The following is a 54,910-nucleotide window of genomic DNA, read 5'->3' as shown; positions in this document are numbered from 1 at the left end:
CTGACTGTCATCATTATCGCGATGCTCTATTTCGGCCGGGATATCTTCGTGCCCGTTGCGCTGGCTATTCTTCTCAGCTTCGTGCTGGCGCCGCTGGTCGGACTATTGCAACGGATCCATGTCCCACGGGGATTGGCAGTCGTGAGCGTGGTTGTCGTTGCGTTTATGCTGATCTTCGCGATGGGAAGCCTTCTCGCCACTCAGCTGACGCAGCTGGCCGGAGATCTGCCCCGATATCAATCGACGATCAGCGAAAAGATCCAGGCTTTTCGGGATACCAAGGCCGGGAGGAGCACGCTGGAGCGTGCTTCCGATATGCTGAAGGGTCTCAGCAAGGAGCTCGATAAACCGAAGGATACCCCATCCGTGCCCAGGACTGGCATAGTCCCTGGCTCAAATGCCTCCGCGCCACCGGTCCCGGTCGAGGTACGCCAGCCCGATCCGGGCGCGTTGGAAAGTCTGCGAACCTTGATTTCTCCGCTCATTCATCCGCTCGCGACCACCGGCATCATCATCATTTTCGTCATATTCATTCTTATTCAACGTGAAGATCTTCGTAACCGCTTCATTCGGCTGGCGGGCTCGTCGGATCTGCAGCGTACGACCGCTGCGCTGGACGATGCAGCGAGCCGCCTCAGCAAGCTGTTTCTGACCCAGCTCATCCTGAACGGCGCATTCGGCGTCGTGATCGGCACTGGCCTCTGGTTCATCGGAATCCCGAGCGCGATTCTTTGGGGCATCCTCGCGGCTGCGCTTCGCTTCGTTCCCTATGTCGGCGCCGTTATCGCCGCCGCATTCCCGCTGGCGCTCGCGGTGGCCATCGATCCCGGCTGGTCGATGCTGCTTTGGACTCTCGCTCTGTTTCTCGTCGTTGAACCGCTCGTGGGCCATGTCGTCGAGCCGATGGTTTACGGGCGCAGCACGGGGCTTTCGCCCGTTGCCGTGGTCGCGTCGGCAACGTTCTGGACAGCGCTTTGGGGACCAATTGGGCTCGTTCTTGCGACCCCCCTCACGATATGCCTCGTGGTGCTCGGGCGGCATGTGGAGCGATTGGAATTTCTCGACGTCATGTTCGGAGACCGGCCGGCGCTTTCTCCTCCGGAAATATTCTATCAGCGGATGCTGGCGGGGGATCCGACCGAAGCGGCCGAAAAAGCCGAAGAGTTCCTGAAAGAGCGTTCGCTGGCTTCGTATTATGATGAGGTGGCCCTGAAGGGTTTGCAGCTGGCGCAAGCCGACGCCGAGCGCAATACGCTCGACCAGGAACGTCTCACGAAGATTCGAGGCGCCGTCAGCGAATTTGCCGCCGATCTTGCCGATCAGGACGAACGGCCGCCAACGAAGAGCAGTTCAACCACCGATGCGGAAGCATCGTCGGCAGTGGAAGGCGTTGCAGAGAATGCCGCCAATGAACACTTGCCTTACCTCCGCAGAGAGAGTCTCCCGCCGGATTGGCAGGGTGAACACCCCGTCCTGTGCGTGGCCGGACGCACCCTGATCGATGAGGCGGCCGCGATCATGCTGGCTCAGCTCTCGACTGAGCACGGCCTCGCTGCGCGAGTCGAAGGGGCAACATCGCTTTCCACAACGAATGTCTTTCGCCTGGATACAACGGGCGTTGCGATCGTCTGCGTGGTCTATCTCGATGCCCACTCTGCGGCACACATGCGGTACTCCGTCCGGCGTCTGAGGCGGAAATTGCCGAAGGCAACCATCATCCTGGGTTGCTGGGTCAAAGACATTGACCCGGCTGCCCTGGAACTGCTTCGGGAAGGCACTAGAGCTGACCTCGTTGCGACGAGCATCGGCGAAGCTGTCAGGCTGTGCATCGAAGCGACGGGGATAACGGAACAGGGACACGAAGCCCCCGGGCAGGATAAATCCACGACGGCTGCGGCGTGAGATTTTCCCTCGCGGCCATCGGTTGCACGAGGGAGCCATTATCCCAAGAGCTGTTCATCCAGCTGCAGATGTCATCCTGATGCGCCCGCACAATTAGCAGCGCTTCAACGACAGACCCTGACTGCAGAGCGCAGCTCGACGGGCTTGCGCTGCCCTCTTCCTGCTACGCCGTCCGCAACACCGGCGCCGGCGGCTGCGAGGGCCTGACAAGCGCGAACGCCACCTGCACGATGCCGCCGGCAAGGCCGAGCGCCACGCCGATGCGCCAGGCCATGGTGTAGGAGCCGAGCGCGTCGTAGAGCACCCCGCCTCCGTAGGCGCCGAGGAAGCTGCCGATCTGGTGGCTCATGAAGGCGAGGCCCTGGATCATCGCCTGCCAGCGCAGGCCGAACATCTCGGCGACGGCGCCCGCGACCAAGGGGCCAACGCCCATCCAGAGGAAGCCCATGATGGCGCCGAACAGCAGCGTCGAGAACGGCGTCGCCGGCAGCACGAAATACCAGGCGAGCGCGAGCGAGCGCAGGATGTAGATGCCGCCCAGCAGCGCCAGCTTGTTCCAGCGCTGGCCGGCCCAGCCGAAAAACAGCGAGCCCAGCACGTTGAAGCCGCCGATCATGCCGAGCGTCTGCGCGCTGAGCATCGGGTCGAGGCCGCAGATCGCCAGATACGAGGGCAGATGCGTGGTGAGGAAGACGAGCTGCATGCCGCAGACGAGATAGGCGCAGGTCATCACCACGAAGGAAGCATTGCCGAACGCGGTTCTCGCCGCCGTTGCGGCCGAGGCGTCGCCGATGTCATCGGCGGCCGGCTTCGGCAGCGGGATCTTGTCGACGCGGCCCGCGTACCACGCCGCGGGAATCATCAGCACCGACATCACGACGAAGCCGGCAAGCCCGATGCGCCAGCCGAAGCCCTCGTTGAGCAGCTGTCCGATCGGCGCCGACAGCAGCGCGCCGAGCGAGCCGGCGCCGGAGACGATGCCGAGCACGGTGGAGCGCACCGTTGCGGGCACCGCGCGCGCCGCCACCGACATCGCGATCGCGGCAGCAGTGCAGGCCATCGACGTCCCGATCAGCACGCCGCCGCCGATCATGATGCTGACGAGGCCGCCGGCGGTCGCCATCAGCGCGAGCCCTGCGATGTACATCAGCGAGCCCACGATCATGATGGGACGAAAGCCGTAGCGCACCGTCATGGCGCCGGCGAGCGGCTGCAGGAAGCCCCAGGCGAGGTTCTGCACCGCCAGCGCCAGCGTGAAATCCGAGATCGAGATGTGAATGTCGTGCGTCAGCGGCTGCATGAAGATGCCGAGGCTCTGCCGCAGCCCCATGCTCAACGTCAGCATGATGGAGGCGCCGATCAGGATGGGCAATGTCGGACGCAGGACCTGCAACAGGGGCATTTTCTTCTCCCTCGTGGGCACGGCGCCAACGCCGTCGTCTGCTTTTGCCGCTGATTTTGGTTACACAGACCTGTGTACTTAGGCTATGAATGGCTGTTGCTGTCAAGCGAACAGGATGCATTCCGCTGCATGGCTCCCCCGCCCGCCCCACAGACGATGAAAGAGCGGATCCTTCAGACCGCCGACAAGCTGTTCTATCTGCAGGGCATTCGCGCGGTCGGCGTCGATACCATCGCGGCCGAGATCGGCATCAGTAAGCGCACGCTGTACAACCACTTCCCTTCCAAGGACGCGCTGATCGCAGCGTACCTCGAGCGCCGCTTCGTCCACGCCCGCCCCTCCGACAAGCCGCCGGCCGAACAGATTCTCGCGACCTTCGATTCGCTGGAGCGGCGCTTCGCGGCGAAAGATTTTCGCGGTTGCCCGTTCGTGAACGCGGTGGCCGAGCTCGGGCCAACGGACCGCGCGGTGAAGAAGATCGCGGTGGCCTTCAAGGAGAGCCGCCGCCTCTGGTTTCGCGACCGGCTGAACGAGCTCGGCGTTGCCGATGCGGACGCGCTGGCGACGCAGCTCGTGCTGCTGGTCGACGGCTCCATCGCGCAGGATCTCGTGCGTGATGATCCCGCCATGGCGCGCGCCGCGAAGGAAGCGGCGAAGGTGCTGTTGCGCAATGCGGGGGTGGATGTGGGGGATGAGGCGGAGAGCGAGGCGTAGGCGCGCTCAACGCTGGCGGGCTCCCTGAGGGAGTGGACAACAATCTGCTCGCCAACCTAAGATTGGAGGCCGAGATGGGGGGCATGATATGAAGCGCCTGGTTGCAGCCGCCTTCGTGATGACTTTGCTGTCAGACTTGGCTCCTGCCAATGCGCAGAACCTCGCCCTATCACCATGTACTCGCTACACAGCCCCAGGCACCTCCTGCGCATGTAATCACGGAGTGATGCGCGGACGTAATGCGTGGGGCAAGCCGGGCTGGCACATGGACGAGCGGCAGCACATGATCAGGGATGGATGGAGCGCAACTTACTACAAGGGCACCCACAACGCTGTGTGTTCTCGGTCGTAAATGGTTTGCTGCCCTGAGAGGAGTGACGGCAATCCCTGAAGGGGGCGGACCAACGGCCCCGAGCTACAGAACATCGAGCAGGGACCGATATGTCTCTGCATGAAAACATCGACATCTCGCGCAGCATTTCTGCGCAACGGGAAACCTAAAGCGCGTAGGATGGGTTGAGCCCTTGCGAAACCCATCTCTTCCCGATTGCCGCTCTAAGCAATCGCGGCCATTATCGGACTGATCGCCCGCGCAATCGGCTGAATAGCGCGGATGGGTGGAGCGGAAGCGAAATCAATCGATTTGTGTTGTGATAGTGATGGGTTTCGCGAAGAGCTCAACCCATCCTACGAGCTGGACGTGAAGCTCGGTAGTAGGATAGCTGTCGCTCCCCCAAGGAGAAGGACCGAGATATCAGCTACGAGACTACTGATCCCACCATGAAGGAGAGCGGAAGCCCCAAGGCTTGCGCGAGCAGCTTATGGCTTCGTCAAGCCCAGCCGCAGCATAGTTTGCGCGCGATCCTGTTTTGCCCGACGCGTCAAAGCACGCGGTCCTCGGGCGCCATTTTCGCCAGGCCTAACCCATTGATTCCGCCAGCAGCTTCTACTGTGCATGGGGTTGTTTTCGCAAATTTTGCGCAGGCCGGCCCTCACGCCGCTTGCGACACCACCCGATTGCGCCCGTCGTGCTTGGCGCGGTAGAGCGCGGTATCGGCGCGCTTGAGGACGTCGGCGACCGCCTCGCCCTTCTGCTCCAGCGTGGTGAGGCCGATCGAGATCGTGACCTCGATGCGCTTGGTGCCCTTGTGGATCGCGAACGGCTCGCCCGCGATCGAGCGGCGCAGGCGCTCGGCGACCATGCCGGCGACATGGAGATCGGTCTCGGGCATCACGATGACGAATTCCTCGCCGCCGTAGCGGCAGGCGAGATCGATGCCGCGGATCGACTTGCGAACCCGCACCGCGAATTCGCGCAGCACGTCGTCGCCGGCATCGTGGCCGTAATTGTCGTTGATCGACTTGAAGAAGTCGATGTCCAGGATCATCAGCGCCAGCGGCTTGCCGCGGGCCGCGGCCTGCTCGGCGAGCGTTGCGAGGTGGCTCTCCATGTAGCGGCGATTGTGCAGGCCGGTGAGCGCGTCGGTGATCGCCATCTCGATCGAGTTCTGCACGTTGTCGCGCAGATGATCGGTGTAGCGGCGGCGGCGGATCTGGGTGCGCGCGCGCGCCAACAGCTCGGTCTTGTCGATCGGGCGCAGCAGATAGTCGTTGACGCCGATCTCCAGCCCACGCAGCAGCCGCGTCGAGTTCTCGGGGTCGGCGATGGCCAGGATCGGCACGTGCCGCGTGCGCTCCAGCGAGCGCGCCTGGCTGCACAGGCGCAGGCCGTCGAAATTGTTGAGGTCGAGCGAGACGATCAGGAGGTCGTAATTGCCCTCCGCGGCGTGGAACAGCGCCTCCGTCGGGTTGGGCTCGACGTCGACGGTGTGCTCGGCGGCGAGGATCGTCGCCAGCCGCTCATAGGAGGACTCGCGGTCGTCGACCAAGAGGATGCGGCCGCCCTTGCCGGTGTCGGCGACGGCGCTGCGCTCGGGCGCCTGCATGCCGATCTCGAGCGAGGTGATGGCGCGCATGCGCAGCTCATCGGTCATCATCTTCAGACGCGTCAGCGAGCGCACACGCGCGATCAGCACGACGTCGGAGACGGGCTTGGTGAGGAAGTCGTCGGCGCCCGCTTCCAGCCCGCGGTTGCGGTCGGAGGGGCTGTCGAGCGCGGTGACCATGACGACGGGAATGTGGTGCGTCGCCGGATCGGTCTTCAGGCGGCGGCAGACCTCGAAGCCGTCCATGTCGGGCATCATCACGTCGAGCAGGATGATGTCGCATTCGGCGCGGCTGGCCATCGCCAGCGCCTCGGTGCCGTTCGAGGCGGTCATCACGTCGAAATATTCGGCGGAGAGGCGAGCCTCCAACAGCTTGACGTTGGCAGGAACGTCGTCGACGACCAGGATACGCGCGGACACTGTGAACTCACTTCCTATCCGATAAAACGTCGGACCGTCTCAATGAATTTGCCGACCGAGATCGGCTTGGACAAATAGGCCTCGCAGCCGCCCTCGCGGATGCGCTCTTCGTCGCCCTTCATCGCGAACGCGGTGACCGCGACGACGGGAATGGAACGCAGCTCCGGATCGTCCTTGATCCAGCGCGTCACCTCGAGGCCGGAGACCTGCGGCAATTGGATGTCCATCAGCACGAGGTCGGGCCGCATCTTGCGCACGAGGTCGAGCGCCTCGTAGCCGTTGCTGGTGCCCGTGGTCTGATAGCCGTGCGCTTCCAACAGGTCGCGGAAGAGCTTCATGTTGAGCTCGTTGTCTTCCACGATCAGGACGGTCTTAGCCATCCCGCCCTCCTGTTTGGTCCGAAGGACCGGTACATGTGACGCCTCAGACGCCGCTTTCCGGCGTTTCGAAAACTGGATTCAAACTAGCCTCAGATTCGCTTGAGTTTCGTTAAACCCGAGGGTCGACTTTCTGCGATGTGGTTTCCAGTTGCTTGTCGGGGGTCGGAAGACTTGAGGCCGAGACTCGGGCATGATGACTTCAAAGTAGACACCGAAAGTTAACGGAAAGGCAAACCGTCCCCTTGAAAAAGCCTGTTCACAACCCCCGCGAAGTCGCTGAAATCGTTGCGATTCAGGCGCTGTCTTTCGTCGCGAGCGAACCCGAGCGGCTGGGCCTGTTCCTGGCCGAGACGGGGGTCGGTCCGGAGACCCTGCGCAATGCCGCCGGGGACCCCAATTTCCTGCTCAGCGTGCTCGATTTCGTGCTGGGCGATGACGCCACCGTGAAGGCCTTTGCCAGCTCCGCCGAACTGCACCCGACCAACGTCGCCGCAGCGCGGCAGGTCCTCGGCGACGCGCTCGGCGACCGAACCTGGGAGCGCGACGTGCCGTGACCCTCCCCGACCCGGCCGGGCCCCGCTGCTTCTGCCGGGATTGTCTGGCCGACCTGGATATGGGCGTGCGGCGCTGCGCAGCCTGCGGTTCCCCTCGCCTCGTCCGCCACCGGGCGCTCGCCTCGCTGACCATCGCCCATATCGACTGCGATGCCTTCTACGCGACGGTCGAGAAGCGGGACAATCCTGACATCGCCGACAAGCCCGTCATCATCGGCGGCGGCAGGCGCGGCGTGGTGTCGGCCGCCTGCTACATCGCGCGCACCTATGGCGTGCGCTCGGCGATGCCGATGTTCAAGGCGCTGGAAGCCTGCCCGCATGCGACCGTGATCCCGCCCGACATGGCGAAGTATGTCCGCGTCGGCCGCGAGGTGCGCCAGGCCATGCAGGCGCTGACGCCGCTGGTCGAGCCGCTCTCGATCGACGAGGCCTTCCTCGACCTCTCCGGCACCGAGCGGGTGCACGGCATGATCCCGGCCAAGGTGCTGGCGCGCTTTGCCCGCGAGGTCGAGCGCGACATCGGCATCTCCGTCTCGGTCGGCCTGTCCTGCAACAAGTTTTTGGCCAAGATCGCCTCCGACCTCGACAAGCCCCGCGGCTTCGCCGCGCTCGACCAGGAGGAAGCCCGTTTGATGCTGGCGGACAAGCCGGTCGGCTTCATCTTCGGCGTCGGCCCCGCCACGCAGGAGCGCCTCGTGCAGCGCGGCTTCCGCATCATCGCCGACCTGCAGAAGGCCGACGAGATCGAGATGATGCGGCAGTTTCCGAGCGACGGCCGCAGGCTGTGGCGGCTGGCGCGCGGCATCGACGACCGCCGCGTCGAGCCGGATCGCGGGGCCAAGACGATTTCGAGCGAAACCACCTTCGAGACCGACATCCGCGACTTCGCGACGCTGGAGAAGATCCTGTGGCGGCTGTGCGAGAAGACGTCGTCACGCCTCAAGAGCAGCGAGCTCGCCGGCTCGACCGTCACGCTGAAGCTGAAGACCGCCGATTTCCGCCAGCGCACGCGCTCGCAGTCGATCGCAGCACCGACGCAGCTCGCCGCCAAGATATTCTCGATCTGCCGCGAGATGCTGGCGAAAGAGATCGACGGCACCGCCTTCCGCCTAATGGGCGCCGGCGTCAGCGCGCTGCGCGAGGGCTCGGCATCCGACGACACCGACATGCTCGACCGCCGCGCCGCCCATGCCGAACGCGCGGTGGACAGCCTGCGCAAGAAGTTCGGCAGCGCCGCGGTGATCCGCGGCATCGCCTATGAGGGCCCGGAGAAGGCGCAGGAGTGATGACGGGTGAACGCGATCTAGGCGCGCTACTGAGGCACATGAAGCCGGAGTTGCGGCCGGGCATTTTCGTGTTCTGCACGATCGCTGCAGGCGAGACTATTCCAGCAGACCTCCATCCACTCATGACATTCCGCGAGCTGGAAGGAACGACGCTGGTCATCCGTCGCGAGGAGGCCGAAGCGGCAGGACTACGCCACGCGTTCGCCTCGCGTCTGATCACGTTGAGCGTTCACTCGGCGCTCGATGCCGTCGGCTTCCTGGCGGCGATCACGACGCGCCTGGCCGAAGCCGGCATCAGCGTGAATGCCGTGTCGGCCTTTCACCACGACCATCTCTTCGTGCCTATTGACCGGGTGGACGAGGCGATGGCGCTGCTGCGAGAGATGTAGGAGGCGAAGCACCCGTAGCCCGGAATGGAGCGCAGCGCAATCCGGGGCAGTGCATCCGCAGCGGCAGGCTTCCCGGATTACGCTGCGCTCCATCCGGGCTACAAGATCTTCAATCCGCGACCGCGATCGCCTCGATCTCGATCAGCCATTCCGGCGCGGCGAGCGCGGAGACGCCGACCAGCGTGGAGGCCGGCGGCTCCATGCCCTCGAAGAAGGCCGAGCGGGCCTTGCCGATGATCGGGCGCAGCTCCGGCTTGTAGTTCACCACGAAGGTCGTGATCTTGACGATGTTGGAATAGCTCGCGCCGGCCGCTTTCAGCGCGTGCCCGAGATTCTGCATCACCTGCGTGGTCTGCGCGGCGATGTCGCCCTCGCCGACGATCCGTCCCTCCTCGTCGGTCGAAACTTGGCCCGAGATGTAGATGGTGCGCGCGCCCGTGGCGGTGACGACGTGGGAATAGGCCGGATTGAGATGCAGGCCGCTGGGGCGGAGATGATCGATCTTGGGCATGGGCTGGCTCCCTGAGGTTTCTGGTTGGGAGGGAGCGTAGCCGGAGAGTGTGACGAGAGCTAGATGCGACGCGCAACACTCATGCCCGTCATCCTGAGGTGCGCGCCGTGCGGCGCGGAGCGGCGCATGGGAAGCCTCGAAGGATGCACGCCCCCGCTGCTACAGCCGGGCCGTCGCCCTTCGAGGGCCGCTGAAGAAGCGGCCGCCTCAGGGTGACGGTGTGGAGTGCGTGGTACGCGGCTCTAGCAGGAGCCCTCAATTACAGGGCTTGCTGTCCTTGACGTCGAACTTGCCCATCGCACCGGAAATGACGAAGTCGTTGTAGTCGAGCATGAGCTGGCGCGAGACGCCGTTCTCGTAGAGCTCGAACGACATCGCGTAAACCGGCGTCTGCTCGCCTTCCTTCTGCTGGGCCTCGCGGTCGAAATAGCTGACCGTGACGGGCCAGCGCTTGAGCGACTTCATGTGCTCGTCCGACGTCGACGGATCCGGCGAGGCGGTGCGGTCGGCGGGGATCGGCTGGCCGATCACAGTCAGCGTGTTGTAGACCTTCTGGCCGTCGTCGGAGCCGTCATAGACGGACAGCTCGAGCAGCGACTTGCCGTCCTTGGCGGCGGCGATGATGCGCTGGATCTGCTCGGTCGGGAATACGATCCTGCCGTCGAGCGTGAAGCTCTTCGGCGCCGGCAGCTTCAGCTTGACGTTGATGTGGTCGCCGTCGCGCTCGGCCGAACCATCGACCCGGCCGGCATCGGCCTCGTTCATCCGCGTCTCGATCTTGAAGCGGTAGCTTTTTCCCGCGGCGTCTTCCCAGGAGTTGGAGCGGAGGTCGCTGAGCGTGACCTTGCCCTCGCCGCTGTCGAGCTCGGAGACCTGGCGGAATTCGGAGGTGTAGCCCTCGCAGGAGCTGCCGGTGAAGTTGTAGAGGATGCGGCCCCGCGCGCTGTTGACCGAATTGGAGCGCGATTTCACCAGGCTGAGGTCATAGAGCGCCTGGTGCGACAGGAACGGACCGTTGGCGGCCTGCGCGCCCTCGCCAAGGCCTAAATCACCAAGGCCGAAACTGGCCGCCGCGAGCGTCAAGACACCGAGCGAAGTCCGGAAAAGGTGCACCATGTCTATTCCTTGGGGACGCGTCCTTGGGGGAAGCGCAGATTCGACATTTTAATGACCGTTCCATTGCGTCGCAACTGAGGCCGTTTCACGTAAAGTTGCGGCCCTGCCGTTGAACCTGCCGACTCGCCTCGACAAAAGGCGCCCCCTAGCGGGTTGCTTGCATGTGGCCGCCCGATGGGCGAAACAGGGCGCGCCCGGCCGTCTGTAGACGCGCCGGGGCGAATGATTTTTGGACAACGAGGTCGGACATGGCGGGCACGGTCGAGCAGAAGCTGGCGGAACAGGGCATCAAGCTGCACGAGGCCCCCACGCCCGTCGCCAATTACGTCCCGTTCGTGCGCACCGGTAATCTGCTGTTCGTCTCCGGCCAGGTCTGCTTCGATCCCGCCGGCAAGCTGATCGCCAAGGGCAAGCTTGGCGCCGGCGTCTCGATCGAGGACGGCGCGGCAGCCGCACGCGGCTGCGCGGTCAATCTGCTGGCCCAGGTCAAGGCGGCGCTCGGCGATCTCGACAAGGTGGTGCGCGTGGTGCGCCTCGGCGGCTTCATCAACTCGGCGCCGGACTTCCTGGATGGGCCGAAGGTGCTCAACGGCGCCTCCGACCTGATGGTCGCGGCCTTCGGTGACAAGGGCCGCCATGCCCGCACCACCGTCGGCGTCGCCTCGCTGCCCGCCGATGCGGCGGTCGAGGTCGAAGGCGTGTTCGAGGTCGCCTGACGCCAAATGCGCGCTCCGGATTGGCTGACAGCCCGGCCGGTCGCCCATCGCGGCCTGCACGACATCTCCCGCGGCATCGTCGAGAACATGCCGGGCGCGGTGCAGGCTGCGATCGCAGGCAATTTCTCGATCGAGGTCGACATCCAGCTCTCCGCCGACGGCGAGGCCATGGTGAACCACGACCATGCGCTGGGCCGCCTCACCGAGGCCACCGGCGAGGTGGTGTCGAAGACCGCCGCGGAGCTGAAGGCCGTCAAATTCAAGGACACGGACGAGCGGATGATGTCGCTCTCCGACCTCTGCGCCCTGGTCGCCGGCCGCGTGCCGCTGGTGATCGAGGTGAAGAGCCATTTCGATGGCGACCGCAAGCTGGTGAAGCGGATGGCCGAAGTGCTGGCGTCCTACCAGGGCCCGGCCGTCGGCATGTCCTTCGACCCCGACCAGGTGCTGGCGCTGCGCCAGCTCCTGCCCAACCGCCCGCGCGGCATCGTCGCGCAGCGCACCTATGAGGACGATTACTGGGCCAAGCTCACGCCGGCGCAGCGCGACAGCATGCTGTACCTGCGCCACGGTTTTCAGACCCAGCCCCACTTCGTCGCCTTCAAGGTCGACCACTTGCCCGCCCCCGCGCCCTGGATCGCCCGCAAATTGTTCGGCTGCGCCCTGCTCGGCTGGACCGTCCGCACCCCGGAGCAGCGGGCGCGGGTCGGCCAGTACGCCGATCAGATGATCTTCGAGGGCTTCGTGCCGTAGCCAGGACCATCTCTCCACGAACTCGCGGTGACGTGGGCCCCGCCTCTCCGGCGCAACGTTGAAGGAGCGCTGTGCTGTGTCCGGGGCACGAGACCTCCAATCCCACCCCCTTGAAGTCGCTGCTGCAATGCACGATCTTGGGCAACGATGGCATCATCCGAAATCACGCTCGAGGCCGTACCTTCGATTGGCGAAGTATCCCCTGAGGACTGGGACGCCTGCGCCAATCCCGGCGGCAAATGTGGGCTTGTCGCGGGAACCTCATCCACCCCTCCAGGCGATTCCCTCGGCCTCTCAACACCTGCCTATAACCCCTTCGTCTCCCACGCCTTTCTCTCGGCCGTCGAGACATCCGGTTCGGCTACCATCCGCACCGGCTGGGGACCGCGGCATCTCGTGGCCAAGATCGACGGCCGCGTCGCCGGCATCGTGCCCTGCTATCTGAAATCGCACAGCCAGGGCGAATACGTGTTCGACCGCGGCTGGGCGGACGCCTATGAGCGCGCCGGCGGACGCTATTATCCGAAGCTGCAGGTCTCGGTTCCCTTCACCCCGGCGACGGGCCCGCGCCTGCTGGTCCGCGACGGCGTCGACCGCGAGCGCGTCATGGACGCCCTGGCGAGCGGCCTCGTGGCGCTGTGCGGCGTCAGCAAGGCCTCGTCCGTCCACGTCACCTTCGCACGCGAGAGCGAGTGGAAGCTGCTCGCCGAGCACGGCTTCCTGCAGCGCACCGACCAGCAGTTCCACTGGCACAACGAGGGCTTTGCCAGCTTCGACGACTTCCTGGCGACACTGAACTCGCGCCACCGCAAATCGATCAAGCGCGAGCGGCGCGATGCACTGGCCGCCGGCATCACCATCCACTGGCTCACGGGCAAGGACATCACCGAGGACGCCTGGGACGCCTTCTTCGAATTCTACATGGAGACCGGCTCGCGCAAATGGGGCCGGCCTTACCTCACGCGGGAATTCTTCTCGCTGATCGGCGAGACTATGAGCGAGGACGTGCTGCTGGTGATGGCCCGCCGCAACGATCGCTGGATCGCGGGCGCGATCAACTTCATCGGTTCGGACACGCTGTTCGGCCGCAATTGGGGCGCGGTCGAGCATCACCCGTTCCTGCATTTCGAGGTCTGCTACTATCAGGCGATCGACTTCGCCATCAAACGCGGCCTCACCCATGTCGAGGCCGGTGCGCAAGGCGAGCACAAGATCGCGCGCGGCTACCTGCCGCGCACGACCCATTCCGCGCATTTCATCGCCGATCCCGGGCTGCGCCGCGCCGTCGGCGATTACCTCAAGCGCGAGCGCGCCTATGTCGCCGAGGCCGGACGTGAGCTCGCCGAGCTCGGCCCGTTCCGCAAAGGCATCGACGAGGCGCCTTGACGGTTTGCTGCGGCTGGTGACAGTAAGCGCAAAATTGCAAGTTTCTCGGGAGCCGCCGCCATGACCGCCTACGACACCAACAACATCTTCGCAAAGATCCTGCGCGGCGAGCTGCCCTGCAGCAAGGTCTACGAGGACGAGCACGTCTTCGCCTTCCTCGACATCATGCCGCGCGTGCCCGGCCACACGCTGGTGATCCCGAAGGCCCCTGCCCGCAACATTCTCGACATCAAGCCGGATGACTACGCCCACGTCGCCCGCGGCGCGCACAAGATCGCGGCCGCCGCCATGAAGGCCTTCAACGCCGACGGCATCACCATCCAGCAGTTCAACGAGCCCGCCGGCGGACAGGTGGTTTTTCACCTGCACATGCACGTGATGCCGCGCCACGACGGCGTGGCCATGCTGCCGCCGGCCAGCCGCAAGGAAGACGCCAAGGTGCTGGAAGAGAACGCGGCCAAGCTGATCGCGGCGTTGAAGGCCTGATCGTCATTCCTACTCCGTCTCGAAATCGCCCTTCTGCGGCGCCGCCAATGGCGTGAACTCGCAGCGGTCAGGCTTGATGTCGATCAGCGGCGTGTTGTCGAGACAGTCGAGCCCGCGCACCAAAATCGTGTTGCCCTCGATGCCGACCAGCTTCACGATCGACGTGCCGATCGGATTGGGCCGCACCGGCGAGCGCAGCGAGAACGTGCCGCGGGTCTTCTCGTTGTTCTTAGGGCTCTGCAGGATGATGTCGCGGCGCGACTGGTCGAGCCAGTAGAGCACTTCGAGATTGCTGTAGAAATCGACGCCCTTGATGGCCGGCACGAACGGCTCGAAGATCTCGAGCCGGCAGATCGGGCCGTCCTGACGTCCCTGCCGCGGCGTCTCCAGCCGCGACGTCCAGGGCGTGCGGATGCGGCCGATGAAGACGAGGCCAGCATCCTGCGTCGGCGGCAGCTCGATGGCGACCTCGCCCTCGCGGAGCTCCTGTTCGCGAACCATATGTCCTATTCCCTAGCTGTTCGCCGGCGGTTTTAGCCCAACCACCACTTGCCGGCCAGCATGAAGACTTCACCGGTCACGACGCCCGCGAAGATCGAGCGGCGGGTCAGCAGGAACACGACGAGGCCGGCGGCCACCGCGCCGTAGCGCAAGGCATCAGGCACGCTGGCGAGCGCACCCGGCGGTTGCACCACGATCTGGGCGATGACGCCGGCGAGGATGGCAGTGGCAACCGCCCTCACCCACACGAGCAGTTCGGAGCCTTCGTCGATGCCGCCGCCGAACCACAGGCCGAGCATGCGCCAGATCTGGTTGGGAACGACGCCGGCGACGAACAGAACGACGAGCGCCTGCCAGTCGCCGATGAGCTGTGCGTAGCTCATGCGCGCACCGCCCGCCACCAATGCACGCCATAGGCGATCGTGCCGGCCACGAGCCCGCTGACGAGGATGTCGAGGCCGGAGTTCATCTTCGCGGCCAGCGGATAGAGCAGAACGCCGAGCGCCAGCGCGACCACGTCGGCGGCCTCGCGGCTGTTGCGCGCGGTCGAGAACAGGAAGGACAGCGGTGTCAGCATCAGGATCGCGGCACCAAGCGTCTGCGTCAGGTTGGCGGCGAGGAAATAGCCGACCGTGTTGGCGGTGAGGCACACCGAGACGAGGCCGAAGCCGAGCCCGTTGACGAAGGCGATGCGCCGCTCGCGCGGCACCTGCGGCAGGAAGCGATGGCATTCGACCCACAGCGTCACGGCCGTGAGGTGCGCGGCGAAGAACAGCTCACGCCGCTTGGTCGTCGGCGTGCGCATCAAGGGCAGCACCGAGACCACCATCGGAAACAGCCGGATGGCGCTGACCGTGACCGCAATCGCCGACTGGATGATGGTGGCGCCCGAGCCGAGCGTCGTGATCAGGATGATCTGCGCTGGACCTGCCCAGACGAACAGCGTCGAGCAGAGCGCCCAGAGCAGGCTGAAATGGGTGTCATGGGCCAGCGCGCCGATGCCGAGATAGGTCGCGAACAGGACGAGTGTGAGGATCGTCTGCGTGACCGAGCGCAGGCCCCAGCCGAAGGCAAGCCAGCGGCTATTCCATTGCGGTGAATCGAGCGGAGGAAGTGCCACGGGTGCTTTGGCTGGTGAGGAATCGTGCGCGCATAACGGGTGAGACGGCGGCTCGCGTCAAGGAAGCCGGCGTCGGGGCTGGCATGCGTGACACCCCCACCGCCGTCATTCCGGGGCGGCTCGAAGAGCCGAACCCGGAATCCATCAGGCCACAGAGATCGCGGCACGATGGATTCCGGGCTCGCGCCCAAGCGGGCGCGCCCCGGAATGACGAACGGAGAGATACTTAGCCCGCCCGCTCACACACCCCGGTTCTTCAGCACGAAGCAGGCCCCGCCCGCTTTCCTGATCCGGCCGCAGAGATCATCCGCCTCGCTGCGCGTATCCGCGCCGATGCGTACCTGGTAGAACGCGCGCGTGCCGCGGCTGCGCATCACCGAGCTCAGCAGGCTCGGATCGCGCTCGCCGATCACGGTGCTGAGCCGCGTCACGGCGCGGGAATACATCGCCAGCGCCCTGTTGCGGTCGAAGCCGGCGGCGAGCTGCACGCCCCAGGCCTTTGCGGCCGCAAGCTCGACATGCTGCTCCAGCTCGGCGACGAAGGCATTCGGCGCGCGCTTGAGCAGCGCCATGAGATCGCGGCAGCTCGTCGGCGGCGAGCTCGGCGGGCCCTTGCCGGTCGCTCCTGCCTTGGCCCAGGCATCGACGCTGGTGCCTGTGATGGCGTAGACGTAGTTGCGGGTCTGCTCGGGCATGCCGCCGGTGCCGGTGAGCCATTCCTGCACGCGCCGCGGGCCGGCATTGTAGGCGGCCGCGGCAAGGCCGAGATTGCCGAACTGGCTGCGCAGCTCGCTCAAGAACTCCGCCGATTTCGGCAGCGCCTGCACCGGGTTGAACGGATCGAGCAGCCCGCGCTCGCTTGCCGTGCCCGGCATGAACTGCGCGATCCCCTGCGCATGCTCGCCGCTGCGTGTCGTGGGACCGACGGCGTCGGCCTGGAAACGGCTTTCCTGCCAGATCACCCGGGCGAAGAATTCCAGCGGCAGATTGGCATCGCGTGCGGCGGCCTCGACGATCAGGCAGATCGACTCCCGCGTGTCGCTCTCGCGTGCGTCGGGGGATTTCTCCTGGGATTTTTCTTGGGATTCTTCTTGGGATTTCTCTTGGGATCTCTCCTGGGGCTTCTCTGGCGGCTTTGCGGGCTCCTCGACGCTCGGCGCCGCGGCGTCGGGCTTTGTAGGCGGGTCATCCGCCGCCGGTGCCTGCGTCGCCGAAACGAGCAGCGCGGCGATCATGGGCATTGCAATCCGCCTCAACCATGGGCAGGCGCGGCTGTGGCGCGTGCCGATGCGGCGTGCAACAAGGTGAGCTGCCCAGTTGTGACATCCTGCCATGGTTCGACGAGTTGCCAATATGCTGCCTGACCTGTCTCTCCCAATGCGTCACCCCGCCAAACGGATCCGCGTCATCTTCGCCTTTGTCGCGCTCGTCGTGCTGGGCCTTGCCCCAGCCGCCGCGGAAGAGAATCCGCGCGTCACGTCCCAAGTTACTTCTCAAGTCACTTCCCAGGTCACTTCCCAGGTCACTTCCCAGGTTACTTGGCGGATGACCACGGAATACCCTGAGAATAACATCTCCGGGATCGGCCTCACCACCTTCGCCGGTCGCGTGGCGGCGCGCACAAACGGTTTCGTGACCGTGGCGAACGCGTACGACAACAGCCTCAAGATCAATTCGGGCGAGATGCCGCGCGCCGCGCTCGATGGCCGGATCGCCGGGGGCGATGCCTTCGCGGGCGCGCTCTCCGGCATCGACCCGGTGCTCGGATTGTCCACCCTGCCCTTCCTCGTGCAATCGGCCGAACTCGCCCGCGCCACCAACTTGCGGGCGCGCCCGCTCTACGAGAAGGCACTGGCGGCGCGCGGCCTCAAGCTGCTTTATCTGACGATCTGGCCCGCCACGGGGCTTTGGTCGGAGCGTGCGCTGGAAGGAGCCGACGACCTGGCGAAACTGAATTTGCTGGCCTATGATTCCAATTTCAGCGAGGTCATGCGCGCAGCCGGCGCCAACGCGCAATTCCTGCCGATGGACGCCGCGCTCGCCGGATTGAAGGAGCATCGGCTGAACGCATTCCTCACCTCCGGCGATGGCGGCGCGGGACGCAAGCTCTGGGATTTCCTGCCGCACTTCACCGCCATCAACTATGCGATGCCGGTCTCGATCGCCTTCGTCCGCAACGACGCCTTTGCCGAACTGCCCGAGCCGATGCAGCGCGAGGTGCTGGCCGCCGCCGCCGAGACCGAACAAAGCCAGTTCGCGCTATTGACCCACCGCACCACCGAGAATTACGCGCGCATGCGCGACAACGGCGTGCGCATCGTCGAGCCGGCGCCGGCCTCCCTGATCGCCGCGCTCCGACAGGCGGCAACGCCTGCGATCGCCGCCTGGGAAGCACGGGCCGGCGCGGATGCCGCCGCGATCGTCGCATGGGCGAGACAGCAGTAAAATGCAGCGCGGCGGTCCTGCAATGGAATGTCTGCGAGGCCCGCCTTTCGCTCGTATCGGCCTTAAGCCGAGACGGGATGTTCTGCCCTGATTGCGCGGTCCAGGGCGTCAATCAACGTTTGGAGCTCGACGAATTTGTTCCGTGCGCGCTCGGCATTGTCGCGATCGAAGGGAGCGGCCAGCACCTTCGCATGGGTGTCTCTGTCCTCGATCATGCGATCGCGGGCCTTCTTCAATGTTTCAAGTCGCTCGTTCATCTGTGCTCCTGACGTCAACGTTCGAGAAAGCCGCGCTCAGCGGCACATCGCCTCGATGAGCGCCGAAATCCTCATCGTTGCAAAACTGGAGAAGGTGTCCGACACGGCATATGGCAGGATGACCCGGTCATTGTGCCTCATCGCGCCGCAGGTGTAGACGACGTTCGGGACATACCCTTCGCGCTCGGACGGTTCAGGCCGCAACAGCGGCTCGACCGAACGTGCCAGCACCCTGGACGGGTCGCGCTTGTCGAGCAGCGCCGCTCCGATCGAGTATTTCCGGACCGGCCCGACACCGTGCGTCAGCAGCAGCCAACCTTCGTCCAGTTCGATGGGCGCCCCACAATTGCCGATCTGGACGAACTCCCATGGAAACTGCGGTTTCAGGAGGAGCCGGCCGCCCTCCCATGTGTAGAGGTCGTCCGAATAGACCAGATACAGGTTCTCATTGTCCTGTCGCGCGATCATGGCATAGCTGCCGCCGATCTTGCGGGGGAACAGCGCCATGCCCTTGTTGTTTGCGGCTGCGCCTCGCAAAGGCGTCATTCGAAACGACATGAAATCGCTGGTTTCGATCAACTCGGACCGGATCGCCCGTCCGCTATAGGCCGTATAGGTCGCATAGTAGGTTTCTCGACCGCCGTCGCTGAATCTGACAAAGCGCGCATCCTCGATGCCGTTAGATTGGGAATCGGTCACGGGAAAGATGACCCGCTCGCTGAGGTCCTCCTCCGGAGCGAACATCAATTCCACACGATCGCCGTCCGGCCCGGATGCGCGATGGCTGATGCGGGGAACCGAGGCAAGGCGCGCCGTCGGATCGACGGCCAGGCTTCCGTCAGCCGCAATCGTTCCGGTTCGAAACGTCAGTGACGACACATGGCCCTCGCCGATGGCCCGGAGACTGACGATGAAGCGCGCGCCACCCTTCGGTGCCGTCGATTGATCGGGGTGCGGGACGATGCTGGGGTTGAACAAGGCAGAGGCCTCGAACGAATACTCGCTGAGAAAATAGGCGCCGATCAGCTGACGCTGCGTCTTCGAGAAGAGGCCGTGCGTCGCGAAAGCATCCTCCATTTCATCCGCGCGGGCCTCGAACCGCTCCAGAAGGTTACGATGTCGCCCCTGGAAATTGTCCAGGACATCCGCGAGCTGATCCGCGACGGCTTCCGGACTGAGCCCAAGAACCCGGTCGACGATGTGATTTGCACGCATCTTGTCGGTCGGATTCAGGTCGCGGGGTTCGGTTGCCGGCTTGAATGGCCGCACGATCACCCGCGCTGGATCGGGGCGCAGATAAAGCCCCTGCCGGTTCAGGAAAGAAACTTGTGACACGGGATCCCGGCCTCGCTGAGTGAGAAGATCAGGTTCGGGCGCTCACGGCGCGCAACGCCGTAGGCCGCGTCAGGCTCGGATTGACGCGCGCAAGCTGGCGCATCTCCGCAAGTCCGAGGAGATAGCAAACAACCGACTCGCCCCCGCGGTTCTCGTTGGCGCGATCGGGGTGCAAGCCATCCCTGCAACTGCCGGTGAGCGGATCGACCAGCGCCACCGAGAGATCGTTGCTGCCCTGGAACCAGGCGAAGGCCCGCGTTGCCATGGCCTTCCATTCGGCATCGCCCTCGGCCCGCCACGCCGTGAGACAGGCAGCGATCGTTGCCGTTGCTTCCACGGGCTGCTGATCGAAGGCACGGGGATGTTGCCGCCGCTCGCCGAAGCCGGCGGTGCCGACCGGTCGGAAATGCCCTGCCGCGGTCGTCTGTTGCGCCATGAGCCAGCGCAGAGACCTCAACCCGGCATCGAGATATTGAGGCGCCCGCGTCGCCATGCCCGTGAGCATCAGCGCCTGCGGCAGTTGCGCGTTGTCGTAGGCCAGCCCGTCCTCGAACCACACCCAGTCCGGTGTCTCGACCGAGGCCAGACAAGCCATCAACTTGTCGGCAAGGGAATGCCGAACTTCCCTGGCATGGAGATCGTCCGGAGTCACCGCGCAATAGGCGTCCAAGCCCAGCAACGTGAACGCCCACGCGCGGGGCGAACGAAAGCCCGCCGCGATCGACAATGCCTGGGCGAACAAGGCCGCCGCCCACAGGCGCCGGGCCGGGCTGGCGTCTCTACGTGCGGCCTCGCCCAAAGCCCATAACGTCCGCCCCTGACTGTCTTCGGACCCTCGGTCTTCGAGCCAGGTTCGATTGAAGCCCATGAAATTGCGAAATTGCCCGGTGTCGGGGTTCCAGGCGTGCTGCACGAATGCTGCAAACCGGCTCGTCAAGACCTCCGACAGCGGCTGTTCGCCTGGACCATTGAGGACGCAGGCCAGCAGCAGTGCTCGGGCATTGTCGTCGACACAATAGCCGTGCGCGCGATCCGGCACCGAATGTACCGCGTGCTGGAACAGTCCGACATCATCGCACATCGACAGGAAATGACCGATCTGCATGTCGGGCGGCGCGGGGCTACGAGGCTCCGGCGAGCTCACCTCGGAGCGCGCGAGAACCTTCAACCGATGACCATGCCGCGCATTCTCGAAGACGGACACGTAGCGCTCGGCCACCCGCTCCCATGTCATCGTCCGGCTCGCCGCATAGGCGCGCCGGGACATCGCCTGCCGGCGAGCGTCGTCGGTCAGCAAGTCTGCGATCTCCTCGCCAATCGCCGTGGCGTCGCTGAAAGGCACCAGGACGCCATACCCGTCGGCAAGCAGCTCGCGGGCATGCCAGTAAGGCGTCGAGACGACCGGCTTTCCCAGTCCGAAGCTGTAGGCCAGGGTTCCCGACGTCATCTGGGCCTCGTTGAGATAGGGCGTGACATAGACGTCGCACATCGAGATGAATTCGAGCAGCGTCGCCAGATCGGCGAACCGGTCGAAGAAGACCACCTGATCGTCAATTCCGAGTTCGCGCACCCGAGCCACCAGGCTCTCACGATAGGCCTCGCCCTGGTTTCGGACCAGGTTGGGATGCGTTGCGCCGAGCACGACGTACACCGCATTCTCGCAGCGCTTCAGAATCGACGGCATGGCGTCGATCATGATCTCGATGCCCTTGTTCGGTGACAACAGGCCGAATGTCAGGATGACCGATTTCTGCTCGAATCCCAGCTTGGCTTTCGCTGCATCGGGCGCGACGAAGGCGACATCGGGAATGCCGTGGGCGATGACCTCGATCTTGTCGTCGGGCACAAGGTAGACCTCGCGCAGCAGTTCGCGGCCCTTGTTGGCCATCACCACGACCTTCGACGACGCCTCGACGATGCGCTCGAGGACCGTCCGTTGCGCAGATGTCGGATCGGCCAGCACGGTATGGAACGTCGTCACGACCGGCATGGCAAGGCGAGACAACAACACGAGGATATGGGCCCCGGCTTCACCGCCGAAAATCCCGAACTCGTGCTGCAGACACACGGTGTCGAACCGGCCGGCATTGAGGAAGTCCGCGGCCCGGATGTAATCCTCGATATCGTCATCCTTGATCTGGAACGCGACCGCTGGAGGATAATCATAGGCTTGACCGCGATCGGTCATTGCCACGATGCAGGTCTCGAGATCCTGGCGTGAAATCGCTATCGCGTTCTTCAGGTCGGTCGTATAGGTCGCAATTCCGCACCGGCGAGGCAGCGAGTTGCCGATGACGGCGATACGGCGGAGTGGCGTCATGTCGGCACCTCGATGATTTCGCTTGATGTCGGAGCTATCGCTGTCGGCGGAACCGCAGCATCGTGACAGGCGAGCCGGCCGCTCGTGCTCTCGATCGCGCGGCAGTCCGGCTCCTTCGCGGCAGCACCTTGCGGGAAAGTGCCAAGCACCAATGCGACAACACGCATCGTCATGAAGTCATGTTTCCTCGCTGCGAATCCGGGGACGCCATTTGGCGCCTCGCGCTCCTCACGCCTCGAACTGGTCGAACTCGTCAGACAGCAGAATCCGGCCTTGCGGCGTGCATATCCGCACGTCGATATAGCCTTCCTGCAATAGCTCTCTCGCCTTCTTCAGCGCTGCGGCCGTCGTGGCGCGCGCCAAGCTGACGTAGCCGCTCTGATCGCGCCCGCTCACCAGATATTGGAGCGGCGTCCTATCCATTCAGAACGGCCGCAGCGGTCACCAGGCGCAATGGAAACGGCGGGGCGACCACCGGCGGCAAGTTCGAATCGGTGAGTCGAAATCGAGACATACTCGCTCCTCCTCGTTCGGCGGGAGCGCGAGTGACCCTCAGTCACCGATGGATGCCATGGGAAGGGCGGTGATGGCAGGACACTACGCTCACGCCCCGCCAATAGCGAGCTTTAAAACGGTTCCTGGAATCGACGAGGCGGCGTTGCCTTGGCCTTCGGCCTCGTTTAGGTCAAGTCATCGGCGGCAATATCGACACGGGCACGGCCAGCATGGTTACAATCTTCTTTGATCTCGACGGCACGCTCACCAATCCGAAGCCGGGGATCACGCGCTCGATCCAGTACGCGCTGGAGCGGCTGGACGTCGCGGTGCCGAGCGAGGATGAACTGACCTGGTGCATCGGCCCGCCGCTGCATGCCAGCCTGAAAAAGCTCACCGGAACCGACGAGCTAGCCGACCGCGCGCTGCTGCTCTATCGCGAGCGTTTTTCCGATATCGGCCTGTTCGAGAACGAGGCCTATGCCGGCATCGTGGACACGCTGACGACGCTCGCCGCGACCGGCCAGCGCATGTTCATCGCGACCAGCAAGCCCGCGGTCTACGCCACCCGCATCGTCGATCATTTCGGCCTGAAACCCTATTTCGAGCGCGTGTTCGGCTCCGAGCTCGACGGCACCCGCGTCGACAAGCGCGACCTGCTGCGCTACGCGCTCGACGAGACCAGGGTCGATGCCGGCGGCGCGATCATGATCGGCGACCGCAGCCACGACGTCGTGGGCGCCCGCACCAACGGCATGACCGCGATCGGCGTGCTCTACGGCTACGGTAGCGAGGCCGAGCTCAGGGACGCCGGCGCACATCACATCTGCGCCGCCCATCCCGAGCTGCTCGGCCATTGCGTGGTCTAAGCGACCACCGTCTCGACCGCCGCCAACATACCCGTCTTCGGATGACAGTTCAGATATTCGAAGAACTGCTCGTCCGCGGCCGCCACGGTGACCTCGTGATAGAGCCGCAGCTTGGCTGACGGCCCGAGCGTGGACAGATACTTCATCGCCGCAGCGAAGATCTTCACATGGGTCGGATGCGACTCCGCCCAGCGCTCCAGCGCGGCGAGGCTCTTCCACCAGCTCTGGCCATAGGACTTCTCGCTCACGCGGCCGTCGGTCTGGAGCACCTGCATGTAGCGGTTGGCATAGCAACCGACCGCAAGGCCGTCGTCGCGCAGAAAGTCCATGCCCTCGCGCAGCACCGGCTCGACATCGTCGAGATAGAGCTTTCGCTCGGACGCCTCGGTGTCGCTCCAGTCCTGTCCGGATCGGATCAGGCAGAGATTGTCGTGCGCGGCCACCCGCAGCCGCGCGCCGTCGCGGATCAGCTCGGGCGCACCGCCGGGGGCCATCGCGTCGGTTTGCGACAGCGGGATACGGTCGCGCATGCCGCCCCAATAGGCGTGCTCCTGCACCTCGCCGCTCATGCCGCCCGCGATGGCGGCAACGCCCTCGGTCCGGTCGGGCGAGGAGAACAGCGTCTCGTGCCGCGCCACCGTGGGACGCAGCACCTCAATGAAGGTGCCGATGCCCTCGCGTTGCCGGCCGGTCCAGGCCTCGCGCGCCGGTTCGAACCAGGCATCGAAGCGCGGGATATCGTCCCAATAGCCAACCGAGACGATGGTCTCATGGCCGACCTGGTCGACGTAGCGGGCGCGGTCCCAATGCGACGGCCCGCCTGCCACGGCGAACCGCTCCGCGATTTCGGCGAGCGCCTCCGTTGCGGCCACCGGCGCCGCGCCGCGATACTGCACGCCGAAATAGGCCATCACGACGCGGCTCACACCGGGCCTGTAGCGCGCCACGAAGGACGGATAAGGCGGCTGGTAATCGTCCGGCACGCGCTTGTGGCGCGTACGCGTGGTTTCGAGATGCGCAGGAATTGCGGATTCCATGATCATACCCTCCTCTCGATCCCGGTGGTCAGCTCGCCGCCGCGGCAATGTCCGTGGGCTCGACGGTGTCCACCGGCAGCGCGAACTGCTCGACGCGCTGGTAGCGCTTCTTGTTGAGCAACAGCCGCGTCACGTCGGGCCGCGAATAATGGCCGGCCGGATCTGCCGCGTTCTTGGCGACGCCGATGGCGCCGAGGTCGATCTCGGCGATCAGGAGGCCCTCCTGGTCGGGCGCGAGCTTGTCGCCGATCTGACTGCCGTCGGGGCCGTAGATGGCGGCAAAGCCGCCGCCGGCATGCAGCAGCGCGTGCTTGTCCGGCCGGTCGCAGAGCTCGTCGATCATGGCCTGCGAGACCGTCGCGCACGGCGCGAGCACGAAGCAGGAGCCCTCCACCGCATAGACGCGCGAGGCGGCATTGTTGACCTCGGCCCCTAGCGCCGGCGCGAAGGGATCGTAGAGCGAGAAGCTCGGCCAGGCCGCGACATGCACCTGCTCGTTCTGGGCATACATCGCGTATTTCGACAACGGCTGCAGATGCTCCCAACAGCACAGGGCGCCAAGCCGGCCGATGTCGGCCCGCGCATGCACCGCGAGATCGCTGCCGTCGCCCTCCCCATAGACGGTGCGCTCGGCATGGGTCGGCCGCAGCTTGCGGCGCTTTGCGATGGTCTCGCCCTCGGGGCCGATCAGCCATTGCGCCAGATACAGGCTGCCGCCGTCGCGCTCGGACAGGCCGATCACCGCCGTCAGCTTCGCCTTGCGCACGGCATCGCGCAGCCGTTCGGCCTGCGGACTGTCATAGGACAGCGAATTGTCGAAATAACGCTGCACGAAGCCGCGGCCGATCGCCCAGGCCGGGGAATCCATCCAGATATGCCAGGGGTAGCCGGGGATGAAGGCCTCCGGGAAGGCGATCAGCTTGGCGCCCTTCTCGGCAGCCTCCCTGATCAGCGCGACCGACTTGTCGATCGAGGCGTCGAGATCGAGCCAGGCCGGCGCCGCCTGCACCACCGCCACCTTGTATTTCGGATGTTCGATGCCCATTGCCGCCTCCCTTGCCGGTTGATCGGAAGCCATCTCCGATGCAGTCTATTTGGCCAAGCCGGACGGCCGGGCGCTCGACCACGGCGGAACGAAAACTCGACTGGAAGGGATCGGCGCCCGGTACGGGATTTGCCTCCGGCTAGGCTCGATCTGCGCCAACACGCGGCTTTGCGGAATGTGAAAGGGAGGCTGTCCCAATGACAATCCAGTTCACGACGGACGGCAGCCCCGGCCATCGGCGGCTCGCCCTGTGGCAGGACATCGTCTGCGACGTCTTCGTCGGGCTCGACTGCAAGTCGGATCTCGGCAGCGCCTTTCGCGGGTCGGTGACGCAAGCTTCGCTCGGCAAGGCGGTCTGCTCCGAGGTGTGCTCGGACCGACAGCATGTGTTCCGCACGCCCTCCCGCATCGCGCGCTCGGACCAGGACTTCGTGCTGGTCGCGCTCGGCCATCGCGGCGATGGCGGCGTGGCGCAGGACGGCCGCGAGACCGTGATCCATCCCGGCGAGTTCGCGCTTTACGACACCACGCGCCCCTACGAGTTGAAGTTCGACGATCCTTTCACGCAAGCCATCTTCAAGGTGCCGCGCGAGATGTTGCAGCGCCGGCTCGGCGGCACCGAGACACTGACCGCAATGTCGTTCGGTTCTGAGGCACCGCTCGAGCGGCTCGCCTATGATTTCATCTTCCGGCTTTGCCAGAGCGCCGACCGGCTGGCATCCGACAACGCCGCCGCATTGTCGGAGCAGGCCGTCGATCTGCTCGCGATGGCACTGAGCGAGCGGCTCGGCAAGACCTCGCTGCGGTCCTCGACCCACCGCTCCGCGCTGATCTACCGGCTCAAGGCGCACGTCCGCGCCCACCTGGCCGATCCCGACCTTTCATTATCGGAGACCGCAGCCGCACTCGGCATCTCGCCGCGCTACGTGAACGACCTTCTCGCCGACGAGGACACGTCTTTCCAACGTTTCGTTCTCGCCGAACGCCTCGCCCATTGTCGGCGCGATCTCGCCTCGCCCCTGCTCGTCCATCGCCACATCAGCGAGATCGCGTTCGCCTGGGGCTTCAACGACGTCTCGCATTTCGGCCGCGTTTTTCGCGAGCAATTCGGCATGTCGCCGCGCGACTTCCGGCAGAGCCAGTTGCGGCACTGAGGCAGCCATCTTCCCGAGCCTTCGTCAGCGGCGAAGGCTCGGCTCGCCAATTCCAGATTGTCTTGCCGTCATGCGTGCATCAGGCTGCACGCATGAGAACTCACGCGACCACCAGCGGAACCGAACTGTTGCTGAGCGTCATCGCGATCCGTCTCGCGGTGCTCGTCGTGGTGGGATGGGGTCTGACGCTGCTGCCGCAGCGGGCGCGCAATCGAGATCTCGGCTGCGCTGACTTGTCCGTCGCGAGCAACGAGGCGAAATTCACGGCGAAGGCCGCCGGCCCGCGCATCATCGATGCCGCGCTCGATGATATGCTGCGGCACGATTAGGGCATTCCCGAGCAAGGCCGGTATGTGAGCGCGTGATAGGACAAGGCGGTTGCTTGCGCTAACCTCGCTACCTGGGCCGCAGGGATCAATCAGCGGCCATCCGAGGAGCACATCGATGGAATACCGACGCTTGGGCCGGTCAGGCCTCATGGTCCCCGCTCTGAGCCTTGGCACTGGCACATTCGGCGGCGTCGGCCGCCTCGCCGCCTGGGGCACGACGGACGCGACCGAGGCGCGGCGCCTGCTCGACATCTGCCTCGAGGCCGGCGTGTCGATGTTCGACACCGCCGACGTCTATTCGCTCGGTGAATCCGAACGCGTTCTCGGCGAGGCCATCAAGGGCCGCCGCGACAAGGTGCTGATCTCGACCAAGGCGACCTTCCGCTTCGGCGACGGCCCCAACGACATCGGCTCGTCGCGGCAGCATCTGCTCACGGCCATCGACGGTTCGCTCAAGCGGCTCGGCACCGACTACATCGACCTGTTCCAGCTTCATGGCTTCGACGCCTTCACCCCGCCCGAAGAGGTGCTCTCAACCCTCGACGTGCTCGTGCGCGCCGGCAAGATCCGCTATGTCGGCGTTTCGAATTTCTCCGGCTGGCACCTGATGAAGTCGCTCGGCGTTGCCGACAGGCACGGCTTCCCGCGCTACGTCGCCAACCAGACCTATTATTCACTGATCGGCCGCGACTACGAATGGGAGCTGATGCCGCTCGGCCTCGACCAGGGCCTCGGTGCGGTGGTCTGGTCGCCGCTCGGATGGGGACGCCTCACGGGCAAGATCCGCCGGGGGCAGCCCAAGCCCGAGGTGAGCCGCCTGCCCAAGACGGCGGAGTTCGGCCCGCCGGTGCCGGACGAGCACGTCTATCGCGTTGTCGATGCCATCGACGAGGTCGCGAAGGAGACCGGCAAGAGCGTGTCGCAGATCGCCCTGAACTGGCTGCTGCAGCGCCCGACCGTGTCGACGCTGATCATCGGCGCGCGCAACGAGGCGCAGCTGCGCGAGAACCTCGGCGCGGTTGGCTGGTCGCTGACCAAGGACCAGATCGCAAAGCTCGACGCGGCCAGCAAGGTGACGCTGCCCTATCCCTACTGGCATCAGCGTACGACCTTCACGGACCGGAACCCACCGGCGGTCTGAACCTTGAGCTGCATCAAACCTGCTTGTGCCGGCCGTGACATTCTGCGGCCGTCGCGAGGCCCCCGATGCGCCGATTTGCCATGAAGGCCGTGTTCATGGCTCTCTCTTTCAGAAGAGCGGAGCGAGAGAGGATCGATTGGGATCGCGGCATCCTGATCTTCTCCACGGGGGTAACGATCGCCTTGATCGCACTCTACGTCTGGGCCAAGGCAACCTCGCGCTGGGAATGACGGGAGTGCGCGATGAATAGGTTTGCGCCGGCGCTGCTGGCCGTTGGCGTTCTGTGGAGCAGCGTTAGTCAAGCCCTGGACCTCGAACAGCGGCACGCTGAGGCATTGCTGCAGCAGATGTGCGCACGGTGTCACGCGGTCGGCAAGACGGGCACGAGCCGAAACGAACTGGCACCGCCTTTCCGGACCCTCGGCGAGAACAAGCTCTACGACCCCGATTTCATGGAGCGCCTCCAGGAGGGTTACAGCAGCATTCACCGCTTCATGCCGACGTTTCGATTCGGCCGCGACGACGCCGCGGCCGTGGTAAGCTACCTGAGAGCGATTCAGGAGCTGCGGAAGCCTAAATAGGGCTGAACGGAACCATCCCGGGTCGGACCAAGTTGCGGACCAGCAGCCTCCAACCGAACACGCTTTACGATGTCGTCCGCCCCCATCGAGCATGCCGACGGCCTGCCGCAGCCTCAGCGCAACCAGGCGGTGCTGACCATTGCGCTCGGCATCATCATGGCGGTGGTCGACAGCGCCATCGCCAATGTCGCGCTGCCGACGATCGCGGCCGACCTCGATGCGAGCCCGGCCTTCTCGATCTGGATCGTCAACGGCTATCAGCTCGCGATCACGATCTCGCTGCTGCCGCTGGCCTCGCTCGGCGAGATCGTCGGCTATCGCCGCGTCTATCTGGTCGGGCTGGTGCTGTTCACGCTCGCATCCGCCTTCTGCGCGCTGGCGCATACGCTGCCGCTGCTGACGGTCGCACGCATCCTCCAGGGCTTTGGTGCCGCCGGCATCATGAGCGTCAATTCGGCGCTCGTGCGCTTCACCTATCCACGCAGCCAGCTTGGCCGCGGCATCGGGCTCAACGCACTCGTCGTCGCATTCTCGGCCGCAATCGGCCCGACGCTCGCCGCAGGCATCCTTGCGGTCGGAAGCTGGCCCTGGCTGTTCGCCATCAACGTGCCGCTCGGCGCGGTGACGCTGCTGGTCGGCTTGCGCAGCCTGCCCCACACCAGGCCTGCCAGCCATCCGTTCGACTGGCAGAGCGCGGGACTTTCCGCGATCACCTTCGGCGTCGGAATCGCCGCGGTCGACAGCGTCGGTCATGGCGAGGCAGCGATCACCTGCCTGATCCAGTTCGTCATCGCGATCGTCGCCGGCGCGCTGCTGGTCTATCGCGAGACGCACATGACCTCGCCGCTGCTGCCGGTCGACCTGTTGCGCATCCCGGTGTTCGCGCTGTCGATCGCGACTTCGATCGCCTCGTTCTGCGGGCAGATGCTGGCCTTCGTCGCGATCCCGTTCTACCTGCAGAGCCGCTTCGGCTATTCGGCGGTGCATATGGGCCTGTTGATCACGCCATGGCCGATCGCGGTGGCGTTCGCGGCGCCGCTGGCCGGTCGCCTGGTCGAGCATTACCCGGCCGGCCTGCTCGGCGGCATCGGGCTCACGCTGTTCGCCTGCGGCCTTGCCGCGCTCGCGCTGCTGCCTGCAGCGCCAACGCCGCTGGACGTGATCTGGCGCATGGCGCTGGCAGGCGCCGGCTTCGGCCTGTTCCAGACCCCCAACAACCGCACCATGATCGCAGCCGCCCCGCGCGAGCGCGCCGGCGGCGCCAGCGGCATGCTGGGCACGGCGCGCCTGCTCGGCCAGACCACCGGCGCAGCGCTGGTAGCGCTGCTGCTCGGCCGCTATCCGGTCGAGGGCACAAGGCTGGCGCTCTTCGCAGGCGTCGGATTTGCGCTCTGCGGCGCCGTCCTGAGCATGCTGCGGCTGTCTCCGGCCGGCGCGCGCGGTGCCGAGCAGGTCCGCGTGCAGGACGATCAGCGCCTGCGGGGCGACTGACGGAGCCGCCCCAGCCTCCGGTACCTCCCATTCCCGTGCACAACCCCTGCGTGGCTTAACTATCCGGACCAATGACCTATTGCCCTCGCGCTCCGGTTGCGCTTGATTGTCGCGGGGAATAAGGGGCACTTCATGCGTTTACTGGGAATTGCGGCGCTCAGCGTCATGCTGGGCGGCTGCGCGTCTGTCACGCGCGGCACGACTGAAAATATCAGCATCTCATCGACACCTTCAGGCGTGGAAGCCGTCGTCAGCGGAATGGAAGTTCCGACCACCTGCACGACGCCCTGTTCGGTCGTCGTCAAGCGAAACGCCGACATCTCGATCACCTTCCAGAAGGAAGGCTACGAGCCGCAGATCGTCCCGCTCAGCCGGGACATCCCGACATCAGGGGCCGCCGGCTTCGCCGGCAATCTCCTGCTCGGCGGCGTCGTCGGCATGGGCGTCGATGCCGCGACCGGTGCAGCCACCGATCACAAGCCCAATCCGGTCATCGTGACGATGCAGCCGACGGTCCGCGCGCGGCCGGCGGCGCCGAAAAAGCCACGGGCGCCGGCGGCACCACCGCCCGATACCGGGACGTAAGCGGTCCCGCACTGCCTCCCAAACAAAAAGGCCGGCTCTTCAGCCGGCCTTTCGATTCATGTTGCGCGCCTGATCAAGCCTTGACCAGCGGACCCTTGGAGGTCGGCCCCTTCGGGCCGCCCGGCTTGGACTTGCCCGGCGGGCGCTTGCGGGCACCCGGCAGCTTCTCCTGCTTCGGCGTGACCGGGCCCTCGACGAATTCGAAGCCGATCTTGTCCTTGGTCTCGTCGGCCTCGTCCTTGACGAGCACGACGCGGACGTGACCGCCGCCCTTGAGCTTGCCGAACAGCACCTCGTCGGCCAGCGGCTTCTTGATGTGCTCCTGGATCACGCGCGCCATGGGCCGCGCGCCCATCTGCTCGTCGTAACCGTGCTGAACCAGCCAGGCCTTGGCCGGCTCGGACAGCTCGATGGTGACGTCGCGGTCGCCGAGCTGCGCTTCGAGCTGAAGCACGAACTTCTCGACCACGGTGCCGATCACCTCGACGCTGAGATGGCCGAACGAGACGATGGCATCGAGACGGTTGCGGAATTCCGGCGCGAACTGCCGGTTGATCGCCTCGTGGTCGTCGCCTTCCCGCTTCGAGCGCGTGAAGCCGAACGCCTGCTTGGCGAGATCCGATGCACCCGCGTTCGTGGTCATGATCAGGATCACGTTGCGGAAGTTGACCTGCTTGCCGTTGTGATCGGTGAGCCGGCCGTGATCCATGATCTGGAGCAGCACGTTGTAGAGGTCGGGATGCGCCTTCTCGATTTCGTCGAGCAGCACCACGCAGTGCGGATGCTGGTCGACGCCGTCGGTGAGCAGGCCGCCCTGGTCGAAGCCGACATAGCCGGGAGGCGCGCCGATCAGGCGCGACACGGTGTGCCGCTCCATGTACTCGGACATGTCGAAGCGCAACAGCTCGACGCCGAGGCTTGCCGCGAGCTGCTTTGCGACCTCGGTCTTGCCGACGCCGGTGGGTCCCGAGAACAGATAGCAGCCGATCGGCTTTTCCGGCTCACGCAGGCCGGCACGCGCCAGCTTGATCGAGGCCGCGAGCGACTCGATTGCCCTGTCCTGACCGAACACCGTGCGCTTCAGCGTCGTTTCGAGATGCTTGAGCACCTCGGCGTCGTCCTTCGACACGCTCTTCGGCGGGATCCGCGCCATCGAAGCGATCGTGGTCTCGATCTCCTTGATGCCGATGGTCTTCTTGCGCTTGTTCTCGGCCACCAGCATCTGCGCCGCACCGGACTCGTCGATCACGTCGATCGCCTTGTCGGGCAGCTTGCGGTCGTGGATGTAGCGCGAGGATAGCTGCACCGCAGCCTCGATCGCCTCATTGGTGTACTTCAGCCGGTGATAGTCCTCGAAATACGGCTTGAGGCCCTTGAGGATGGCGATGGCGTCCTCGACGGTCGGCTCGTTGATGTCGATCTTCTGGAAGCGCCGCACCAGCGCGCGGTCCTTCTCGAAGTGCTGGCGATATTCCTTGTACGTCGTCGAGCCCATGCAGCGGATCGTGCCCGAGGCAAGCGCTGGCTTGAGCAGGTTCGAGGCATCCATCGCCCCGCCCGACGTCGCGCCTGCACCGATCACGGTGTGGATCTCGTCGATGAACAGGATCGCGTTGGGATGCGCTTCGAGCTCCTTCAGCACCTGCTTCAGGCGTTCTTCGAAATCGCCGCGATAGCGCGTGCCCGCGAGCAGCGTGCCCATGTCCAGCGAGAACACGGTGGCAGCCGCCAGGACTTCCGGCACTTCGCTGTCGACGATGCGCTTGGCAAGGCCCTCCGCGATCGCGGTCTTGCCGACGCCGGCTTCGCCCACGAACAGCGGGTTGTTCTTCTGCCGCCGGCACAGCACCTGGATCGCACGGTTGATCTCGGAGTTGCGTCCGATCACCGGATCGATCTTGCCATCGCGCGCCTTCTTGTTGAGGTTGACGCAATAAGTCTCGAGCGCCTCGCCCTTCTTCTTGGCGTCCTCGCTGCCCTTGGTCTCGGTCTCCTCGTCGACGCCGCGCACCGGGCGCGCTTCGGAGACGCCCGGCCGCTTCGCGATGCCGTGACTGATGTAATTGACGGCGTCGTAGCGCGTCATGTCCTGCTCTTGCAGGAAGTAGGCGGCGTGGCTCTCGCGCTCGGCGAAGATCGCGATCAACACGTTGGCGCCGGTCACCTCTTCGCGACCGGACGACTGCACGTGGATCACCGCGCGCTGGATCACGCGTTGGAAACCGGCGGTCGGCTTGGCATCGTCGGCGCCATCCGTCACCAGATTCTCGAACTCGGTCTCAAGGTAATTGACGAGGCTCGTGCGGAGCTTGTCGAGATCGACGCTACAGGCGCGCATGACCGCGGCTGCATCGGAGTCGTCGATCAGGGAGAGCAAGAGATGCTCGAGCGTCGCGTATTGGTGATGACGCTCGTTTGCGATCGCCAGCGCACGATGCAGGGATTGTTCAAGGCTTTGAGAAAAAGTCGGCATTCGCGTCCTCTATGGCCCCCACTATCATGATCGTCCCTGCCCGGTCAGGCAACAACAACCTTTGTCACATATAGTTATACAAGACCGCGGCGAAAGACCGGTTCCGCGACTCGGCAGCGACACTCCCGCGGTATTTTCGATGCAAAACCCGTTCCGATTTGGGCAGACCTGCCCATTTGGGCAGGATTGACGCTGGACGCGATGTGCTCGGGAATCATGCAGCAGGATGTGCTGCCATCACACACCACGCGAACAGAACCACTCTAAAGAACGCGAACGCGCGATTACTTCTTTTCCATCACGCATTGCAGCGGATGCTGGTGCTTGCGGGCGAAATCCATCACCTGCGTCACCTTGGTCTCGGCGATCTCGTAGGTGAACACGCCGCACTCCCCGATGCCGTGATGATGAACGTGCAGCATGATCTTGGTCGCGGCCTCGATGTCCTTGTTGAAGAACTTTTCCAGCACGTGGACGACGAACTCCATCGGCGTGTAGTCGTCGTTCAGGATCAGCACGCGGTAGAGGTTCGGCCGTTTGGTCTTGGGCTTGACCTTGGTGATGACCGAAGTGTTCGGCCCCGAGGGATTGCCCGAACGGTTCTCGTCATTGCTCATGCGAGGAGCGTAGGCAGCGGCTGGCGCGGACAGGTCGAGTCTGGAAGTCAATTGCGGCATGGCTCAGGCGTTCAAATTCCCCACGGAAGCGAATGGCGGTCGCCGCGCGCCCCGCCCTTCGGAGCCTGGCGCAGGCGCGCCGCCTCGTTGGATCGCCGCTCCCGACAAATCCGGCCCGAGCCGGATTGTTCGCCAGCAATATGGGCCTGCCCCCGGCTCGCCGCAAGCGCGCAAAAGTCCGGCCGATGCGGCCACAGGGCGGTCCCGATTCCCAGTCCGGGCGATCTTCGCAAGGTTAATCAATCCGGACCGATTTGACAAAATTTATGCCGCTCCCGTCTAGAACATGTTGACCAGGAACTCGGTCATTTTACGCGATTGCGACGTTTCGCCGGGGATACCCCGGACTTCTACGGTGCAATTTACCAAGCATTCAACGGCATGGCGCGAAATCGGGCAAACCACGGATCTCAGGGGATCGTCATGTTTCGCTCGCCGCTTGTCAGCCTGATCGGTCGACGGCTTGCCCGCTTCGCAGCGGCCGAGCAAGGCAATATAGCCGTGATCTTCGCCATCGCGCTGGTCCCGGTGCTGGGCTTCATCGGCGCCGCGGTGGACTACAGCCGCGCCGCCCAGGCCCGCACGTCGATGCAGGCGGCCCTCGACTCCGCCGCCCTGATGCTCTCCAAGGATCTGTCGGCCGGCACCATCACCCCGTCGCAGATCAGCGCGAAGGCGCAAGCCTATTTCAACGGGCTGTTTACCGGCACCGCCACCCTGCCGTCGGTCAGCGTTGCCGCCACCTACACGGCGAGCACCAGCATGGGCTCGACGATCCAGCTCAACGGCACCGGCACCTACACCACCAGCTTCATGAAGATCGCGGGCTTCCCGACGCTCGGCATCGGCACAACGTCCACCAGCGCCTGGGGCAATGTCCGCATGCGCGTCGCCCTGGTGCTCGACAACACCGGCTCCATGGCCCAGGACGGCAAGATGCCCGCGATGCAGACGGCCGCGAAGAATCTGGTCGACCAGCTCAGCGCGCTCGCGAAGGCCGACGGCGACGTGTACATCTCGATCGTTCCGTTCGCCAAGGACGTCAACGTCGGCGCCAGCAACTACAACAAGGACTGGGTCGACTTCAGCGATTGGGATGCCGCCAACGGCAGTTGGAGCTGCACTTCGGGCAACAACTGGAACTGCAATAACTGGAAATGGACGCCGGCCAGCCACAGCACCTGGACCGGTTGCGTGGTCGATCGCGACCAGGACTACGACATCAAGAACACCACGCCGACGAGCGGCAATGTGGGAACACTCTTCCCCGCCGAGCAATATTCCTACTGCGACTCCGGCAGCTCGTCCTATCTGCAACCGATCATGCCGCTGAGCTATGCCTGGAGCTCGCTCAAGAGCCGCATCGACGCCATGAAGCCGACCGGCAACACCAACCAGGGTATCGGCCTCGCCTGGGGCTGGATGACGTTGTCGACCGGCAATCCCATGAACGCGCCGGCCAAGGACCCGAACTACACCTACAAGGACGCGATCGTTCTGCTCTCCGACGGACTGAACACACAGAACCGCTGGTACAACAATGCTTCGCAGATCGACGCGCGACAGAAGAAGCTCTGCGACAACGCCAAGGCCGAGAACATCACGATCTACACGGTGCAGGTGAACACCGGCAGCGATCCGACCTCGAGCGTATTGCAATATTGCGCCAGCAGCAGCGACAAGTTCTACCTGGTCACCTCGGCCAGCCAGACCGTCTCGGTGTTCAAGGACATCGGCACCTCGTTGTCGAAGCTGCGCGTGGCGCGCTGACGGATCGACCGCGCGCAAACAAAAAGCCCGGCTGGTTCAGCCGGGCTTTTCGATTCCAGAATGTCGCGAAGAAACGTTACTGGGCGGCCGGGGTGAACTTCGACACGATGGTCTCGACCGGCTTGAACGCCTGCTTGGCGAGGTCGCTGTAGAGGCCGGCGATCTTCTGCGATTCCGCAACGAAGGTCTCGTAGGCGGAACGGGCGAAATCGGTCTGCGCTTCCATGGCCTTGTCCAGGGACTTCACGCCGGAAAGCTTCTCGACGAAGGACTTGGTGTCTTCGAACGACTTCTTCGTATAGTCGCCATAGGCGCTGGCAATCGCCTGGAGGCCGTGCTGCACCGAGGTCGCGGAGGCGACGTACTGCTCGAAGTGCTCTTTCCCGTAGTTCTGAAAGTCTTCAACCTTGAACATTTCGGAATCCTTTTCCCTGGCTCGCGTCGGGAAGCCCCGGCTCCCTGACCTGCCCACAAATAGTGCAACGCACAAAAAAGTCAAGAATCTTGTGCGTCGCACAAAAAGAGCTATCAAAGGACGCAAATCGCGGAGATTCCCGGGGTTTCCCGCAAGGGTTCCTTAAGCTTTTGGAAACCGCAGCCCCCTACCCTGATTCCCTGGACGTGTTCAGCTTCCGCAGGCGGTCAAAAGCCGTTTGAGAACATCACCTTAGCCAGAATAGCGGCTCAGGCCGAACGTCCCCCGCGGCGAACACCAGCGGAGGGACAGCCTGAGCAGGTAATGATCCCGGGTCCATTGGGCACAATTTCGCCTCACGAGCCGGTGATCAGTTGAGAAACGGGGACGGGGTTCCATGCTTCGTAAAAACTTGTCTTCCTCGCGCTTGGCGCGGGTCGGCGTTTTCGGGCTTCTTACGGTCACCACCGCGGTCATCTTCACGACCGATGCCGCCGAGGCGCGGCGCCATCGCCGGCACTACGCGCATCACCGGGTGCAGCGCGATGTATCCGACAGTTCCAGCCCGAAATTCGCGTCCATCATCGTCGACGGCAATTCCGGCGCGGTGCTGCAGGCAACGAGCCCCGACGGCATCCGCCACCCCGCCTCGCTGACCAAGATCATGACGCTCTACCTGCTGTTCGAGCGCCTCGAGTCCGGCAAGATGAAGCTCGACACCGAGATGCCGGTGTCCCAGCACGCCGCCGATCAGGATCCGACCAAGCTGAACCTGCGTGCGGGCCAGACCATCCGTGTCGAGGACGCGATCAAGGGTCTCGTCACCCGCTCCGCCAACGACGCCGCCGTCGTGATCGCCGAAGCGATCGCCGGCGACGAGGACGACTTTGCCCAGATGATGACGCGCAAGGCGCGCGCGCTCGGCATGTCCCGGACCGTCTACCGCAACGCCAACGGCCTTCCCAACGACGAGCAGGTCACGACCGCGCGCGACCAGGCCACGCTCGGCCGCGCCATCCAGGAGCGCTTCCCGCGCTACTATCGCTATTTCGCGACCTCGACCTTCAACTGGCGCGGCCAGTCGATCCGCAATCACAATCACCTGCTCGGCAGCGTGGAAGGCGTGGACGGCATCAAGACCGGCTACACCCGCGCCTCCGGCTTCAACCTCGTCAGCTCGATGCGCCGCGGCAACCGCCACCTGATCGGCGTCGTGCTCGGCGGCCGCAGCGGCGGCTCGCGCGATGCCATCATGCGCAATTTGCTCGCGGAGAATCTCGACAAGGCCGCCACCACGCACACCGTTGCCGCGGTCACCGAGCGCAATGGCGCTGACGCAGCCACCGAAGTTGCCGACGCCTCGGATACGCCGCCGGCTCGTCCCGCTGCGCCGGTCCAGGCCGCGGCCCCCGCTCCCGAGGCCGCCCCATCGCGTCTGGCGGCCCGCCTGTCGACGCTGGCTGCCGCCACGGCCGCGGTGCCGCCGGCCCCGATCAAGCCGGAAGCCAGCAAGCCCGAGGTTCGGCAGACGGAATCCAAGATCGAGCCCGCGCCGCTCACCAATGGCGTGATCTCGAGCCAGCCTCTCTCCATCATCCCCGGCTCGTCCGAGCCGATGAAGCCGGTCAGGGTCAAAACGGTTCAGGTCAAGGCCGGCGCCGTGAAGGTCGCCTCGGCCGCCCCGGCCGCGGTCGCGCCGCAGGTCACGAACACCGTTATGTCCCGCTCCGACGTCGCGGAAACCTCCGGCGCCGTCGTCGCCCGCGCCGATCTGATCAACAAGCCCGAGATGATGAGCCCGCCGGACGCGCCGAAGGCGGACGTCGCCCGCACCGAGCTGCCGCGGCAGCCCGCCGGGTTCGGCACCGGCAACGGCATCCTCGGCGTGCTGCCGGCTGCAACCGCCGCCGCGCCCGCTCCGGTCGCTCCGAAGCTCGCTTCTGCCGATCCGGCGCCGCAGCCGATCCAGATGAGCGCCACCACCAAGCCGGTCGTCACCCACAGCGGCTGGATCGTCCAGGTCGGCGCGCTCGAGAGCGAGAACGAAGCCCAGCAGCGCATCGACGCCGCGCGCAGCTCGGCCCGCGGCCTGCTCAGCAAGGCCGATCCGTTCACCGAGCCCGTCCTCGCCAAGGACAATCGCAAGCTCTACCGCGCCCGCTTCGCCGGGCTCGAGCGCGATCAGGCCGAAGCGGTCTGCCGCGCCCTGAAGCGCGCCGAGATCTCCTGCATCACCGTCCGCAACTGATCCTCGTCACATCGCTCCGATCAAAAGCCCGCGCCTTCGGCGCGGGCTTTTTTCGTTTCGCCGACGCGGTGATGCGAAGTCTGTTCCGCGACAACCTCTCGTCAACAATTTACGGTTAAATTTTTACTCAAGAGATCGACCACGCCGACAACGGCGGGCATCGGGGCGACGACAGACAGAGCAAACGGAGCTCACGCGGGTACGGGCGTTTGTAGCGTGGTGCCGGAGTTAGCCGTTATGCGTGCGAAGCAGAGTATCCTTGGCCTCGTTTACCCGGGCAGCGAGATAGTTCGAGCCCCCCTGGTCGGGATGGAGTTTCTTCATCAGGGACTTGTGCGCCCGGCTGATGTCGTCACGCCCCGCCCCCGGCTGCAGGCCAAGGATCTGATAGGCCTCCTCCGCCGTCATTTTGCTGCTCGCCGCCGCGCGGCGCTGCCCCCCTGCCGCATCGCCCTGCGCGTTCTGACGCCAAGCGGGAAACCGGCGGTCCAGATAGCTTTCAAGTAAGGCCACACTCTCGGCGTCGAACGTCGGGACCATGGCCAGCAGGCTCGGAAGATCGAACTCGCCGAGATCGCGCCCGGCGTGAGGCCCGGCGACGATCTGCCCGCCGAGCTGACCGGAATCGTGGTCGAGCCGCATATCCAGGAATTGCGAGCGCACCCGCGAGGTCTGCCCCGACGCGGGCGCAGCACCGCCGCCGAACAGCCCGCCGATATTGCCGAAGCCGGCATTTGCCAGCGGGGTCCAGCCCAGCAGCCCGGCACCGAAGAATCCGAGCGGGATCGCCACCACCAGCTCACCGCGCAAGCCCGTGAAGGCTGCGATCGCCAGCGCCAGCACGCCGCCGCCGAATCTGATGGTGCGCGCCAGCACCGCCGGATTTGCGGCGCGGAACATCTGGAGCAGCAGATAAAGCGTGATAATTGCGACAGCGCCGGCGATCAGGGTCATGACCGGAATATAGTCGCCCTCGCGGCAAAATGCATGGCATGCGCGCCGCCGCGAGCCGCGGCGGCCGGGGCGCTACTTCATTTGACCGATCAGCTTGGCCGCTCCGCTCGCGGTCTTCGCCAATTTCAGCAATGCCTCGCGACCGCCGGCAGCATAGGCCGCGGCCGCCCGCAGCAGCTCACGCAACTGCGCCGCCGCTCCCGGATCGAACCGGCACCAGGCACCGCCGGTCAGGCGCGCGATCTCGCGAAAGGCCTGCTCGGCGACGGCGTCATGACCTTCCTGAAACACGAACACGGGCACCTTGAGCATGCCGAGCTCGCCAGCCTTGGCGCAGAGCTCGTCGACCCTCTCCTCCATGGCATCGCCCACGAAGACGACGGCCCGCACGCCGGACGCCACCGCCTCGCGACGCGCCTCGCTCAACACCTTGCCGATCTGGGTATCGCCGCCGCGGCAATCGATCTTGCTCATCAGCGCCGCCAGCCTGGTGCTGTCGGAGATCCACCCCGTGGCGCGGCACTCGTTCAAGCCGCGATAATAGACCAGCCTGATGTCGAGGCTGCCGAGCGCCGCGGTCTCGCGAAACATGTCGGCCTGAAGCGCGCAGGCCATGTCCCAGGTTGGTTGCCGGCTCATCGTCGCATCCAATGCGAAGATCAGCCGCCCCTTCGCGCCCGGCGCATGGGGTGACAGCGCCCGCGCCCTGGCGACGAAGGCGGCAATGTCCTCCGCCGTCGACGTTCCGGCCTGCGGCACCGCGCCACCGGCCTGCGTCAAAACGGCATCGCCACGGCGCGGCTTGATGGGTTCGCCCGACATCCCTCGACCCTTGACCTGAGCAGCTAATGTGGTCAGCGCAGGCAGCCCGGTCAACGTGCAAAGCCCCCGCGGACGGAGCCGGCGGGGGCTTTGGCAATCAGCGTAGTCGGTGTCGAGAACGTCAGCTCGATCTCAGCTCTCGATCTCAGCTCTTGGCAGGCGCCATCAGCGCGACGGGGCCAGGCTCGAGGATGTTGGGCGGCGACGATTGCGTGTCGACCGGCGCGATCTCGCTGTCGGTCGCGCTCAGGAATTTGTCGAGCATGCTCTGGATCGAGCTCTTGGCGACATCCGGGCCGGTATCGCGCATGTCGTTATGCTGAAATTCGGTCTTCACGACCTGGATGCCCGCCTTCTCGCATTCCTCGTCGGTCGGGATCACGCCGGCATCGGTCTTGAACTGCGGATCCTGCGAGCGGAACGACAGGATCTTGAACTTGCCGGCAGTGACGAAGGGCACGCGCAGATTGTCGAGCGTGACGACCTTCTTGACCTCATCCGGATACTGCTTGGCGAAATACATGGTGATGTCGCCGCCCATGGAATGGCCGACCATCGTCACCCTGGCGTAGTCGGCGTTGGGCTGAACCTTCTTCATCTCCTGCATGGCGAGATGAATGTTGGCGACGCCGCGCAGGATCTGCGGCAGTCGGCCGACATAGAGCTCGCCTGGCTTGGTGACCATCGGAGGGTCGGTCGGCAGATCGTGCTGCGGGCTCACGACCATGTAGCCGCGCGCAGCGAAGATGTTGGCGAGGAAGCCGTACTCGGTGTTCTTGACCGTGTTGCCGTGATTGATCACCGCGACCGGCAGCGTGATCATGCCGGCATTGGCCTGCATTTCCTTGTCGCGGCGCACGGCGATGTAAACCGGCACAGGACGATTATCGCGCGAGGCGTCGTAAAAGGTGATGGTCTCGTGCTTGATCGCCCACTTGCTCGCCGTGAAATAGGCGATGCCGCAGAGGGCACTGACCGAAACCAGAACGGCAATTCCACGCTTCATTTTCGTCCTCAGCCTCAGGCGCTTGCGGCCTGAATCCCTGTTGAAAATCGTGTTGTTCCGAGGCTCTTCGGCCTCTGGTCGCCTATTCCCCAATATATGTCACAGGCGCGTGACAGGAAGGCCAAATATTGTGAACTTGCAGCTCTTTCGTTGTGCGCCGCACACGTTTTCTGGGCACCCCGTTTTCTGATGGCTACGTCAGGATGCACCTCACCATCCGACGCAACCGGTCTCGATTGGGTTCAATTTCGCAGTAAACGTAGGATGAAAACGGCCGAAGGCCGCCGGCGTTCCCTTGGGAACCCGCCGCCCGGATCGATCGGAAGTAGCGCTATACCGCTTCAGGCGCCCAAGATGTCGTGGACTTCGAGCGGCTTGTCGACCTGGTTGAACCACTCGGCCCGGTTGGCGGCGCGGCGACGGCCGCGCTCGTCGAGCGGCAGCTTGAGCTGGCGGAGCAGGCTCGTCACCTCCTCCCGCGCGGTGAGGTGGCCGAGATTGGGCCGCATGCCGAGCGTGGCCTCGTCGATCTCGTCGAGGGCGGTCAGGCCGCGCGGGAAAAACTCGCGATAGACGACGCGTTCGGCGAAGCCGTCGACGTAGCGGAAGCCGAGCCGCAGCGACAGATCCTTCAGCCCTTCGGCGACCAGCTGCTTGTTGCGCGAGCCGAGCATCGACAGGCGGTTGCGCACCACGATCCAGTCGGTGGTCGCCCCGTCGAGCTGGCGGCGCTTGCGGCGGACGTCGCGCACCATCTCGGCGTAATGGCTCTCGCCCGTCACCGCGTAGTTGGCGGGATCGACGGTGCCGAGCACGTCGAAATCCAGGAAGCTGTCGTTGATCGGCGTCACCAGCGTGTCCGCCATCGAGTGCGCGAGGCGCATCAGATAGCTGTCGGTGCCGGGCGTATCGATCACGATGAAGTCGAAGCTGCTCTCGACCGCCGAGACCGCTTCCATGAACTGCTGGAACTCGGAATTCTCGTTCTCTGCAATCTGCATGGTCTCGCCGAGCTTGATGCAGCGATGCACCGGCAGCTCGAGGTCGAGCTTGGTGCGGCGGGCCCAGGCGGAACGGTTGTTGATATAGTGGGTGAAGCTCTGCTGGCGGCAGTCGAGGTCGATGGTGGCGACGCGCTGGCCGGCCTTCAGGAGCGCGACCGCGATGTGCAAGGCGGTGGTCGATTTGCCGGAGCCGCCCTTCTCGTTGCCGAGCACGACCACATGCGCCGAGCCGGATTGGCCTTGGCTAGCCTGCACAAGCATGGCGATCCTCAACACCCCTAATGAATATCTTCGAGTTGGCCGCGTCTGCGGTCAAGTGAAATGCGTGACAGGAAATGCAAATCGCACTGCGCCGTTCTTCATCATGAATCGCGGCACCAATCTTCGTCTGTGATCCAGCCCACAATGTCGCGCTGTCGTGCGGCCTTGCGCGGGATGCTGTGCCGCATCCCCATGCATGGCGTCCATGCCCGCCGCTTGTTAAGGTTAGCCGCCCCGGGCGCCGGATCACGCCGCGCCGATTCCAAAACCCTGTCGAGTCCTGATGTCATCAAGCCCCCTGATCGCCCGCACGGTCCCGGCCTTGCGCCGCGCCGTCGACAATCTTCGCAAGCGAAAGGCCACGATCGCGATGGTCCCGACCATGGGGGCCCTCCATGACGGACATGTGTCTCTCGTCCGCCTCGCCAAGCGGCGCGCCAGCCGCGTCGTGGTCTCGATTTTCGTCAACCCGACCCAGTTCGCCCCGACCGAGGATTTTGGCGCCTATCCGCGCACCTGGAAGGCCGACATCGCCAAGCTCGCCGCCGAGGACGTCGACATCGTCTGGCATCCGGAGGTGAAGGCCATGTATCCCGACGGCTTTGCCACCCGCATCGTGCCGGAGGGGCCGGCGCTGGCCGGCCTCGAGGACCGCTTCCGCCCCCATTTCTTCGGCGGCGTCGCCACCGTGGTCGGCAAGCTGTTCACCCAATGCCGGCCGGACGTTGCGATCTTCGGCGAAAAGGACTTTCAGCAGCTGCGGGTGGTGACCCAGATGGCGCGCGACCTCGACCTCGGCGTCAAGGTGATCGGTTCGCGCACCGTGCGCGAACGCGACGGGCTCGCGATGTCCTCGCGCAACGTCTACCTGTCGCCCGAGGAGCGGCAGACCGCCCCCACCCTCTACCGCGCCATGAGGGAGAGCGCGCAGCGGATCAAGGCCGGCGATGCCATCGCCCCTGCGATGGCCGGCGGCGCCGAGATGATCAAGGCGGCGGGCTTTGCCCTCGACTATTACGAGGTCCGCCACGCCGAGACGCTGGCGCCGGTCACCTCGCGCAAGGACGGCCCGTTGCGGATCCTGGTCGCAGCCAAGCTCGGCAGCACCCGCCTGATCGACAATATCGGAGTTTAGAGCAGCCCGAGATCGCGCAATTCGCGCCGCATCGGCTCCGGCATGGCCGCGATCGAGCCGGCGGCGGACTTGCCGAGATCCGGCGGCACGGAATCCTCGGTGAGATAGCGCCAGCCCTGGAACGGCCGCATCGGCCGCGGCGACACCGAGATCACCTTCGGCTGCATCACGATGCGGCAGCGCCCGATGCCGTCCTTGTCGCGGAACGGCTCGATGCCGATGATCTTTTCCCGCGCGGCGATCTCGCCCTTGATCACCCAATAGAGCGACCCGCCCGCGAGGATCTCGGCGTCGCGCTTGGGGACCATGCGGGTGATGTGGATGTGATGTTGCGGCAGACCTTTCTTCTTGGCGGTCTGCATCCGCTCGGCCACCCACTCCTTCAATTCCTTGACGGAGTCGCAACCGACGGCGAGCTTGATCAGGTGTAGCGGCATGCCCAAGCATTAGCCGGGCAGCTCCGCATTTGGAATGCCGATCTACTCGTTATCCGCAGCCGCCGGAGCGGCCACCGACGCCGGCGGGGGCGCCAGCGGAACCGGTGCGGCGGGCGCGCGCGCGGCCTTCGGCGCCGGCGGCTTCTTCGCGGCCGGTGGTGCCGCGGTCGCCGCCGCCTGGGCCGAGGCAGCCGCCGGCACGCGCGGCGCTGCCGGTGCGTTGGCGGCAGGCGCCGCCTGCCGCGTCGTCGCCGTGGGCTCGGGATTCATGATGCTCACCGGCGGCGTCGACGCGGCGCTCGGGAACTCCGCATTGGTCGGCTTGCCCGTCGGCATCGAGGGCGGCAGCCCCGCAAGCGCCGCGGTCGGTGGCAGCGCCGCCGGTGCGGCCGCCATCGCGGATGCGGGCGCATTCCAGGTCGGCGCATGGCGCGCGACCAGCTGGTCGTAGAGATGCGAATCCATGTTGGCAGCGACCTGCTGCTGGTCGGTCAGCGAGCGGAACGCGGCGCAGTCGAACTGGGTGCAGCCGTCGCGCGCCACCAGCACCTGCGCCACGAGACCGTAGCGGTCGTGCTCCAGCGCCCTGCGCAGCGCCTTCATGTCCGCCGTCAGGTTCTTCTCCGCCGTCGCGGCATCACCGAGCGCCGTCAGCCGGTCGATCCGGACGGCGGTGTAGGACACGGCCGCGGCCGCGGCATCGGGCGAACCGAACAGCGCCTTCTCGCAGCCGATGGCGACCGCATCGCCGGCGAAATCATCGAGGCAGGACAGCGCCGGCAGGCTTGCGATGACCGCACCTTGCGCGCGCGCCTCGGTCGGCGCGTCCTGCAGCAGCGGTCCATAGACGCGCACGGTGGCGGCGCCGGCGATCGCGATGGACAGCAGCGTAATCACCGTGAGCGCGCCGTTGGCGACCGATCTCTCGGCGCGCAGCAGCGTGATCAGCAGAATCAGTCCGAAGAATCCGGCGGCGGCCAGCGTCATCCACATCGGAAAGGCCGGCGAGCGCCAGATTTGGTCGAGCGAAGTGGCCCATGCCCAGTTCATGCGCGACGTCCCCTCACGCGAGCAGAGAGCGAATGGTCAAGCGAGCACCGCTAGTCGGCAACTGCCCCGACCTCACCTTGCGAAGGCGAAGCGGGCCTTTTGACGGCGGCAGGACGCAATTCCCTGATGGCACCAATGCGCTGGCACCGTCAGCCTTCGAGAGCACGAGCCGGCGTCACGAGAGCGCGAGTTGGCTTTCCTTGGCGACGCGCTCGAAAGCTTCGGTCGAGCTCTTGATCCGGTACTGGCAGTCGTCGCCATCGGTCGGCAGCAGACGGATGACCTCATACGAGCCGCTGGCAGCGGGGCGCGCAACGTTGCTGGCCGTGAACAATACGCGCGTTCCAATCGGGAATTTGTGCTTCAACACCCTCTCCATTACTCAAACAGCGCCTGCCTCGCCCAGTGTCCCCACTGCGATGGCCGGCCGGAAACCCGGGCTGTTGTATAGCACGCGCCCCGCCGTTTTGGCCAGCGCCATACCAGCATGGCAAACGCGTAAATTTTGCAGTCTTTTCAGAATGATAGAGGCGGAACTAGCGGGCCGATGATACCGTCGGCGTGGCGCATTCCCGCACAGTGTCGCAGGCAGGTCGCAGCCCCCGGAGGTTCCGCGGGGCCATCAGGTTCCGCAGCGTGAGCGCCGACGGCCGACACGCAGCCAGCCGCCCCGGTCGGCCCCTCGCGATCAGGCGTCCTCGAACTTGGCGATGACGAGCGTTTCGGCCAGCCCGTCGCGGGTCCATTCCTGGAACGCCGGCAGCGCCATCATCGTCTCCATGTAGGCCTTGGTGTCCGGCGCGACGTCGATCGCGTAGGTGCGCAAGCGGTGCACGACCGGCGCGTACATGGCGTCTGCCGCGCCGAAGCGGCCGAACAGGAACGGCCCCTTCGCCCCGTATCGGGTGCGGCACTCGCGCCAGATCTCCTCGATGCGCGCGACGTTGGCCTTGGCGTCCGCCGACAGCGCGATGGCACGTACGGGCCGATGCAGATTCATGCCGCATTCGCTGCGCAGCGCCACGAAGCCGGAATGCATCTCGGCGCACACCGACCGGGCATGCGCGCGCGCGGCGACGTCGTCGGGCCACAGCTTCACTTCCGGATAGCGCTCGGCGATGTATTCGATGATCGCGAGCGAATCCCACACCGTGACGTCGCCGTCGACCAGCACCGGCACCTTGCCGGCGCGGCTGAAGGACAGGATCTGCTCCTTGTCGGCGGGATTGTCGGTGTAGAGCGGGATCAGCGTCTCCACGAACGGGATGTCGTTGGCGCGAAGCGCGAGCCAGGGGCGCATCGACCATGACGAGTAGTTCTTGTTGCCGATCGCGAGTTTCAGCGCAGCCATGTCATCCATCCTTCCCGAGACGCTTTGAAGCGAGCCGCTTTTAACGCCATCGCCTGCCGCCAATCAATCGTTGCCGCATGCTGCCATGCGTGGCAATCGTGGCGGCTTCCGAGGAGAGAGAGATGAGCAGGCATTGGGTCGACATCACCGCAGTCGGCTTCTTCATCGTCGAATGGCTGGTCTATGCCCTGACACTGGAGCATTCGGCCTATGGCCGCGACAGCCTGTCGGCGCGCATGAATCGTTATCGCGAGGTCTGGGTGCGCCGCCTGCTCGACCGCGATACCCGCATGGTCGACATGCAGATCATGGCCTCGCTCCAGAACGGCACCGCCTTCTTCGCCTCCACAAGCCTGTTCGCGCTCGGCGGCGCGCTGGCGCTGCTGCACGCAACCAACGACGCCATCACCATCCTGAGCAAGCTGCCGATCGACCTCAGCACCTCTCCGGCGATGTGGGAGCTGAAATGCGTCGGCCTCGTGCTGATCTGCGTCTACGCCTTCTTCAAATTCGCCTGGGCCTATCGCCTGTTCAACTACGTGGCGATCCTGTTCGGCGGCATGCCGCCGGCCTCCCAGCGCGACACGCCGGAAGCCGAAGCCCACGTCATCCGCACCTCGCGCCTGTTCGAATCCGCCGGCCGCCATTTCAACCGCGGGCAGCGCGCCTTCTTCTTCGCACTCGGCTATCTCGGCTGGTTCGTCAGCCCCTGGGTGCTGTTCGTGACCACCGCGGCCGTGGTGGTCGTGACCTGGCGCCGGCAGTTTGCGTCCAGTGCCTGGGCGGCGATGGCGCCGGAGGTTGCGGAAGGTGATGCGGGGGTCAGGCGCGGTCAATGAGGCGCGTGTGTCCCGGACGCGCTGCAGGGTGCAACGCTGCTGCGCAGAGCCGGGACCCAGAAGGCGAGACGGTACAATGCGGAGACATGGGCCCCGGCTCTGCAGCGCACCACTTCGTGATGCGCCGCGTCCGGGGCACGAGCGCGGAGTGTGGCGCACGCTCTCTCCACGTCATTGCGAGGAGCTCGCGACAAAATTGCGGAGCAATTTTGCGTTGATGCGACGAAGCAATCCAGAATCCCTTCGCGGAGGGATTCTGGATTGCTTCGCCGCGCTCGCAATAACGGAGCGAGTTTCGGCTGCGCACTCTCCAACTCGCATTTCGTTTGCAGACATGGCTTCTCGTTCTCGCGGCGCGTTTCGCCCGAGCTTTGCTTCATTACTCCACCCTCAAATCCAAGAGGGCGCAGGGAAGACCGGGTGCCGGCTGGCACCCGCGGTCCGCTGCGCGAATGATGCACGCAGGAAGAACCGCACAGCAGCATACAGGTGGTGCCGATCACTCGGCCTTCCCTGCGCAGTGGCTGGACGGCTTATGCCGTGATCTCCCGGGAGCCGACCATTCCTTTTGGCCTCCCTCGCCCTGCGAATTTGGACGATGCAGTCTGCCCGGTTGGGCTCGCTCGCACCTTCGCAGAACTTGACCGTGGCAACGACGGCCAGGACCACACGGTTTTGCCGTACGCACGGCCCGCCATGTCGCCGCAGTATTCCCGGCCCTGTCGACGAAGCCGGAAACTTACAGACGAGACGAAGCCTAGCAGCGCCGTCGTCCGCACGCGGTTACGGGCTCACAGGGACTACCCGCCCTGCCCGCACCTCTCATGCCGACGCTGCCGCGTCCACCGCAACCCCGGCTCGCGAACAAGACGACCACAAGTCGCCCCTCTTGGGTGAGCCGGGATGGGTGGCACATACGCAAAAACCGAATTTCGGTAAAGTGGAATATTTTTGCGCGCGTGGATTGACAGAGGCCGACACAGGCGCAGTCCGTAGCCCGGATGGAGCGCAGCGCAATCCGGGACGGTGCAAGATGCCGGGCGAGCGGTCCCGGTTACGCGTCCGCCTTCGCTCTGCGAGCGACGGCGGAAGCTCCATCCGGGCTACGGGAGAATTCCGCTCTCATCAGCCGCCGCCTGTGCCGGGACGATTCTCCCGATCATCGCCTCGATCTCCGCCTTGACGCGATCCGGCACGGCGTTCTGCACCATGTGGCCGAGATCGGGCAGCACGATCAGCTTCGTATTGGGCACCAGGGCCGCGAATGGGCGGGCGTGGATGCTGGTCCTCACCGTCTTGTCGGGCTCGCCGGCGATGATCGTGACCGGGGCCTTGATCTCGCCATAGCGCGGAGCTTGCGCCGCGACCGCCTCCTTCAGCGTCACCAGATCATAGGCATTGGCGATGAACTCGCGCGGACGCAGCAGCAGCGGCGTCGCGGAATCCTGCACGAAACCATCGGGCATCGTCTGTGGCAGGAACACGTTGCGCGCGCCGGCCTCAGCGACGAAATAGCCGAGCGGCAGGGTGATGGTGTAGGCGAGCAGCGGGCCGATCACCGGCGTCGCGATGATCTCGTTGTAACGGCCGACGCCGCCGCGCCAGGGATGGGTGACGGGCGCGAGCATGACGAGGCCGGCGACGCGGCCGGGATGATCGAGCGCAAGCCGCGCGCCGAGCGCGCCGCTCCAGGAATGCACGACGAAGACCGCGCGCTCGATGCCGAGCTTATGAAGCGCCTCGTCGATCATCCGCGCCTGGATCTGCGGCGTCGAATCCTGGCGCCGCGCCCGCGTGCTCCAGCCATGACCGGGACGATCGACCAGGATGACGCGATGATCCCTGGCGAGCATGTCGCCGAGCGGGCGCCGCATCGCTTCGAGATTGGAGCTCGCGCCGTGCAGCATCACGATCGGCAAGGCCTTATCGCGCGGGCCGATGTCGACGACGTGCAGCGTCGCGCCGTCGACCTCGACCATCTCGCCTTGCGGTGGAAAGGCGCGTTGCACGGCGACGATTCCGGCCTGCGTGACCAGCGCCAGCAGAACCAGCGCCGTCACGACTGACATCACGATCATTGAGAGAATCCGGGAGATCCTGGGCACAGGGCAGTTACGGACCTTATGGGCGGCAGTTTCGTTCCACCGGCTCTTGCGTCTTCCACTGAAAACGCCGGGGCTGTGGATATGTGCACAATTGCGGAACGTAAAAACCCAATGGAATCAACATTATTCCACACGGGCGCGCAAGCCCCCGACAGCTTCATGCGGCCGTCATCGCGGCTTCCATATAATCGCCATGGTCGGTTCCGCCATCTAGGCGCGGGTGGGCGCCGATCCTCCTCGCAACCTCAGGGGCTGGGGAAAGACCGGCAGAACTTGTCCTGGTTTGAACCGGAGGATTTTCGATGAGCTTCAGATCGAACGACACTGCAATCGACGAGATCGTCGCGAGCTGCAACGGCGACCTGCGCGGTGCCGTGCGGGCGCTGCTGCTGATCAACGAGCATCTCGAGGCGGAGCTGGCGAAGGCTTACGCCGCAGCCGCCGACCGCGGCCTGATCGAGCGCGGTGGCAGCGTCCTGCATTGAGCGCGGCTAGTTCGTCCCGTCTTCGTCCTTTTCCTCGTCCGGCGTGAGCGCGGGACAGGCGCGGATCGTCGAACGGGCAAGCTTGGCATCGGCCCTCGACTTATAGGGACCGTCGCCGAACCAGATATCGCCGATGATGACCGGGTTGCTGGTCACGATGTTGCATTTTCCGGTGGCGCGGTTGCCGACCACCCAGAACAGTCCGTCGGCGAGGCTCAGCGTCCCCGACGCGAGCAGCAAGCACCCTGCAAGAATCAAACGCTTCATGGCTTTCGCTCCTGCCATGCAGGTAGGCTCGCAGCGGCGCCGGCAATAGTCCTCACGATGCCGCGGTTCCGATCGTGGTTAATCCGCGCGGGCTGCAATCGCTCGAAAGCTGATCGAGTTGTCCGCTAGATGTCGCGACCTTCGACCTTCTCGGTCAGCGCCTTGACCTGGTCGGGGATCTTCTCGAGGTGCGGATTGACGGCGAGCGCCTTGCGATAGGCCTCCAGCGCGCGCTTTTCGTCGCCGACCTCCTGCATGATCATGCCGAGGCCCGCGAGCGCGCCGAAATGGCGCGGCTCCCGGATCAGCACCTGCTGGATATCCGCGAGCGACCGGCCGTAATCGTTCTGCATGTAGTAGAGCGTGGCGCGCCGGTTCCAGGCCTCGATGTAGTCGGGCCGGAGCTTGATGACTGAATCCAGGAGCTTGATCGCGACCTCGATCTTCTTGGCATCGACCGCGGTCTTGGCGCGTGCCATCAGAAGCGCCGCGGTGTCGCTCGGGGTCTGCAGCCAGATCGCCCAGATCCGCGCCTCGACATGCTTGGCACTGGCCTCGTCGGGCGCCGCCTTCAGCGCGCCGAACAGGAAATCGAGATTCTTGTTGCGATCGACCTTGGGCAGCTTGGCCGGCGCCTCGGGGAGCTTCTTCTGCTTGCCGGGCGGCTCGACCTGCTGCGCGGCTGCCGGAGCCAGAGCCGTGGCTGCCAGCACGACCGCCAGACACAAAGTGCGCGGATGAGGGAATCTCACTGCCATGGGCAAAGTCTAAACGCGCAAAGCCGCCCTTGCAAAGCAAAGGCGGCGTCAAACTCGTGTGAGCCGTGGTCTTGCGGGGCGCGCGAGAGGCGTCCGGCAGGGCTTATCAGCCCTGTTATCAGCCCTGGCGAGCCTTGAAGCGGCGCTGCACCTTGTTGATCACATAGACCCGGCCCTTGCGGCGGACCAGGCGGTTGGCGCGATGGCGACCGCGCAGCGATTTCAGCGAGTTACGGACCTTCATGGCGGAATCCTGAACGTTCGAAAGGCCGTGTTCGGCACTACCGTTGCGGCACGCGCGAATGTGGCAAAATGAGATTTTTCCCGCCGGCGGACGACCGCCCGGGACGGGGCGGTTCTTAAGGCATGGCGGGAGGTCATGTCAATGTTAACTGCCCGCTTCCGAACCGGCAAATTCGCGAAAACAACCCCATGCACAGTCAAAGCGGCCGGATCGGCCCGATTTATCCCAAGGGAAATCAGGACCTTTCGAGGACGCCTTGTTTCGACGACGCCTTGCCAAGTTCGTTATATCATATAATCAATTCGGCAACCCGTCGGGAGGACACCCATGCCGAAGCTGAAGCTGCCTGATATCGACAAAGTCGTCGCCATCGACATCCACACCCATGCCGAGGAGCCCTGCGGCTGCCACCCCGACGACGGCTATGACGATTTCCAGGCGCAGATGGCCGAATACTTCAAGTCGCCCAACAAGCATCCGCCGACCGTGCCGGAGACCGCGGCCTACTACCGCTCCAAGAACATCGCCGCCGTGATCTTCCCGGTCGACGCCGAGCGCGAGACCGGCTTCCGCCGCTACAACAATTACGAGATGATCGAGGCCGCCTCCGATCATCTCGACGTCCTCATCCCCTTCGCCTCGATCGACCCGCACAAGGGCAAGCTGGGCGCCCGCGAGGCGCGCAAGCTAATCGAGGAATACGGCGTGCGCGGCTTCAAATTCCACCCGACCATGCAGGGCTTCTACGCCAACGACCGCATGGCCTATCCGCTCTATGAAGAGATCAACAATGGCGGCGCGATCGCGCTGTTCCACACCGGCCAGACCGGCGTCGGCTCGGGCATGCCCGGCGGCATGGGGATGCGGCTGAAATATTCCAACCCGATGTACATGGACGACGTCGCGGCCGATTTCCCCGACCTCAAGATCATCCTCGCCCATCCCTCCTTCCCCTGGCAGGAAGAGGCGCTGTCGGTCGCGACCCACAAGCCGAACGTCTACATCGATCTCTCGGGCTGGTCGCCGAAATATTTCCCGCCGATCCTGGTGCGCTACATCAACTCGATCCTGCAGGACAAGATGCTGTTCGGCTCGGACTGGCCGGTGATCACGCCGGACCGCTGGCTGTCGGACTTCGCCAAGATCGAGATCCGCGACGAGATCCGGCCGAAGGTGCTGAAGGCCAACGCAAGGAAGATTCTGGGAATCTGACGAAGGCGGGCGCGTCTCGCGGCGATGTAAAGGCTTTAGCCTCACCCAGGCACCGCTGACCATATTGCACTGCGCGGCGGTTGACGTCGCCGCGCGAGATTCGTCTGGCCATGCCAGCCGCTGTTCTGCCATCATGCAACCTTTAGGGGTGTTGGTGGTATTTCATGGCATATCTCAGCTCAGAATTGCCTGAGCGCGACGCAGCGCTTCCGTGCAGTTGCCCTGCCGATTCGACTGCAGCATCAGTCCGTCTCGCATTGTCCCGCAAGGCCTTGCTGCAGGATCATGCCAACCGGTTTGCTGCCTCTCGCATCCGCTGGCGGGACAAGGCTGCCTTCTTTCACGACGAGGACGAACGCTACCTGCGGTTTCTGATACCACCGGGACGCCGGGTGCTCGAGATCGGATGCGGCATCGGCGATACGCTCGCCTCACTCGCCCCGTCCCACGGCGTCGGTATCGATTTCAGCGCGGCACAGATCGAGATCGCCAAGGGCCGTCATCCGGACCTCACCTTCGTCGAGGCCGACGCCGAAGACCCCGCCACCTACGCCGCCCTCGAGGGTCCTTTCGATTTCATTCTCGTTCTCGACACGATCGGCTCACTGGACGACTGCCAGAGCTTCATCGAGAACCTGCACCCGCTGTGCACGCGGAACACGCGGGTCGTCTTCGGATATTTCTCGCATCTCTGGTATCCGATCCTGAAACTGGCCGAGACGCTCGGCATGCGCATGCCGCATCCCGATCAGAACGTGCTCTCGCCGGCGGACTTGCGCAATCTGGTGTCGCTGGCCGACTTCGATCCGGTCAAATCCGAGCAGCGTGTGCTCCTGCCTGCAGCGCTGCTCGGGATCGGACGCTTCGTCAATCGCTACGTCAGCGTGCTGCCCGGCCTGCGCGCACTGTCGCTGCGACATTATCTCGTCGCCCGTTCGATGCGCTGTGCGCACGACGACATTTCGTCCGTGACGATCGTGATCCCGGCGCGGAACGAGCGCGGCAACATCGAGCCGGCCGTGCGGCGCATCGCCGGCTTCTGCGCCGACATCGAGATCATTTTCGTCGAGGGACACAGCAGCGACGGCACCTTCGAGGAGATGGAGCGGGTCAAGCGGACATTCGACGGGCTCGACCTCAAGACGATGAAGCAGCCCGGCAAGGGAAAGGCCGATGCGGTCTTCGCAGCGTTCGACGTCGCGCGCGGCGACGTCCTGATGATCCTCGACGCGGACCTGACCATGCCGCCAGAGCAGCTCTGCAAGTTCTACGAGGCCCTGCGCTCGGGCAAGGGCGAGTTCATCAACGGGTCCCGTCTGGTCTATCCGATGGACGAGGGAGCGATGCGCTTCCTCAATCTGATCGCCAACAAGACCTTCTCCTACCTGTTCTCCTGGCTCCTCAATCAGCGCTACACCGACACGCTCTGCGGCACCAAGGTGCTGCGCCGTGCCGACTATCAACGCCTCAAGGCGGGGAAAGCCTATTTCGGCGACTTCGATCCGTTCGGCGACTTCGATCTGATCTTCGGCGCGTCCAAGCTCAATCTGAAATCGGTCGACCTTCCGATCCGCTATGCCGCGCGCAACTACGGCGAGACGCAGATCTCGCGCTTCAGCCACGGCTGGATGCTGCTCAAGATGGTGATATTCGCGTTCTTCAAGATCAAAGCGGTCTGATGAAGACGATCCACCTTGCGGGTTGCACGTGAGAGCTGCCTTGGCACACCTGTCGCGGCAGGTCGCGAGCACCGGTCAGACGGGGCCGTCGCGCCAGGATCCGCTCGACCGGCTGACCCCGTTCGGATGGCGGGGAGCACTGGTCTTCCTGTTCGTCTTTTCCCTCGCCTCGTTCCTGCTGTGCGGCTATTTCATAGCCTATTGGCGCAATGCCGACATGGATTTCATGGTGGTCTACAGCGCCCTGTTGCTCAACGACGGGGACCATCGCGCTTATTTCGACCATCCGGCCTATTGGACCATCCTGTCGGTCGAATTCTGGTTTCGTCTGCTGCACCGGCTCGGCCTCTTGCAGGAATGGGCTCTCTCGACCGTTCCCCCGGACAGCTCCCGCTTCGACGCTTCGATGACGAATGTCGTCCGCGCCGGGCGGATCGTGGCGGCGATGACGGCGGGGGCCTGCGTTCTCGGATTCGCCGCCCTGGCAAAACGCATCGTCGCGGACAGGCGGATTGCAACCTGCGGGGTCGTTGCGTTCGCGATGTCGGGCGGCGTGCAGATGCACTTGCGGATATTGCGCAGCGAGATGATCGCGGCCTGCTTCTGCGTGATCGCCCTCATGCTGCTGATCGTCGCGGCGCGCCGCGGCACACTATTGCGGCCGATCGCACTTGCGATTGCAGGCTGGCTTTGCGTGACCGGGCTCGAAAACAAGGTTCAGGCCATCCTGCTCATCGCCGCCCTGCCGGCCCTGCTGCTGCCGTTCGGAGGGAGCGCGACTGCGAGCGTCGCCTTCTGGACGTCAAGCGCGCGCGCCTGGCTGGCCACCATCGCGGCCGCCCTGGTCGCCGCCGGCGCGACGGCGGCGGCATGGCCGCTGGTCGCCGCAGGGCTCGATCCGGCCGCCGCGAGCGCTGCCGGTCTGCATCCGCTTCTGCTGGGGAGATTTGGCACATACCAATTCCTTCTCCTGGCCTGGATCCTCGGCAGCATGGCCGCATTCGCTGCGCTCTGGCGGGTAAGCCTGCCTGAAACTCTCGCCGCCATGTGCT

The 54,910-nt window shown here is 64.9% G+C and carries 57 protein-coding genes (2 of these 57 only partly in view); 26 read left to right on the top strand and 31 right to left on the bottom strand.

What is annotated here, in order from left to right:
• On the top strand, positions 1-1,902 hold the 3' portion of the coding sequence (locus TSA1_RS00810) for an AI-2E family transporter (protein ID WP_100180904.1). 33 nt of this gene lie to the left of the window's left edge; only the last 1,902 of its 1,935 coding nucleotides appear in the window; its start codon lies off the left edge, out of view; the stop codon is at positions 1,900-1,902.
• A gap of 163 nt (positions 1,903-2,065) precedes the next feature.
• Here the strand turns inward: TSA1_RS00810 and TSA1_RS00805 are convergent, their stop codons facing one another.
• A complete protein-coding gene (locus TSA1_RS00805) occupies positions 2,066-3,304 on the bottom strand; it encodes an MFS transporter (protein WP_100174675.1) in 1,239 nt (412 codons plus the stop codon).
• A 129-nt stretch (positions 3,305-3,433) separates the two neighbouring features.
• Here TSA1_RS00805 and TSA1_RS00800 point away from each other — a divergent pair, with 129 nt between their 5' ends.
• Positions 3,434-4,018, top strand: coding sequence for a TetR/AcrR family transcriptional regulator (locus TSA1_RS00800; RefSeq protein WP_100180903.1), 585 nt, complete (start codon positions 3,434-3,436; stop codon positions 4,016-4,018).
• Between the two features lie 992 nt (positions 4,019-5,010).
• On the opposite strand, the gene TSA1_RS00795 is transcribed toward TSA1_RS00800, so the two are convergent.
• The gene (locus TSA1_RS00795; protein WP_100174674.1) at positions 5,011-6,384 is read right to left on the bottom strand and encodes a PleD family two-component system response regulator; all 1,374 of its coding nucleotides are present in this window, start codon (positions 6,382-6,384) and stop codon (positions 5,011-5,013) included.
• A gap of 14 nt (positions 6,385-6,398) precedes the next feature.
• Entirely contained in the window at positions 6,399-6,764 is a 366-nt protein-coding gene (locus TSA1_RS00790; RefSeq protein ID WP_007603272.1) for a response regulator, read from the bottom strand.
• Between the two features lie 242 nt (positions 6,765-7,006).
• Here TSA1_RS00790 and TSA1_RS00785 point away from each other — a divergent pair, with 242 nt between their 5' ends.
• The 3 genes from TSA1_RS00785 to TSA1_RS00775 are packed head-to-tail and all read left to right on the top strand — an operon-like array spanning position 7,007 to position 8,993.
• Complete coding sequence (locus tag TSA1_RS00785) at positions 7,007-7,318, top strand: DUF3572 domain-containing protein (RefSeq protein ID WP_100174673.1); 312 nt, start codon at positions 7,007-7,009, stop codon at positions 7,316-7,318.
• Positions 7,315-8,604 (top strand): DNA polymerase IV, encoded by a 1,290-nt coding sequence (locus tag TSA1_RS00780; protein ID WP_100174672.1) that lies wholly within the window; start codon positions 7,315-7,317, stop codon positions 8,602-8,604. Before TSA1_RS00785 ends, TSA1_RS00780 begins: the two co-directional genes overlap by 4 nt.
• The gene (locus TSA1_RS00775; protein WP_100174671.1) at positions 8,604-8,993 is read left to right on the top strand and encodes an ACT domain-containing protein; all 390 of its coding nucleotides are present in this window, start codon (positions 8,604-8,606) and stop codon (positions 8,991-8,993) included. Before TSA1_RS00780 ends, TSA1_RS00775 begins: the two co-directional genes overlap by 1 nt.
• A gap of 109 nt (positions 8,994-9,102) precedes the next feature.
• Here TSA1_RS00775 and TSA1_RS00770 read toward each other — a convergent pair whose 3' ends face one another.
• The gene (locus tag TSA1_RS00770; protein ID WP_100174670.1) at positions 9,103-9,504 is read right to left on the bottom strand and encodes a RidA family protein; all 402 of its coding nucleotides are present in this window, start codon (positions 9,502-9,504) and stop codon (positions 9,103-9,105) included.
• A 255-nt stretch (positions 9,505-9,759) separates the two neighbouring features.
• Entirely contained in the window at positions 9,760-10,620 is an 861-nt protein-coding gene (locus tag TSA1_RS00765; RefSeq protein ID WP_100174669.1) for a cell envelope integrity EipB family protein, read from the bottom strand.
• Positions 10,621-10,868: 248 nt separating this feature from the next.
• On the opposite strand from TSA1_RS00765, the gene TSA1_RS00760 reads away from it, so the two are divergent.
• The 4 genes from TSA1_RS00760 (at position 10,869) to TSA1_RS00745 (ending at position 13,961) form a co-directional block, all read left to right on the top strand.
• Entirely contained in the window at positions 10,869-11,336 is a 468-nt protein-coding gene (locus TSA1_RS00760; protein ID WP_014494672.1) for a RidA family protein, read from the top strand.
• Between the two features lie 6 nt (positions 11,337-11,342).
• Positions 11,343-12,089 (top strand): glycerophosphodiester phosphodiesterase, encoded by a 747-nt coding sequence (locus TSA1_RS00755; RefSeq protein ID WP_100174668.1) that lies wholly within the window; start codon positions 11,343-11,345, stop codon positions 12,087-12,089.
• A 147-nt stretch (positions 12,090-12,236) separates the two neighbouring features.
• Positions 12,237-13,475, top strand: a complete 1,239-nt coding sequence (locus tag TSA1_RS00750; RefSeq protein WP_100174667.1) for a GNAT family N-acetyltransferase — start codon at positions 12,237-12,239, stop codon at positions 13,473-13,475.
• A 60-nt stretch (positions 13,476-13,535) separates the two neighbouring features.
• Positions 13,536-13,961 carry an HIT family protein gene (locus TSA1_RS00745; protein WP_100174666.1) on the top strand — a complete coding sequence of 142 codons (426 nt, stop codon included), beginning with the start codon at positions 13,536-13,538 and terminating at the stop codon, positions 13,959-13,961.
• A 9-nt stretch (positions 13,962-13,970) separates the two neighbouring features.
• Here TSA1_RS00745 and tsaA read toward each other — a convergent pair whose 3' ends face one another.
• The 4 genes from tsaA to TSA1_RS00725 all read right to left on the bottom strand — a co-directional run bounded on the left by tsaA (position 13,971) and on the right by TSA1_RS00725 (position 16,823).
• Entirely contained in the window at positions 13,971-14,462 is a 492-nt protein-coding gene (gene tsaA / locus TSA1_RS00740; RefSeq protein ID WP_100174665.1) for a tRNA (N6-threonylcarbamoyladenosine(37)-N6)-methyltransferase TrmO, read from the bottom strand.
• A 32-nt stretch (positions 14,463-14,494) separates the two neighbouring features.
• Positions 14,495-14,845, bottom strand: coding sequence for an AzlD domain-containing protein (locus tag TSA1_RS00735; protein WP_100180902.1), 351 nt, complete (start codon positions 14,843-14,845; stop codon positions 14,495-14,497).
• Entirely contained in the window at positions 14,842-15,582 is a 741-nt protein-coding gene (locus TSA1_RS00730; protein WP_100174664.1) for an AzlC family ABC transporter permease, read from the bottom strand. The genes TSA1_RS00735 and TSA1_RS00730 overlap by 4 nt, the downstream gene beginning before the upstream one ends.
• Positions 15,583-15,821: 239 nt before the next feature.
• Positions 15,822-16,823 (bottom strand): lytic transglycosylase domain-containing protein, encoded by a 1,002-nt coding sequence (locus TSA1_RS00725; RefSeq protein ID WP_174718680.1) that lies wholly within the window; start codon positions 16,821-16,823, stop codon positions 15,822-15,824.
• Between the two features lie 304 nt (positions 16,824-17,127).
• Here TSA1_RS00725 and TSA1_RS00720 point away from each other — a divergent pair, with 304 nt between their 5' ends.
• Complete coding sequence (locus tag TSA1_RS00720) at positions 17,128-18,027, top strand: TRAP transporter substrate-binding protein (protein WP_245448062.1); 900 nt, start codon at positions 17,128-17,130, stop codon at positions 18,025-18,027.
• A gap of 62 nt (positions 18,028-18,089) precedes the next feature.
• Here the strand turns inward: TSA1_RS00720 and TSA1_RS00715 are convergent, their stop codons facing one another.
• From TSA1_RS00715 to TSA1_RS00700, 5 genes are read right to left on the bottom strand one after another with little or no spacing between them, the layout of a single operon-like run.
• Positions 18,090-18,284 carry a hypothetical protein gene (locus tag TSA1_RS00715; RefSeq protein WP_100174661.1) on the bottom strand — a complete coding sequence of 65 codons (195 nt, stop codon included), beginning with the start codon at positions 18,282-18,284 and terminating at the stop codon, positions 18,090-18,092.
• A gap of 36 nt (positions 18,285-18,320) precedes the next feature.
• Complete coding sequence (locus TSA1_RS00710; RefSeq protein WP_100174660.1) at positions 18,321-19,619, bottom strand: glycoside hydrolase family 130 protein; 1,299 nt, start codon at positions 19,617-19,619, stop codon at positions 18,321-18,323.
• Between the two features lie 28 nt (positions 19,620-19,647).
• On the bottom strand, positions 19,648-21,939 hold the full coding sequence (locus TSA1_RS00705) for a glycosyltransferase family 4 protein (RefSeq protein ID WP_100174659.1): 2,292 nt from the start codon (positions 21,937-21,939) through the stop codon (positions 19,648-19,650).
• Positions 21,936-22,112: a hypothetical protein gene (locus TSA1_RS39230; protein WP_161497175.1), complete on the bottom strand. Its 177-nt coding sequence runs from the start codon at positions 22,110-22,112 to the stop codon at positions 21,936-21,938. The genes TSA1_RS00705 and TSA1_RS39230 overlap by 4 nt, the downstream gene beginning before the upstream one ends.
• 55 nt (positions 22,113-22,167) lie before the next feature.
• Complete coding sequence (locus TSA1_RS00700; RefSeq protein WP_097658906.1) at positions 22,168-22,362, bottom strand: hypothetical protein; 195 nt, start codon at positions 22,360-22,362, stop codon at positions 22,168-22,170.
• A gap of 302 nt (positions 22,363-22,664) precedes the next feature.
• Here TSA1_RS00700 and TSA1_RS00695 point away from each other — a divergent pair, with 302 nt between their 5' ends.
• On the top strand, positions 22,665-23,303 hold the full coding sequence (locus tag TSA1_RS00695; RefSeq protein ID WP_100174658.1) for an HAD family hydrolase: 639 nt from the start codon (positions 22,665-22,667) through the stop codon (positions 23,301-23,303).
• Here the strand turns inward: TSA1_RS00695 and TSA1_RS00690 are convergent.
• Positions 23,300-24,340, bottom strand: coding sequence for a phenylacetaldoxime dehydratase family protein (locus TSA1_RS00690; protein ID WP_100180901.1), 1,041 nt, complete (start codon positions 24,338-24,340; stop codon positions 23,300-23,302). The two genes, TSA1_RS00695 and TSA1_RS00690, sit on opposite strands and share 4 nt — an antisense overlap.
• Positions 24,341-24,368: 28 nt before the next feature.
• Positions 24,369-25,385 (bottom strand): carbon-nitrogen hydrolase family protein, encoded by a 1,017-nt coding sequence (locus TSA1_RS00685; RefSeq protein ID WP_100174657.1) that lies wholly within the window; start codon positions 25,383-25,385, stop codon positions 24,369-24,371.
• A 197-nt stretch (positions 25,386-25,582) separates the two neighbouring features.
• On the opposite strand from TSA1_RS00685, the gene TSA1_RS00680 reads away from it, so the two are divergent.
• The 7 genes from TSA1_RS00680 (at position 25,583) to TSA1_RS00655 (ending at position 30,666) form a co-directional block, all read left to right on the top strand.
• Entirely contained in the window at positions 25,583-26,539 is a 957-nt protein-coding gene (locus TSA1_RS00680) for an AraC-like ligand-binding domain-containing protein (protein ID WP_100174656.1), read from the top strand.
• 92 nt (positions 26,540-26,631) lie between these two features.
• Positions 26,632-26,868, top strand: coding sequence for a hypothetical protein (locus tag TSA1_RS00675; RefSeq protein WP_100174655.1), 237 nt, complete (start codon positions 26,632-26,634; stop codon positions 26,866-26,868).
• Between the two features lie 115 nt (positions 26,869-26,983).
• A complete protein-coding gene (locus TSA1_RS00670; protein ID WP_174718679.1) occupies positions 26,984-28,009 on the top strand; it encodes an aldo/keto reductase in 1,026 nt (341 codons plus the stop codon).
• Between the two features lie 65 nt (positions 28,010-28,074).
• Positions 28,075-28,239 (top strand): hypothetical protein, encoded by a 165-nt coding sequence (locus tag TSA1_RS39515; protein WP_174718678.1) that lies wholly within the window; start codon positions 28,075-28,077, stop codon positions 28,237-28,239.
• 12 nt (positions 28,240-28,251) lie between these two features.
• Positions 28,252-28,590, top strand: a complete 339-nt coding sequence (locus TSA1_RS00665; RefSeq protein WP_100174653.1) for a c-type cytochrome — start codon at positions 28,252-28,254, stop codon at positions 28,588-28,590.
• Positions 28,591-28,659: 69 nt separating this feature from the next.
• The gene (locus tag TSA1_RS00660) at positions 28,660-30,081 is read left to right on the top strand and encodes an MFS transporter (RefSeq protein WP_100174652.1); all 1,422 of its coding nucleotides are present in this window, start codon (positions 28,660-28,662) and stop codon (positions 30,079-30,081) included.
• A gap of 132 nt (positions 30,082-30,213) precedes the next feature.
• Positions 30,214-30,666 carry a PEGA domain-containing protein gene (locus TSA1_RS00655; protein WP_097658898.1) on the top strand — a complete coding sequence of 151 codons (453 nt, stop codon included), beginning with the start codon at positions 30,214-30,216 and terminating at the stop codon, positions 30,664-30,666.
• Positions 30,667-30,739: 73 nt separating this feature from the next.
• Here the strand turns inward: TSA1_RS00655 and clpA are convergent, their stop codons facing one another.
• Together clpA and clpS are read right to left on the bottom strand one after the other, a co-directional pair.
• The gene (clpA, locus tag TSA1_RS00650; protein WP_100174651.1) at positions 30,740-33,139 is read right to left on the bottom strand and encodes an ATP-dependent Clp protease ATP-binding subunit ClpA; all 2,400 of its coding nucleotides are present in this window, start codon (positions 33,137-33,139) and stop codon (positions 30,740-30,742) included.
• A 284-nt stretch (positions 33,140-33,423) separates the two neighbouring features.
• On the bottom strand, positions 33,424-33,756 hold the full coding sequence (gene clpS, locus TSA1_RS00645; protein ID WP_026202494.1) for an ATP-dependent Clp protease adapter ClpS: 333 nt from the start codon (positions 33,754-33,756) through the stop codon (positions 33,424-33,426).
• Positions 33,757-34,239: 483 nt separating this feature from the next.
• On the opposite strand from clpS, the gene TSA1_RS00640 reads away from it, so the two are divergent.
• The gene (locus TSA1_RS00640; RefSeq protein ID WP_100174650.1) at positions 34,240-35,586 is read left to right on the top strand and encodes a pilus assembly protein; all 1,347 of its coding nucleotides are present in this window, start codon (positions 34,240-34,242) and stop codon (positions 35,584-35,586) included.
• A gap of 76 nt (positions 35,587-35,662) precedes the next feature.
• On the opposite strand, the gene TSA1_RS00635 is transcribed toward TSA1_RS00640, so the two are convergent.
• Positions 35,663-36,001 carry a phasin family protein gene (locus TSA1_RS00635; protein WP_097658894.1) on the bottom strand — a complete coding sequence of 113 codons (339 nt, stop codon included), beginning with the start codon at positions 35,999-36,001 and terminating at the stop codon, positions 35,663-35,665.
• Between the two features lie 397 nt (positions 36,002-36,398).
• On the opposite strand from TSA1_RS00635, the gene TSA1_RS00630 reads away from it, so the two are divergent.
• On the top strand, positions 36,399-38,249 hold the full coding sequence (locus tag TSA1_RS00630) for a D-alanyl-D-alanine carboxypeptidase (protein ID WP_100174649.1): 1,851 nt from the start codon (positions 36,399-36,401) through the stop codon (positions 38,247-38,249).
• A 228-nt stretch (positions 38,250-38,477) separates the two neighbouring features.
• Here the strand turns inward: TSA1_RS00630 and TSA1_RS00625 are convergent, their stop codons facing one another.
• The 4 genes from TSA1_RS00625 to TSA1_RS00610 all read right to left on the bottom strand — a co-directional run bounded on the left by TSA1_RS00625 (position 38,478) and on the right by TSA1_RS00610 (position 42,296).
• Positions 38,478-39,203 (bottom strand): DnaJ domain-containing protein, encoded by a 726-nt coding sequence (locus tag TSA1_RS00625; protein WP_100174648.1) that lies wholly within the window; start codon positions 39,201-39,203, stop codon positions 38,478-38,480.
• 72 nt (positions 39,204-39,275) lie between these two features.
• Complete coding sequence (locus TSA1_RS00620; protein WP_100174647.1) at positions 39,276-40,025, bottom strand: vWA domain-containing protein; 750 nt, start codon at positions 40,023-40,025, stop codon at positions 39,276-39,278.
• Positions 40,026-40,170: 145 nt separating this feature from the next.
• Positions 40,171-41,031, bottom strand: coding sequence for an alpha/beta fold hydrolase (locus tag TSA1_RS00615; protein WP_100174646.1), 861 nt, complete (start codon positions 41,029-41,031; stop codon positions 40,171-40,173).
• A 341-nt stretch (positions 41,032-41,372) separates the two neighbouring features.
• A complete protein-coding gene (locus TSA1_RS00610) occupies positions 41,373-42,296 on the bottom strand; it encodes a division plane positioning ATPase MipZ (protein WP_100174645.1) in 924 nt (307 codons plus the stop codon).
• Positions 42,297-42,579: 283 nt separating this feature from the next.
• On the opposite strand from TSA1_RS00610, the gene panC reads away from it, so the two are divergent.
• Entirely contained in the window at positions 42,580-43,431 is an 852-nt protein-coding gene (gene panC, locus TSA1_RS00605; RefSeq protein WP_100174644.1) for a pantoate--beta-alanine ligase, read from the top strand.
• Here the strand turns inward: panC and TSA1_RS00600 are convergent.
• The 4 genes from TSA1_RS00600 to TSA1_RS00585 all read right to left on the bottom strand — a co-directional run bounded on the left by TSA1_RS00600 (position 43,428) and on the right by TSA1_RS00585 (position 46,269).
• Entirely contained in the window at positions 43,428-43,868 is a 441-nt protein-coding gene (locus tag TSA1_RS00600; RefSeq protein ID WP_100174643.1) for a DUF1489 family protein, read from the bottom strand. The two genes, panC and TSA1_RS00600, sit on opposite strands and share 4 nt — an antisense overlap.
• A 42-nt stretch (positions 43,869-43,910) precedes the next feature.
• Positions 43,911-44,918, bottom strand: coding sequence for a hypothetical protein (locus tag TSA1_RS00595; protein WP_100174642.1), 1,008 nt, complete (start codon positions 44,916-44,918; stop codon positions 43,911-43,913).
• A gap of 175 nt (positions 44,919-45,093) precedes the next feature.
• On the bottom strand, positions 45,094-45,297 hold the full coding sequence (locus TSA1_RS00590) for a hypothetical protein (RefSeq protein WP_018321158.1): 204 nt from the start codon (positions 45,295-45,297) through the stop codon (positions 45,094-45,096).
• A gap of 309 nt (positions 45,298-45,606) precedes the next feature.
• The gene (locus tag TSA1_RS00585) at positions 45,607-46,269 is read right to left on the bottom strand and encodes a glutathione S-transferase family protein (RefSeq protein ID WP_100180900.1); all 663 of its coding nucleotides are present in this window, start codon (positions 46,267-46,269) and stop codon (positions 45,607-45,609) included.
• A 122-nt stretch (positions 46,270-46,391) separates the two neighbouring features.
• On the opposite strand from TSA1_RS00585, the gene TSA1_RS00580 reads away from it, so the two are divergent.
• The gene (locus TSA1_RS00580) at positions 46,392-47,108 is read left to right on the top strand and encodes a DUF599 domain-containing protein (protein ID WP_100174641.1); all 717 of its coding nucleotides are present in this window, start codon (positions 46,392-46,394) and stop codon (positions 47,106-47,108) included.
• 1,103 nt (positions 47,109-48,211) lie between these two features.
• On the opposite strand, the gene TSA1_RS00570 is transcribed toward TSA1_RS00580, so the two are convergent.
• Positions 48,212-49,186 carry an alpha/beta fold hydrolase gene (locus TSA1_RS00570; protein WP_174718677.1) on the bottom strand — a complete coding sequence of 325 codons (975 nt, stop codon included), beginning with the start codon at positions 49,184-49,186 and terminating at the stop codon, positions 48,212-48,214.
• Between the two features lie 329 nt (positions 49,187-49,515).
• On the opposite strand from TSA1_RS00570, the gene TSA1_RS00565 reads away from it, so the two are divergent.
• A complete protein-coding gene (locus TSA1_RS00565) occupies positions 49,516-49,698 on the top strand; it encodes a hypothetical protein (protein ID WP_100174639.1) in 183 nt (60 codons plus the stop codon).
• Between the two features lie 6 nt (positions 49,699-49,704).
• On the opposite strand, the gene TSA1_RS00560 is transcribed toward TSA1_RS00565, so the two are convergent.
• From TSA1_RS00560 to ykgO, 3 genes are all read right to left on the bottom strand, one after another.
• Entirely contained in the window at positions 49,705-49,965 is a 261-nt protein-coding gene (locus TSA1_RS00560; RefSeq protein WP_100180899.1) for a hypothetical protein, read from the bottom strand.
• A gap of 125 nt (positions 49,966-50,090) precedes the next feature.
• Entirely contained in the window at positions 50,091-50,723 is a 633-nt protein-coding gene (locus TSA1_RS00555; protein WP_100174638.1) for a tetratricopeptide repeat protein, read from the bottom strand.
• Positions 50,724-50,841: 118 nt separating this feature from the next.
• Entirely contained in the window at positions 50,842-50,967 is a 126-nt protein-coding gene (gene ykgO / locus TSA1_RS00550; RefSeq protein ID WP_006611362.1) for a type B 50S ribosomal protein L36, read from the bottom strand.
• Between the two features lie 327 nt (positions 50,968-51,294).
• Between ykgO and TSA1_RS00545 the strand changes: the two genes are divergently transcribed.
• The 3 genes from TSA1_RS00545 to TSA1_RS00535 all read left to right on the top strand — a co-directional run.
• A complete protein-coding gene (locus tag TSA1_RS00545; protein ID WP_100174637.1) occupies positions 51,295-52,179 on the top strand; it encodes an amidohydrolase family protein in 885 nt (294 codons plus the stop codon).
• A gap of 164 nt (positions 52,180-52,343) precedes the next feature.
• Positions 52,344-53,858: a bifunctional class I SAM-dependent methyltransferase/glycosyltransferase family 2 protein gene (locus TSA1_RS00540; protein ID WP_100174636.1), complete on the top strand. Its 1,515-nt coding sequence runs from the start codon at positions 52,344-52,346 to the stop codon at positions 53,856-53,858.
• 49 nt (positions 53,859-53,907) lie between these two features.
• A protein-coding gene (locus tag TSA1_RS00535; RefSeq protein WP_100180898.1) for a hypothetical protein crosses the window boundary here: on the top strand, positions 53,908-54,910 show its 5' portion. 635 nt of this gene lie beyond the right edge of the window; 1,003 of the gene's 1,638 nt are visible here — the first part of the coding sequence; it begins with the start codon at positions 53,908-53,910; its stop codon lies off the right edge, out of view.

Source organism: Bradyrhizobium nitroreducens, from assembly GCF_002776695.1.
GTDB lineage: Bacteria > Pseudomonadota > Alphaproteobacteria > Rhizobiales > Xanthobacteraceae > Bradyrhizobium > Bradyrhizobium nitroreducens.
Note: the sequence above shows the minus strand (reverse complement) of the source record. Positions and strands in the feature narration are given on the sequence as shown.

Excerpts from the sequence above, each read along its gene's own strand:
- TSA1_RS00805 (WP_100174675.1), bottom strand. The coding sequence starts at position 3,304 with ATGCCCCTGTTGCAGGTCCTGCGTCCGACATTGCCCATCCTGATCGGC.
- TSA1_RS00800 (WP_100180903.1), top strand. The coding sequence starts at position 3,434 with ATGGCTCCCCCGCCCGCCCCACAGACGATGAAAGAGCGGATCCTTCAG.
- TSA1_RS00790 (WP_007603272.1), bottom strand. The coding sequence starts at position 6,764 with ATGGCTAAGACCGTCCTGATCGTGGAAGACAACGAGCTCAACATGAAG.
- TSA1_RS00775 (WP_100174671.1), top strand. The coding sequence starts at position 8,604 with ATGACGGGTGAACGCGATCTAGGCGCGCTACTGAGGCACATGAAGCCG.
- TSA1_RS00770 (WP_100174670.1), bottom strand. The coding sequence starts at position 9,504 with ATGCCCAAGATCGATCATCTCCGCCCCAGCGGCCTGCATCTCAATCCG.
- TSA1_RS00765 (WP_100174669.1), bottom strand. The coding sequence starts at position 10,620 with ATGGTGCACCTTTTCCGGACTTCGCTCGGTGTCTTGACGCTCGCGGCG.
- TSA1_RS00760 (WP_014494672.1), top strand. The coding sequence starts at position 10,869 with ATGGCGGGCACGGTCGAGCAGAAGCTGGCGGAACAGGGCATCAAGCTG.
- TSA1_RS00755 (WP_100174668.1), top strand. The coding sequence starts at position 11,343 with ATGCGCGCTCCGGATTGGCTGACAGCCCGGCCGGTCGCCCATCGCGGC.
- TSA1_RS00750 (WP_100174667.1), top strand. The coding sequence starts at position 12,237 with ATGGCATCATCCGAAATCACGCTCGAGGCCGTACCTTCGATTGGCGAA.
- TSA1_RS00745 (WP_100174666.1), top strand. The coding sequence starts at position 13,536 with ATGACCGCCTACGACACCAACAACATCTTCGCAAAGATCCTGCGCGGC.
- tsaA (WP_100174665.1), bottom strand. The coding sequence starts at position 14,462 with ATGGTTCGCGAACAGGAGCTCCGCGAGGGCGAGGTCGCCATCGAGCTG.
- TSA1_RS00735 (WP_100180902.1), bottom strand. The coding sequence starts at position 14,845 with ATGAGCTACGCACAGCTCATCGGCGACTGGCAGGCGCTCGTCGTTCTG.
- TSA1_RS00725 (WP_174718680.1), bottom strand. The coding sequence starts at position 16,823 with ATGCCCATGATCGCCGCGCTGCTCGTTTCGGCGACGCAGGCACCGGCG.
- TSA1_RS00720 (WP_245448062.1), top strand. The coding sequence starts at position 17,128 with ATGACCACGGAATACCCTGAGAATAACATCTCCGGGATCGGCCTCACC.
- TSA1_RS00715 (WP_100174661.1), bottom strand. The coding sequence starts at position 18,284 with ATGAACGAGCGACTTGAAACATTGAAGAAGGCCCGCGATCGCATGATC.
- TSA1_RS00705 (WP_100174659.1), bottom strand. The coding sequence starts at position 21,939 with ATGACGCCACTCCGCCGTATCGCCGTCATCGGCAACTCGCTGCCTCGC.
- TSA1_RS39230 (WP_161497175.1), bottom strand. The coding sequence starts at position 22,112 with ATGACGATGCGTGTTGTCGCATTGGTGCTTGGCACTTTCCCGCAAGGT.
- TSA1_RS00700 (WP_097658906.1), bottom strand. The coding sequence starts at position 22,362 with ATGGATAGGACGCCGCTCCAATATCTGGTGAGCGGGCGCGATCAGAGC.
- TSA1_RS00695 (WP_100174658.1), top strand. The coding sequence starts at position 22,665 with ATGGTTACAATCTTCTTTGATCTCGACGGCACGCTCACCAATCCGAAG.
- TSA1_RS00690 (WP_100180901.1), bottom strand. The coding sequence starts at position 24,340 with ATGGAATCCGCAATTCCTGCGCATCTCGAAACCACGCGTACGCGCCAC.
- TSA1_RS00685 (WP_100174657.1), bottom strand. The coding sequence starts at position 25,385 with ATGGGCATCGAACATCCGAAATACAAGGTGGCGGTGGTGCAGGCGGCG.
- TSA1_RS00680 (WP_100174656.1), top strand. The coding sequence starts at position 25,583 with ATGACAATCCAGTTCACGACGGACGGCAGCCCCGGCCATCGGCGGCTC.
- TSA1_RS00675 (WP_100174655.1), top strand. The coding sequence starts at position 26,632 with ATGAGAACTCACGCGACCACCAGCGGAACCGAACTGTTGCTGAGCGTC.
- TSA1_RS00670 (WP_174718679.1), top strand. The coding sequence starts at position 26,984 with ATGGAATACCGACGCTTGGGCCGGTCAGGCCTCATGGTCCCCGCTCTG.
- TSA1_RS39515 (WP_174718678.1), top strand. The coding sequence starts at position 28,075 with ATGCGCCGATTTGCCATGAAGGCCGTGTTCATGGCTCTCTCTTTCAGA.
- TSA1_RS00665 (WP_100174653.1), top strand. The coding sequence starts at position 28,252 with ATGAATAGGTTTGCGCCGGCGCTGCTGGCCGTTGGCGTTCTGTGGAGC.
- TSA1_RS00660 (WP_100174652.1), top strand. The coding sequence starts at position 28,660 with ATGTCGTCCGCCCCCATCGAGCATGCCGACGGCCTGCCGCAGCCTCAG.
- TSA1_RS00655 (WP_097658898.1), top strand. The coding sequence starts at position 30,214 with ATGCGTTTACTGGGAATTGCGGCGCTCAGCGTCATGCTGGGCGGCTGC.
- clpA (WP_100174651.1), bottom strand. The coding sequence starts at position 33,139 with ATGCCGACTTTTTCTCAAAGCCTTGAACAATCCCTGCATCGTGCGCTG.
- clpS (WP_026202494.1), bottom strand. The coding sequence starts at position 33,756 with ATGAGCAATGACGAGAACCGTTCGGGCAATCCCTCGGGGCCGAACACT.
- TSA1_RS00640 (WP_100174650.1), top strand. The coding sequence starts at position 34,240 with ATGTTTCGCTCGCCGCTTGTCAGCCTGATCGGTCGACGGCTTGCCCGC.
- TSA1_RS00635 (WP_097658894.1), bottom strand. The coding sequence starts at position 36,001 with ATGTTCAAGGTTGAAGACTTTCAGAACTACGGGAAAGAGCACTTCGAG.
- TSA1_RS00630 (WP_100174649.1), top strand. The coding sequence starts at position 36,399 with ATGCTTCGTAAAAACTTGTCTTCCTCGCGCTTGGCGCGGGTCGGCGTT.
- TSA1_RS00625 (WP_100174648.1), bottom strand. The coding sequence starts at position 39,203 with ATGACCCTGATCGCCGGCGCTGTCGCAATTATCACGCTTTATCTGCTG.
- TSA1_RS00620 (WP_100174647.1), bottom strand. The coding sequence starts at position 40,025 with ATGTCGGGCGAACCCATCAAGCCGCGCCGTGGCGATGCCGTTTTGACG.
- TSA1_RS00615 (WP_100174646.1), bottom strand. The coding sequence starts at position 41,031 with ATGAAGCGTGGAATTGCCGTTCTGGTTTCGGTCAGTGCCCTCTGCGGC.
- TSA1_RS00610 (WP_100174645.1), bottom strand. The coding sequence starts at position 42,296 with ATGCTTGTGCAGGCTAGCCAAGGCCAATCCGGCTCGGCGCATGTGGTC.
- panC (WP_100174644.1), top strand. The coding sequence starts at position 42,580 with ATGTCATCAAGCCCCCTGATCGCCCGCACGGTCCCGGCCTTGCGCCGC.
- TSA1_RS00600 (WP_100174643.1), bottom strand. The coding sequence starts at position 43,868 with ATGCCGCTACACCTGATCAAGCTCGCCGTCGGTTGCGACTCCGTCAAG.
- TSA1_RS00595 (WP_100174642.1), bottom strand. The coding sequence starts at position 44,918 with ATGAACTGGGCATGGGCCACTTCGCTCGACCAAATCTGGCGCTCGCCG.
- TSA1_RS00590 (WP_018321158.1), bottom strand. The coding sequence starts at position 45,297 with ATGGAGAGGGTGTTGAAGCACAAATTCCCGATTGGAACGCGCGTATTG.
- TSA1_RS00585 (WP_100180900.1), bottom strand. The coding sequence starts at position 46,269 with ATGGCTGCGCTGAAACTCGCGATCGGCAACAAGAACTACTCGTCATGG.
- TSA1_RS00580 (WP_100174641.1), top strand. The coding sequence starts at position 46,392 with ATGAGCAGGCATTGGGTCGACATCACCGCAGTCGGCTTCTTCATCGTC.
- TSA1_RS00570 (WP_174718677.1), bottom strand. The coding sequence starts at position 49,186 with ATGATCGTGATGTCAGTCGTGACGGCGCTGGTTCTGCTGGCGCTGGTC.
- TSA1_RS00565 (WP_100174639.1), top strand. The coding sequence starts at position 49,516 with ATGAGCTTCAGATCGAACGACACTGCAATCGACGAGATCGTCGCGAGC.
- TSA1_RS00560 (WP_100180899.1), bottom strand. The coding sequence starts at position 49,965 with ATGAAGCGTTTGATTCTTGCAGGGTGCTTGCTGCTCGCGTCGGGGACG.
- TSA1_RS00555 (WP_100174638.1), bottom strand. The coding sequence starts at position 50,723 with ATGGCAGTGAGATTCCCTCATCCGCGCACTTTGTGTCTGGCGGTCGTG.
- ykgO (WP_006611362.1), bottom strand. The coding sequence starts at position 50,967 with ATGAAGGTCCGTAACTCGCTGAAATCGCTGCGCGGTCGCCATCGCGCC.
- TSA1_RS00545 (WP_100174637.1), top strand. The coding sequence starts at position 51,295 with ATGCCGAAGCTGAAGCTGCCTGATATCGACAAAGTCGTCGCCATCGAC.
- TSA1_RS00540 (WP_100174636.1), top strand. The coding sequence starts at position 52,344 with ATGGCATATCTCAGCTCAGAATTGCCTGAGCGCGACGCAGCGCTTCCG.